The sequence below is a fragment of the Pseudogulbenkiania sp. FW507-F1 genome, from assembly GCF_058781125.1.
Genome location: NZ_JBYSWM010000013.1, coordinates 28,034 through 85,704 on the forward strand (window position 1 = coordinate 28,034; position 57,671 = coordinate 85,704).

The window sequence follows — 57,671 nt, forward strand, 5'->3', positions numbered from 1 at the left end:
GTGGTAGTTCAGTTGGTTAGAATACCGGCCTGTCACGCCGGGGGTCGCGGGTTCGAGTCCCGTCCACTCCGCCAACAATACAAGCAGTACCCAGAATTCGGGCGTTTAGCTCAGTTGGTAGAGCGTCTGCCTTACAAGCAGAATGTCGGCGGTTCGACTCCGTCAACGCCCACCAAGTTTGTGTGGAGTGGTAGTTCAGTTGGTTAGAATACCGGCCTGTCACGCCGGGGGTCGCGGGTTCGAGTCCCGTCCACTCCGCCAACAATAGAAAAAGCAGCCCGAAGGCTGCTTTTTTTGTTTTCCAGACACTTTCAACCTCTGGCTGGGCGATCAAACCGATCGCCCAGCCCCTCCGAGGCTTACTTCTTGGTAAAGAAAGCCTTCGCCAACAATACCAGAACCAGAGCAAAGAACACTCCGGTCCAGAACGGCATCGACATGCCGAGGAAAGTCCAGTCGATCGAGGCACACTCGCCACTGCCCTTGAGCACCTTGGACAGTACATTGCTCATCGGCATGGTTTCCAGCATGTAATCCAGGCCGGGACCGCAGGACGGGACCTGGCCGGGCGGCAGGTGTTGCAGCCAGACGTGGCGCACCGATACAGCCCCCCCACCCAGCGCCGCGATGGCCGCGAGGCCAGCCCAGAGCCGCCCACCGAGCTGGCCAGGGTTATGGATTGCCGCCAGCAGGGCAATGGCGCCCACGGCCATCACGCCGACACGCTGGAAGATACAGAGCGGGCATGGCTGCAGACCCCAGACATGCTGAGCGTACAAGGCAAAACCGATGGCCGCGGCGCAAGCCAGCGCGATCAGAAGAAAAATGCTTCGGCGACTATTCAGTCCCATTCCATACCCTTTACATAAAAAGAAACACAAACGCTATCGGAACTGTCGACCTGGTCAAAGTTCCAGAAATTCACCGATCGCCTGCTTTTGATTGAGCACGTCCTTGTAGCCCAAGGCGATCAGTTCACGGCAATACTCGGGTTCGAACAACAAATAGCTGGCCAGCACGCTACCGCGCTTGCGCGTGGCCCCAGCCCCTTGCATGACGAAACGCATCACCCGGGGGAATCGCCCGCTATGACGATAGGCAATTTCCTCCAGAGAGCGACTGGGGTTCAGCACAAACGCCTCGACCCGGCGCAGCGGGGTCTGCTCGGCCAGTTCGGGATAGGCCTGCAACAGGGAAACGGTATGGTTGATACGGAGCAGACGCTCCATGTCGGATGACAAGCTATCGAGAAAGACGCTATCCAGCAGATGGCCGAAAATCTGTGCCGGCGACGGAGCGGCTCCTCCTCCACCCTGCCGGCGTTCGGCTTGAGCGACGTCGCGGCCCCCGACCCCGACTATGAACAGCTTCTCTGCCCCCATGTGTAGCGCGGGTGACAACGGCGCCATCTGTCTGACGGCGCCATCGCAGTAGTAACGGTTGCCGACCTGGGCCGAGGGAAAGATCAGGGGGATAGCCGAGGTGGCCATCAGGTGATCGACGCCAAGTGTCTCACGCACGCCGGCGCGCCGGTAGCGCGACCAGGGCTGGATGCTGTCGTCCCCCTGGAAAAAGGTTTCCGACATGCCCGAGCTGTAGCAGGAAGCGGTCAGCGCCACCGCACGCAACGCGCCGGCACGAATGGATTGCTCGATCCCTTCGAATTGCATGACGCTGGAGAGCAGTTCGCGCAGGGCGGAGTTGTCGAGAAAACTGCGCGGATTGGTCCAGATACGCCCGCCGCTCAACACCGAGACGCCAAAATGCAGGAAGGTCTTGAGGAAGTAGGCCAGACTCGGGTCGTAGATGTACTCGATGTGCACCTGCTTCCAGACCTGCGCCAGGTAGCCTGCGGCACGACGAAAATCGGTGGCGCCGGCAGCCATGGCCACGGCATTCACGGCACCGGCAGACGTGCCGGAAATAATCGGAAAAGGATTGCGGGAAGGATCCGGCAGCAGTTTGGACAGGGCCAGCATGGCTCCGGCCTGATAGGCAGCACGCGCCCCGCCTCCCGACAGGATCAGCGCTACAGTGGATTTGCCCGACATGGCGGCACCTCTTCAGGATGCTTCAAATAAGGAGTCTCGCCTTCACCATCCATCCCGGAGTCGTCAATACACCACTTCCAGCGGCTCGACGTGACGCCACAAGTACCAGCTGGCCACGCTGCGCCATGGCCGCCAGCGCTCGCCCAGCTCGCGCAGAGCGGCGGGGGTTGGCCGAAGCCCGTCCAGATACAGCCCGGACACCGCACGCTGCAGGCCGATGTCGTCGATTGCCCAGACATCGGGCCGCGCCAGATGGAAGATCAGGAACATTTCCGCCGTCCAGCGGCCGATGCCACGTACGGCAACCAGCTCCCGGATGATGTCCTCGTCGCCGAGCGCCGGGAACGACTGCGGGTCGATACGGCCATCGGCAAAATGCCGAGCCAAATCCTGCACGTAGTCGGCCTTGCGCGCCGACAGGCCGACTTGTCGCAGGGCATCGACCGACGCGGCCAGGATGCTGTCCGGGCTGTCGCAGCGGACCATTGCCGACAGCCGGCTCCAGATGGCGTCGGCGGCCTTCAGCGAAATCTGCTGGCCGACAATGGCCCGCAGCAAGGTTTCGAAGGGTTGTCCGCGCGTCACCAGCCGTGAGCCAGGAAAGCGTGCGATCAGCCCGGCCATGACCGGATCGGCTTCGGCCAACCCTTCGCAAGCGGCCTGCCACTCGGCCGGCGTCATGCCCCCTGGCCTGCCACCATCATTGACTCGATCAGGATGGAGCCCACGTGTTTGGCCCCGCGCACCAGCACGTCGTCGCCGATGCCCACCACCTGCCGGAGCATGTCGCGCAGATTGCCGGCGATGGTGATCTCCTCCACGGCATGGGCAATAACGCCGTTCTCCACCCAAAAGCCCGCGGCGCCCCGCGAGTAATCGCCGGTCAGCGTATTCACGCCGTGACCGAGCAATTCGGTGACCAGCAGCCCGGTTCCCATCTTGCTCAGCAAATCGTCGAAGCTGTCGCCGGTGGAATGCACGATGAGATTGTGCGGCCCGCCGGCATTACCGGTGGTTTCCATGCCGAGCTTGCGCGCCGAATAGCTGCTGAGCATGTAGCCCTTCAGTACGCCGTTGTCCACCAGCCGGCGGGCGCAGGTTTCCACTCCCTCGCTGTCGAAGGGGCTGCTGCCGAAGCCACGCAGCAGGAAGGGATCTTCATCGATCACCACGCAAGGCGAGCACACCGGTTTGCCGAGGCTGTCGAGCAGGAAGCTCGATTTGCGATAGAGCGCACCGCCACTGATGGCGGACACCAGATGGCCGATCAGAGACGCCGCCACCGGCGCCTCGAACAGCACCGGATACTGGCCCGTCGCGATACGGCGGGCATTGAGGCGACGTACCGTGCGCTCGCCGGCACGGGCGCCGACCTGCATTGCGCTCTCCAGATCCTCACGGTGGCGAGCGGCGCTGTACCAGTAGTCGCGCTGCATCGCCTCGCCTTCGCTTGCGACCACCGCCGCCGACAGACTGTGGCGCGACGACGGGAAGCCCCCGACAAAGCCATGGCTGTTGGCATAGATGAACTGGCTTTGCTGGGTGGAGACCGTGGCGCCTTCCGAATTGCTGATGCGGCTATCCACGGCCCGCGCCGCCTGCTCGCACTCGCGCGCGAGTTCGATCGCCTCGGCCACCGGCAAGGCCCACGGATGGTACAGCGCCAGATCGGGGAAGTCGGTGGCGAGCAAGGATGGCTCGGCCAGGCCGGCGCAATCGTCCGCAGCGGTGAAACGGGCGATGTTGACGGCAGCGCCGACCGTATCGGCCAGGGCCGTCGCGGTGAAATCGGAGGTGCTGGCGTGGCCCTTTTTCTGGCCGAAATACACCGTGACATCGACACCCTTGTCCTGATTGTATTCGATGGTTTCCACCTCACCGAGGCGGACGCTCACCGATTGCCCCGTGCCTTCGGAAATGTCCACCTCGCAGGCGGTTGCGCCCTGCTGGCGCGCCAGTTCCAGCACCTGTGCGGCAAGGCTTTCGAGGTGACTGCGGGTATAGCTGAAAGTGGTATCAGACATAGACTCTTTCACTGTTATCGGACGGCCGGATCAAGAACCGCCGGTCTAGGCTTTTCCGGTATCATACCAGCCTTGAAATATGAAGAGCTCGACAACGATGACCGATTACTTGAACGATAGTGCGGATCAGGAATTCAGCAAAACCCGCCGCAAGAAAGAAATGATCGCCCTGCAGGAGTTGGGTGAGGAATTGCTGCAACTCTCCAACGACCGCCTCAAGCAGATGACCCTGCCGGAAAACCTGGTGGAAGCCATTCGCGAATACAAGCGCATCTCCTCCCATGGCGCACGCAACCGCCAGGAGCAATACATCGGCAAGCTGATGCGCGATATCGACCCCGAGCCGATCCGCCAGCAACTGGCGGTGATCCGCGGCGAATCGGCCGAACATACCGGCTGGCTGCACCTCCTGGAGCGCTGGCGCGAGCGCCTGATGAGCGATGACAAGATGCTCGCCAGCTTTATTGCGGACTATCCTGAAAGTGACGCCCAGTACTTGCGCACGCTGATCCGCAACGCCCGCAAGGAACAACAGGACAACAAGCCGCCGAAATCCTTCCGGCTGCTGTTCCAGGCGCTCAAGGAAATCATCCCGGAACCGGGCAAGCCGACCGGGCAGCAAACCGAGGAACACGAAGAATGACACTGAAAATCGGCCTGGTTTCCATCTCCGACCGCGCCAGCCAGGGCGTGTACGAGGACAAGGGGATTCCGGCACTGCAGGAGTGGTTCGCCAGCGCCCTGAGCAGCCCGTTCACTACGCTGACCCGGCTGATTCCGGATGAGCAGCCGGTGATCGAAGCCACGCTGCGCGCACTGGTCGACGACGAAGGCTGCCATCTGGTCCTGACTACTGGCGGCACCGGCCCGGCACTGCGCGACGTCACGCCCGAAGCGACCCTGGCGGTGGCGGACCGCGTGATGCCCGGCTTTGGCGAACAGATGCGCCAGATCAGCTTGAAGTTCGTGCCGACCGCCATCCTGTCGCGCCAGGTGGGGGTGATTCGCAAGCAGTCGCTGATCCTCAACCTGCCGGGCCAGCCCAAGGCCATCAAGGAGACGCTCGAGGGCCTGCGGGACAGCGAAGGTAGCGTCATCGTACCGGGCATTTTTGCTGCCGTCCCCTACTGCCTCGACCTGATCGGCGGCCCCTACGTAGAGACGCAGGAGGCGGTGGTCAAGGCTTTCCGACCGAAGTCCGCGCAGAAACCGGTGCCGTAATGCACTACCAGGCCCCCCTCTGGCTCAAGGGTGGCCACGCCCAGACGGTGTGGCCGGCCCTGTTCATCCATCTGCCGCGCCCGCCGTACCGGCGCGAAGTATGGAGCACGCCGGATGGGGGCGAGATCGCCGTCGACTGCATCGACGGTGATGGCGGCGCCCCCTTGGTGGTGCTGTTCCATGGGCTGGAGGGCGACAGCGACAGCCATTACGCGAAGGCGCTGATGCTGGAGGTCCAGGCACGCGGGTGGCATGGCGTCGTGCCGCACTTTCGCGGCTGCGGAGGTATCAGCAACACCCTGCGCCGCGCCTACCACGCCGGCGATTCGGCCGAGATCGGCTGGATCCTGCAAAGGTTGGCCGAAAGCCACGCCGTGGTGCTCACCGCCGGCGTCTCGATCGGCGGCAACATGCTGTTGAAGTACCTGGGCGAGCATGGCCGCCGCGCCCTGCCGCTCGCCGCCGCCGCCATCTCGGTTCCGGTGGACCTCGCCGCCGCCAGCGCACAGCTTGACCACGGCCTCGGCAAGGTGATCTACACCCGCATGTTCATGGCCACCCTCAAGCCCAAGGCGCGCGAGCAACTTGCCCTCCACCCCGGCCTCTTCGACGCCTACAAGCTGGACCGCGCCAAGACCTTCCGCGAATTCGACAACCTTGTCACGGCACCAATACATGGGTACCGTGATGCCTTTGATTACTGGGACCGCGCCAGCAGCAAGCCCTTCCTGAGCCGGATCGAAACCCCGACCCTGGTGCTGAACGCCAAGAACGACCCCTTCCTTCCTCCCAGCGCCCTGCCCCTGCCGCAGGACACCAGCCGCTGGGTGACGCTGGAACAGCCGGAAGAAGGGGGGCACGTCGGCTTTCCCACCGGGCGCTTCCCCGGCCAGCTCGACTGGCTGCCCAAGCGCCTGCTGGCCTACTTCGACCAACAGCTCGCCGCCGGTCCCACGCCCTAACCGAGAGATTGCCATCACGATGTCCGACATCCTGAAGACCATCATAGCCACCAAGCACATCGAAGTGGCCGACTGCCTGAAAACCCGTTCCCTTGCGGACGTCCGCGCCGAGGCCGAAGCGCGCCGGGACGATCGCCGCGACTTTGTGGCCGCGATTCGCGCCAAGCATGCGGCAGGAAAGGCTGCCGTCATCGCCGAAGCCAAAAAGGCCAGCCCGAGCAAGGGCGTGATCCGTGCCGACTTCGACCCCGCCGCCATCGCCAGAAGCTACGCCGATCACGGCGCGGCCTGCCTGTCGGTGCTGACCGACCGCCAATACTTCCAGGGCAGTGCCGAGTATCTACAGGCTGCCCGTGCCGCCTGCGCACTGCCGGTGCTGCGCAAGGACTTCATGGTTGGCGAGTACCAGATCTACGAAGCACGCGCGATGGCCGCGGACTGCATCCTGCTGATCGCCGCGGCGCTGTCGCTGTCCGAGATGCGAGCCTTTGAAGCGCTGGCACTGGAGCTGGGCATGGCGGTACTGGTGGAAGTGCACGACGAGGCCGAGCTGGAACTGGCGCTGCAACTCGCCACCCCGCTGATCGGCGTCAACAACCGCAACCTGCGTACCTTCGAGGTCAGCCTCGACAACACCCTGAAGCTGCTGCCACGTATCGGCGAAGACCGCATCGCGGTGACCGAGAGCGGCATCCGTAGCGCCGAAGACGTACGACTGATGCGCGACCACGGCGTGCACAGCTTCCTGGTCGGCGAGGCCTTCATGCGCGAGCCAGACCCAGGCCTGGCGCTGGAGCAGCTGTTCCGCGGTTGAAGCGCCCCGGCCTCGGCCACCTTCGGCCAACGTGTTACCCTATGGGACACCGTTGGCCGCCCCCACCCCCGACGATGAAGGACGCCCTGAGCTGTCACCCGGCCGCGCTGGCCCCCAACCGCCACGGCCGCTGTCCACAACGGTAGTTTAACCGCTACCATTGCTTGGAACAGCTTTCACGACAAATGCAAACTAGCGTAAACTTGCCACGCAGTGGCATTCAAATTTCATAAAGCGTCACCCTCATGTTCGATTTCAAATCTCTAGTCAGCTCCCTGCTGAGCAAAGACTCCCCGGAAAGCGACATCCTGCCTTCCGCTACAGTCCTTGTCAGAGATCTGCCGCAAACCGAATACTTCACTGCGACCGTCGAAATCATCAAGGCAGTGGCCAAGATCAGCGCCGACGTCAAAATGTCGCTGAAGGAGCGGGTGCGCACGCTGCTGTACATCGATGAAAAGGCCCACAGCATCCAGCGCCGCCTGCGTAACGATTATCTGGATCAGAAGCCCGGCAGCAAGAACTACCTCCCGACTATCCTCGCCTACTGGCACGAGCTGGCCAATGCCTATCACATCTGCGTGCGCCTGGCCGAGAAATCCAACGGCTCGTCGCTCGACGACGAGCTGGCCCTGGCAACGCTGCGCGGCTTGAATTACCAGAAGCAGCTCGTCACCTGGAGCGCCATGCGCTACCTGAAGCCGGAGGCGACGGTGTGGCAGCAGGCCTACCGGTTCTACCAGTACGCGGAAGCGCATGACTTTTCCCGCACGCCGATGCGGCTGTTCGAGGACCACCCCTGGGAAGTCAGTTGCGAAACCGTATTGATACACGCCTGCATGATGCACTTGGCACAGACCGACAATATGCAGCAGACGGAAATCCTCGCGACCGACCGGCTGCTGAATCTCCTGTGTCAGCCCTTGAAACTCGATTTTCAGCCGCAACCGAAGCGCACCGTATTCCTCGTCAACCTGACCTTGCCGGAACCTCCCCGCCGCATGCTGCGCGGCATGGCCGGCAAGGACTGCCGCTACTGGAACACCGAACAGGTGACCCAAAAGCTGGCCGACCTGATGTTCGATCTGGACCAGCGCCTCCCCTCCGCGCTGGCCAATTTCGGGCTGGGACTCACCCAGAAGGACTGGTCAACGATTTGCGAAAAACTGGCGGTGCGCTGGTCCGACGATGGCGGGAAATCCCACCGCAAGGCCGAGCGCTCGCCCAAGCTGGAGTCGGCCACGGTCGACATCGGCTTCGAGCGCATCGCCTACCTGACCAAGGTCCAGGACGATGATCGCGCGGCCCCGCCCGAGAATGACGATTGGCGCATTACCGATTACAGCGCCACCGGATTGGGCCTGACCTACCTTGGCAAGAGTGTCGACGAGCTGGCACTGGGCCGACTGATCCGGGTCTGCTCGCTGTCGCATTCGGACGCCCTGGGCATCATTCGCCGCCTGTCCCGCCACAAGAACGGCACCCTGGTCGGTGTGGAAATCCTCGGCACCCAGCCCGCCGGCATCACCCTGATCGAGCCCGACAGCCCGGACAGCACCCCGGCCAGCGCTCTCTACATCACCCAGCTGAACTCTACCAAGAGCCAGCGCTGGTTCCTGATTCCCAAGGCACTCGCCGAACCTGGACGGGAACTGCATCTGGTCGCACAGGGCAAGACCTACAAGATACGGCTGAAATCCCCCAGCCAGGAGTTGCAGGAGTGCACCCACATCGACTTCGACACGCTGGCCAAACTCGAATAGCCATCGTCTCAATAAAAAACGCCAGCCCCTTGTGCTGGCGTTTTTCTTTGCGTGCATGCGGCTCAGAACACTTCCAGGATACCCGCCGCGCCCATGCCGGTCCCGATGCACATTGTCACCATGCCGTAGCCTTTCAGCCCCTGGTCACGCATGCCATGAACCAGCGTCGCAGTCCGGATGGCACCGGTCGCCCCCAGGGGGTGGCCCAGCGCAATGGCACCTCCGTGCGGGTTGACACGCACCGTATCCAGCTCGAGATCCCGGATGACCGCCAGCGCCTGGGCGGCGAACGCCTCGTTCAGCTCGATCCACTTGAGCTCCTCCTGCCCGATGCCAGCCTGGCGGCAAGCCGCCGGAATGGCCTCTTTCGGGCCGATCCCCATGATGGCCGGCGGCACGCCCTTGACCGCGAACGTCACATAGCGGCCGAGCGGGGTAAGGTTGAATTCCTTCAGCACCTTTTCCGATACCAGGATCACCGCGCCGGCACCGTCGGACATCTGCGAGCTGTTGCCCGCCGTCACCGAGCCCTTGGCGTCGAACACCGTTTTCAGCTTGGCCAGGCCTTCCGGCGAGGTATCGCGTCGCGGTCCTTCGTCGGTGTCCAGCATGCGGGTCTTGCTGATCACTTCGCCGGTTTCCAGGTTCGGCGTACGGTAGGTCACTTCCAGCGGGCTAATTTCATTCTTGAACTTGCCGCCGTCAATCGCGGCGATGGCGCGGCGGTGAGACTCCACCGCAAAGGCATCCTGGTCCTCACGCGACACATTCCACTGCTGCGCCACTTTCTCGGCGGTCAGCCCCATGCCGTAGGCGATGGCGTAGTTCTCGTCCTTGGCGAAAATGGCCGGGTTCAGCGACACCTTGTTGCCCATCATCGGCACCATCGACATCGACTCGGCACCGGCGGCGATCACCACGTCGGCCTCACCCATGCGGATACGGTCGGCCGCGATCTGCACCGCATTGATGCCGGACGAGCAGTAACGGTTGACGGTGATGCCGCCCACGGTGTCCGGCAGGCCGGCCAGCAGCACGCCGATGCGCGCCATGTTCAGGCCCTGCTCGGCCTCCGGGAAGGCGCAGCCCACCACGCAGTCGGAAATCCGGTTCGGGTCCAGCGTCGGCACCTGGGCCAGCGCGCCGGTGATGACGTGAGCCAGCATGTCGTCCGGACGGACGTGGCGCATCATGCCACGCGGCGCCTTGCCGACCGGGGTGCGCGTTACCGCGACGATGTAAGCTTCCTGTACTTGTTTAACCATGTTTGCAATTCTCCTGAGAGCAGACTGGACAAGCTCTCAACCTTGCCAGTCTGCCGGTATTCTGGCTGCCGTCCGAGCTTGAGGAAGAATCCGTCGTGAGCGGGCCGAGGTCAAAGTGAGGAACGCAGCTGTACAAGTGGTACAGCGAGTACCGCAGCTTGGCGATCGGCACGCGCAGCAGGATTATTCCCAAGCGATCAGTTGCGCAACGGCTTGCCGGTCGTCAGCATATTGGCGATGCGATCCTGGGTCTTGGAATTCTTCAAGAGCTTCATGAAGGCCTTGCGCTCCAGGTCGAGAATCCATTGTTCGTCGACTTCGGTGCCGGCCTCGAGATCGCCGCCGGTCATCACGTCGGCAATCAGCGAAGCGATGGTAAAGTCGTGCTCGCTGATGAAGTGCCCCTCCAGCATGTTGACCAGTTGCCCCTTGATCGACGCCGCACCGCTCCGGCCGGCCACCGCAAAACGCTTGATCTTGAGCGGCGGACGGTAGCCCGCTTCGGCCAAGGCCAGCGCCTGCTGCTTGGCCACATAGAGCAGTTCGTAGGCGTTGAACACCACGCAGTCGCTCTTGCGGAGGAAGCCGATCTCTTGCGCCTCGAGCGCGCTGGTGGCGACTTTGGCGGTGGCAATCGCCATGAAGTAATCCTTCAGCGCCGCCAGCACATCCCCCCTGGCCTCCTGGGAGGCCCGCAGGGCAAACTCCTTGCAACCGCCGCCGCCCGGCAGCAGGCCGACACCCACCTCGACCAGACCGATGTACGACTCCAGCGCGGCCACCACGCGGTCGCAGTGCATGACGAACTCGCAGCCGCCGCCGAAGGCGTAGCCCTGGGTTGCCGCAATGGTCGGAATCTGGCTGTAGCGCAGGCGCATGGAAGTGGCCTGGAAGCGGTTGACGATGCCGTCGATACTGTCCCAATCACCCATCATGAACGCCGGCAGCATCGACTGCAGATCGGCCCCGGCCGAGAACGGCTCTTCGGTCTGCCAGAGCACCAGGCCCTTGAAACGGGCTTCGGCGATATCGATGGCCTGGTTGAGCCCTTCCAGCACGTCCGGGCCGATGGTGTGCGCCTTGGTCTTGAACGACACCACCAGGATGCCGTCACCGGTCGTGAAGGCACGCACGCCGTCGTTCTCGAACACCGTCTCGCCCAACGGTGCCGTTGCCTCACCCAGCAGCTTGGCTGGCGCCAGCTGCCGCTGGTACACGTCCAGCGTCGAGCGGCCAATCAGCCGCGCCCCGGCGGCATCGTACGAGCCTTGGGCAAAGTGCACGCCGGCGCGATCGGATTCCAGCACCCAGGCCGGAAGGTTGGCCGAAGTCAGCGCCTTGCCGGCTTTGACCTCCTCGTCGATCCACTGCGCCACCTGCTGCCAGCCAGCCGCCTGCCAGGTCTCGAATGGGCCGACACTCCAGCCGAAGCCCCAGCGAATGGCAAAGTCCACGTCGCGCGCGCAGTTGGCGATGTCGCCCAAGTGGAAGCCGATGTAATGGAATACGTCGCGGAAGCAGGCCCACAGGAACTGCGCCTGCGGATGGCTGCTGGTGCGCAGCTTGCGGAATTTCTCCGCCGGGTCGGCGATCTTGAGGATGTCCTTGACGGCATCGTCCCCCTTCTCGCCGGCGCCCACGTACTCGCCCTTGAGCGGGTCGAGCACGAACATCTTCTTGCCGTCTTTCTTGTAAATGCCGACCTTGGTCTTGGCGCCCAGCGCACCCGCAGCGATCAACTTCTGCAGCCATTCCGGCGCTTTGAACAAGGGGTGCCACGGGTCGTTGGGCAGGGTGTCCTGCATGGTCTTCACCACGTGGGCAAAGGTATCCAGACCGACCACGTCGGCGGTGCGGAACGTGGCCGATTTCGGCCGTCCCAGGCGCGGACCGGTCAGGTCGTCCACCACGTCGAAGCGGATGCCGAATTTCTCGGCATTGGCGATGGTGGCCAGCATCGAGAACACACCGATGCGGTTGGCGACGAAGTTCGGCGTATCCTTGGCCCGCACCACCCCCTTGCCCAGCGTGGTGACGAGGAAACGCTCGAGGTTGTCGAGCATGGCCGCATCCGAACCCAGGCACGGGATGATTTCGACCAGGTGCATGTAGCGCGGCGGATTGAAGAAATGCACGCCGCAGAAGCGCGCACGCACTTCTTCCGGACAACTTGCCGCCAAGGCATTGATCGACAAGCCGGAGGTATTGGTGGCGAAGATGGTATGCGCCCCCAGATGCGGCGCTACCTTGCGGTACAGATCCCCCTTCCAGTCCATGCGTTCGGCAATGGCCTCGATCACCAGATCGCAGTCTTTCAACAGGGACAGGTCGTCGTCATAGTTGGCCGGCTGGATGTACTGCGCCAGTTCCGCCGCAGCCAGCGGCGACGGCTTGAGCTTCTTCAACCCGTCAATGGCCTTGAGGGCAATGGCATTTTTGTCCCCCTCCTTGGCCGGCAGGTCGAACAGGACCGTCGGCACCTTGGCATTGACCAGGTGGGCGGCAATCTGCGCGCCCATGACGCCGGCGCCGAGCACGGCCACCTTGCGCACAATGAATTTGGTGTGAGACATGGGTTTCCTCGTTGGTTGAAACAGGGTCGTGAGGCAGGCCCCTCATACCTGCCTTGCCTTGATGCAGCCGGGGGCAAGGCCCGGCTCTTGCTTTCACCCTTCTAACGCGTGAGGCGTTTAGAAGTGGTAGTTGTACTGCACGCCGACGATCTGCAGGTTGGTCTTGTATTCGCCCTTGGTGGTTTCGCCGTTGCCGGTGCAGGACGCACCGCCAGCCGGATTGCAGCTGTCGGTATAGTTCATGTTGCCATCCTTGAAGTAGACGTAGCTGTACGCCAGGTCCACCGAGGACTGCTTGTTGAGTTTGTAGTTGGCGCCCACCGAGAACCAGTAGCGGTCGCTGTCCGGCAACGCCGGGTGACGCAGGTTGTCGTTCTTCACCGGGGACTGGTCGTAGGCGACGCCGGTGCGCAGCAGCAAGTTGTCACTGTAGTGATAGTTCATCCCTAGCGACAGCTTGTAGGTGTTCTTCCATTGCTGGTTGATCACCAGGTCACCCTGCGCTACACCATTGACAGTGCTCTGCTGGATACGGATCTCGTTCAGGCGCGAGTGGCGGGTCCAGGTGAGATCGCCCATCACGTCGATCTTGTCGTTCAGCTCGTGAAAGAAGTTGGCCGAAGCGGACTCGGGAGTGACTACTTTGACGGTGGAATTAGAGTCCGGGTGTTCCATGCCGGCCAACGTTGCAACAGACGTGGAGCCAGGGACAGGCAAACCGGTGAGGATGGCATTGGGCACCGCGCCCGTTACATTGGAGAAGTCCCAGTCCCATGTCCCCTTGAGGGTGTGGTTCACCTTGGAACGGTAGGCCAAACCGAAGCGAGTACGGTCATCCAGCTTGAACATATAACCAACGTTCCAGCCGAAACCCCAATCGTCCCCGTTGACCGTGCCGGTGCCGTCGCCACTGATGCCATAGCTCGCCAAGGCCCCCTGAACAAGCGGACTCGTCGGCGACAGGCCCAGACGCTTGGCGGCCAACAAGGCGACCCCCGTCTTGGCGTCCGCCCCCTGCACCAGTTCGGCATCCATGTACTGCGCCGACACGCCGAAGCCGAGGGATTGGCGATCATCCAGCTTGAAGGAAATGGACGGATTGATATTGATCGTTTTCATATCAATCTTTTCCAGGCTGTAACGCCCGGCCCAATTGCTGCCGTAATCCAGCTTGGCGCCATACGGTACGAATATCCCCAGACCGATGTGCACCCGGTCGTTGAGCTGGTGGGTCAGATAAAACGACGGCGCCACCACCAAATCCGGCGCGTAGGTGCCGCCATTGCCGCTACCGGTCGATTGGCCAAGGTAGTTGGTGGAACCGTGATCGGTATAGGACGAGTCCGGAATGACGAAGGTCAGACCGCCTGCAAACTGGGTCCCTTCGAGCAAGGACATGCCCGCCGGGTTGTAGAACAATACCGAGGCATCCGCGGCTTCGGCGCTGTTGGCGTGAGATGTCCCCTGCGCCGAAACGCTTTGCGAGCCAAAGTGATAGCCCGAAGCCATGGCAGCAGGAACCGGCAGTCCGAACGCCAGTCCCACCATCACGGACAAGCTGAGACTCTTGAGTTTCATGTTATCCCTCTCCTTGTATCTTTTATTTGGCTAGATGCCTCGTGGCGAGATGCACTCATGTGGTGCCTACGCCTCGTCGATACTATTGAGGGCCCCTTGGCTTGTCCAGAAATTTACGATCGTTTGTTCGAAACGAACGTTTGATTCAACATAATGGCAACAGTAGGCCTTTCCGTTAATGGATACGCTAAAAAGTCAGTCGGCTTTGGACAGCAGGCGCGACTTGCCGTTGCTATCGATTGCTACAAACGTGACGATCACTTCCGTCACCAGCACCTCTTCTCCCTGCAAGCGCTCGGCCAGCACGCAAATCTTGAACGTCAGCGATTTCTGTCCGACACGCAAGGTGTCCACGTACAGGCTGACGGTATCCCCGACCTGAATCGGGGCGGCAAACTGGAAGGCATTGACCGCAACCGTGGTCACCGGCCCTTTCGACAAACGTTCGGCGACCATGCTGCCCGCCATGTCTATCTGCCCCATCAACCACCCGGCCTGAACCTGCCCATAGGCGTTGGTACTGGATGGCAGGGCCCTGACGCGCAGGGTCGGGATGCGGGCTTGCGATGTATTCATAGGGTTGTACTCCAACACAGGGTCGCTCCGGGAAATGGCGCTTCGGAAGAAAGCCCGTTCCCGGACGAACCGGCCCCGCTAGCGGAACCGGTCCTGGATGATCAGAAAATCAGACGCTCGAGCAAGGCCTCGTCATGCTGGGTCAGCGAACTGTCGAAGTCGTCGACCATGATGACGTCCCGCTTGAGCTTGCGCGCGCGTGTGACCGCATCGAACTCGGCCTGGGTGAGCAAGCCGGCATGCCGCGCTTCGGCCAACCTCTCGCGTGCCGTAATCGTGGCAAACCGGCCCTCGCGGGCCCACTTCCGCAGCCGTTGCTCGATAGGCTCGGTTTCGACGATTGCTTGTAACGCCGGGGCGAGCACCCCGACCGCATCGCGCTCGTCCTGCGGCACATACATGCCATGCGTCAGCCGGGCGCGGGTTCCGCCCTCCTCCATCATGGCACGCGCCACCCGGGTGCCGATCTTGTCGCCAGCCGGCTTGAGCGTCAGCCCCCACGGGAAGATCACCCGGCGCAACACGAACGACAACGCCCGATTCGGCAGGTTGGCCAGGAAACCGTCCATCGCCTGCTGCAACTCGTAGATCGCGTTTTCCACCGCCCATTGCAGCACCGGCAAGTCCTCCTGCGGCGCCCCGTCACGCTCGAAGCGCTTCAGACAGGCCGAGGCGATATACAGGTTAGACAACATGTCGCCAAGTCGAGCCGACAGTTTCTCACGGAATTTGAGGGTGCCGCCAAGACTGAACATGGCCATGTCCGACAGCAGGGCGAAGGCCGTGGAGAAACGGGTCAGCTGCCGATAATAGCGTGCCGTCGCACCCGCTTTGGGCGACATCGCCAGGCGGCTGCCGGTCAAGCCCAGCCAGAAGGAACGCACCACGTTGCTGATGACGAAATTGACATGCCCGGTGATGGCCAGATCGAACTCCCGGCCATCCTCCTCCATGGCCGCGCGCATCTCGCGCAAGACGAACGGATGGCAGCGAATGGCGCCCTGGCCATAGATGATCATCGAGCGGGTCAGTATATTGGCCCCTTCCACCGTGATAGCGATCGGGATCGACTGGTAGACTTGCGCCAGATAATTGCGCGGCCCCAGCACCACGGCCTTGCCGCCATGCACATCCATCGCGTCGTTCAGGGTTTTACGCATGCGCTCGGTATTGTGGTACTTCAGCACCGCCGACAGTACCGAGGGCTTCTCACCCATATCCAGGCCGGTCAGCGCCAGGTCCTGCGACGCTTCCATCTGGTAGGTGTAGCCGGCGATGCGTGCCATCGCCTCGTCCACCCCTTCGAACTTGCCGATCGGCAGGCCAAATTGATCCCGAATACGGGCGTAGGCACCGGTGACGTAGGTGGCGAACTTGCCCGAGGCGACCGACATGGCCGGCAGGGAGATGCACCGCCCTACCGACAAACACTCCACCAGCATGCGCCAGCCTTGGCCCGCGTAGTCTCGGCCACCAATGACCCACTCCAGTGGAATGAACACGTCCTTGCCCCAGGTCGGCCCGTTCATGAAGGCGGTGCCGCCCGGCCAATGGCGGCGTCCGATCATCACCCCGTGGTGCGTCGTCGGCACCAGGGCGCAGGTGATGCCGATCTCAACCTTGTCGCCCAACAGCCGGTCCGGATCGTACAGCTTGAAGGCCAGGCCGAGGATGGTCGCCACCGGCGCCAGCGTGATCCAACGCTTCTCCCAGCTCACACGGATGCCCAGCACGTTGTCGTGAAGCTCGCCGCTACGCGGGTCGGTATAAGAACCTCGGCACACCACGCCGTAGTCCGGAATACTGCCGGCGTCGGAGCCGGCATGCGGGCTGGTCAGGGCAAAGCACGGAATCTCCAGCCCCTGGGCCAGACGCGGCAGGTAGTAGTCTTTTTGCTCTGCGGTGCCGTAATGCTGCAGCAACTCCCCTGGCCCCAGCGAGTTGGGCACCATCACCGTGACTGCCGCCGTACCGCCGCGAGTGGCGATCTTGGTCACCACCTTGGCGTGGGCGTAATTGGAGAATTCAAGCCCGCCGTACTGCTTCTTGATGATCATGCCCAGGAAGCCGTTGTCCTTGATGAACTGCCACACCGCCGGAGGCAGATCCTTGAGCTCGTGGGTGACCTGCCAGTCGTCGACCATGCGGCACAGCGCCTCGGTCGGGCCATCGAGAAATGCCTGCTCCTCGGGCGTCAGCCGGGGCTCCGGATAAGACAACAGCCGTTGCCAGTCCGGCTTGCCGGAGAACAGGTCGCGATCCCACCACACCGTGCCGGCATTGATCGCTTCCTGCTCGGTCTGCGACATTGCCGGGGTAATCTTCTTGAAAAGCCGGAATAGCGGCCCGGTGAGCAAGGCCCGCCGCAATGGCGTGACATTCAGCACCAGCGCCAGGATGGTAAACACGATCCAGAGCGCGGCGGGAACCGGGACGTTGAGGGCGAACTGGGAGACCAGCAGCCAGCCGGCCAGGCCGATGGTCCAGGCCAGAACCGGAGCGCGAAAATACGCCAGCCCCCCGACCAGCGCGACAGCAAGGACGGTAGATATCATTATGGTGTTACCTCGTGTTGACCCTTCCCGACCCGGCCCCGCGCCCAAGCCCCTCACGGCCAGCCTTGGTGCGGCTTACCGTCACCCCGGCGGCTAAAAACGGAACTGGATCGCCCCTCAGGCAGGCGAAGTCAACCCGGCAACGACAAAGGGCACCAGATGCTTGACGATCATGTCCGGGTCCCGGGCAGAAACCACCTGGCTGCGCACGAAAATCTTCAGTACATCGTTACCGGCAAAGGCATTGAACATGACGCTGAAGGCAAAGTGCATCCTCCAGGCCAGTTCCTCCGTCCCCAGTTCCGGCAGCGCCTTCTGGAAAGCCACCGAGTAACGCTGGACAAACACACTGTATTGCTGGGAGATGACTTCACGCAGCTGACGGTGGTTTTCCACCAGGGTACGCGATAGCAGGCGGACAAACAGCGCCCCGCCGCGGGACGGGTCCTTGGACAAGGCAAGACAGGGTCGAATGAATGTCTTGACCAGGTCTTCGACTTCCAGCTTCCCGCCCTGCTGCTCCAGCTCGTCCAGTTCAGCCAGGCAACCCGAAATCAGCGGGGCAAGCCGGCGCATGAACACGGACTCGAACAGAGCATCCTTGGAACCGAAATGGTAGTTCACCGCGGCCAGATTGACTTCGGCCTGCTGCGTGATCATGCGAAGCGAGGTGGCCTCGAAACCGTGCTCGACGAACAGGCGCTCGGCGACATCCTGAATGCGCGTTGCGGTATCGGGTTTGCTCGCTTCCATGATCTCTGGTGCTTTCTTTGTTTTTACGGATTGACTTGCATTGCCCATAATAGCTCTCGAACAATCGTTTCAAACTTAAGTTTCAGATCGATTAGTGTCAAGAAAATCATCGCCCGATCAGATTCCTGCCACCTCCCGCACAAAAAAATGGCAGGCTACCTTGATAGTAGCCTGCCGTTTCAAACAAACATATAAATACTAACAGAGACCACGTGCGATGTCGTTTTTCAGATCGTCGACATGCTCGAGGCCCACGGCCACACGCAGCAGACCTTCGACGATGCCGGCTTTTTCCCGCGCCTCCTGGGTGATGCGGGCATGCGTCGTCGAGGCCGGATGGGTGATGGTGCTCTTCACGTCGCCCAGGTTGGCGGTGCGGGAAATGACCTCGACCGCGTCCACCAGCCTCCACGCGGCCTCGCGCCCGCCCTTCACCACGAAGGAGACGACCGCCCCCCCCAGTTTCTGCTGACGCATCGCCAGCGCGTGCTGGGGATGGCTGGCGAGCCCCGGGTAGAATACCCGCTCGATGGCCGGATGCGCCTCCAGCCAGCGTGCCAGTTCAAGCGCGGAGGCACATTGCTTTTCCATACGGATGAACAATGTCTCCATGCCGGACAACAGCACCCAGGCATTGAATGGGGCCAGCGAAGGCCCGGCGGTGCGCACGTGCAGGTAGATCGGCTCGATCAGGGCGCTCGACCCCACCACGGCCCCACCCAGCACCCGGCCGTGACCGTCGAGGTACTTGGTGGCCGAATGCACCACCAGGTCGGCCCCCAGCTTCAGCGGCTGCTGCAGGGCGGGCGAACAGAAGCAGTTATCGACCACCAGCAGAGCATCGGCTTCATGGGCAATGTCGGCGATGGCGACAATGTCGGCCACTTCGGTGAGCGGGTTGGACGGCGTTTCCAGGAAAAATAGCCGGGTAGTCGGCTTGACCGCGGCACGCCAGGCCTGCAGATCGCCAGCATCGACAAAGGTGGTTTCGATGCCGAACTTGGACAGGGTGCCGGAGAACAGGTTAATCGTGGAGCCGAACAGGCTCTGCGAGGCGACGATGTGGTCGCCCGCCTTCAGCAGGGACATCATGCACGCCTGGATCGCTGCCATGCCGCTCGCGGTAGCGATGGCCCGCTCGGCGCCTTCCAGTGCCGCCAGGCGCTCCTGGAATGCATTTACCGTCGGGTTGGTGAAGCGGGAATAGGTGTAGCCGGGCTTTTGCCCGATGAACATCGCCGCGCCTTCCTCGGCAGTGTCGAAGGTAAAGCTGGAGGTCAGGTAGAGTCCCTGACTGTGCTCATGGAATTGGCTGGCTTCCAGTCCGGCCCGGATGGCCAGGGTCTCCGGATGCAGAGAAAGGAGGTTGTTCTTTTCAGTCATAACATTCCACCGCCGGTTAATGCACCCGGAGCCCGGCACGCCCCTGACGAGGCCGCGGCAGCGACCCGGGAGAGACGCGACAGGCTCCGGATGCGGGAAGAAAAATGCGCCCCCACGGGGCGCATGGTCAAATCAAGTTCTGCTCGGCGACGTTCAGGTTCAGATCGACCGGCTGCGCGCCTTCGACCTCTTCCTTCTGACCCTTGCCGTCACGCCGTGCGTTCTCGATGGCGTCGAGATAGGCCTCGGTGATGTCCCCGGTGATGTACTCACCGTTGAAGCACGAGGTCTCGAAGTCGCGCAGTTCGCGGTTGACACTGTGCACGGCGTCCTTCAAGGCATCCAGATCCTGATAGATCACCGCATCGGCACCGATCTCGGCAGCGATCTCTTCCTCGGTGCGCCCGGTGGCCAACAGCTCGGCACGGGTCGGCATGTCGATGCCGTAGACGTTGGGGAAGCGCACCGCCGGAGCCGCCGAGGCGAAATAGACTTTCTTGGCGCCGGCGTCGCGTGCCATCTGCACGATTTCCTTGGAGGTGGTGCCGCGCACGATCGAGTCATCGACCAACAGCACGTTACGGTCCTTGAACTCGCACGCCACGGGGTTGAGCTTCTGGCGCACCGACTTCTTGCGCACCGCCTGGCCCGGCATGATGAAGGTACGGCCGATGTAGCGGTTCTTGATGAAGCCCTCGCGGTACGGCAGGCCCAGGTGGTTGGCCAGCTGCAGGGCGCTGGGGCGGCTGGTATCGGGAATCGGCATCACCACGTCGATATCCAGCTGCGGCAGCACGCGGCGAATCTTTTCGGCCAACGTTTCGCCCATCACGGTACGCGCCTGGTACACCGAGGCGCCATCGATCACCGAGTCGGGGCGAGCAAAGTAGACGAATTCGAACAGGCATGGCGCATGGCGGGTCGGACCCTTGCTCGGCTGGGCGTGGAAGTCGCCATCGAAATTGACGAACACGCACTCGCCCGGCTCGACGTCACGCAGCACCTTAAAGCCGGAGCAATCCAGTGCCACCGACTCCGAAGCGAACATGTACTCGGTCTTGCCGTTGCTGTCGTTGGTACCGATCACCAGCGGACGGATGCCGTTGGGGTCACGGAACGCAACCAGGCCGTACCCGGCGATCATCGCGACCACGGCATAGGCGCCGCGCACGCGGCGGTGCACCGCCTCGACCGCCTCGAACACCGCGTCGACCGACAGCTCGTAGCCCTCGACGCGCTGCGCCAGTTCGTGGGCGAACACGTTGAGCAGCACTTCGGAATCGGAGTTGGTATTGATATGGCGCAAGTCATAGCGGTACATGTCCGCCTTGAGTTCGTCGGTATTGGTCAGGTTGCCGTTGTGCGCGAGCACCACGCCGAACGGCGAATTGACGTAGAAAGGCTGCGCTTCGGCCAGGTTCGACGCCGAACCGGCAGTCGGGTAGCGTACGTGGCCGATACCGGCGTTACCCAGCAGCGAGCGCATGTTGCGGGTACGGAACACGTCTCTCACCATGCCACTGCCTTTGTGCATGTGAAAAGACTTCCCGTTGGCCGTCACGATGCCGGCAGCATCCTGACCCCGGTGTTGCAGCAGTTGCAGGCCGTCGTACAACAGCTGATTGACGGGAGTCTGCCCGACCACGCCTAGAATTCCACACATTTCAAGTTTTCCCAACTACCAACAGAACTTAAGAATATAAAGCACGATCCGGCGACTCCTGCGCCGGGCCATGCCGCAACGTTTCGCTTCGCCGCCCCGAGAAGTTCAGATGCTCCGACATCTTGGGCGGAAGCCAAGGCCGCAAGGACAACGCGGCGGCCTCGAATGGCGCGGCGAACAGGGCGTTGCGCCACATCGGCTGCTTGGGCATATCGGTCAGACCGCCCAGCAAAACCATGACCGTCACCAGAACGCCGCCGCGCGCGAGCCCGAACACGGCACCCAGCACGCGATTGACGGCACCCAAGCCGATCGAATCGATCAGGCCGGTCAGCACCACGCGGAGCAGCGCCGTGGCCAGCCAGACCAGGAAAAACAGGGCGATGAAGGAGGCGGCCAGACGCAATCCTTCGCTCGGCAGTTCCGCCGGCAGGAAACCGGCCAGCGTCGGGGCGAACTCCTTGGCGCACCACAGCGCCGCGATCCACGACCCCAACGACAGCACCTCGGCCACCAGACCCCGCATAAGCGCGATGATGACCGAACCCGCCAGGATAGCAATGACGATATAGTCGAAAACGGTCATTGTGTCTTATCGGCTAACGATAATGCCCGTCACACCGGCACTAGACAGTTTTTTCAGGACGCTTTCGGCCTCGGCACGGGAACCGAAGGGGCCAACCCTGACGCGGGTAACATTGCCCTTGCTGGTTTCGACCTTGCTGAAATGCGCCGTCACACCCAGCGCCGACAACCGCGACTTCAAGGCTTCGGCCTTGGCCGGGTCGGACAGCGCCGCCAACTGGATCACCACATTGCCGTTGCCCGCCGTCGGCTGGCTCTGCTCCTTGGGAGCAGCCTTGGCCGGCTCTGCCTCGGCGCGCCCTTCCAGAATGGCCGCAGGGTCGGATTTCTTCGGTGCCGGCGCTTCGGTTTTCTTGGGCTCCTGCCGGGGTTCCGGCTTGGGCTCGAGCCTGACTTCGGCCTTGGGATGCGGCTTGGGCTCTTCCTTGACGGATGTTTTGGCCTCGGACTTGGTCTCGGGCACGACGGCAGGCGGTCGCGGCGCGGATGGGGCAACCGGTGCCGGTGCAGCGTCATCGAGCTTGGCTGGCAACTGCGTCGTCGCCGCGGCCGAATCGGCGGCTTCCTCCGGTGGGGCGCCATCTGCACCGGCAGCAACCGCTGCTTCGGGATTCGGCGAGGCGGCGGTCGACGGCGCCTCGGACGCTTTCTGGCCGACGATCTCGACCGACTCCGGCTTCATCTGCTGCTCCGGCACGCTGCCAACCACCTTCCACAAGACGACGGTCGACACCAGCACCAGCACGATGGCGCCAACCAGGCGGCGGCGCGCGCGCTTGCGCAGCAGAATCAGTTCCTCATGGGTGGACAGTCCGGGCATGCCTTCCTCAGGATGTGTGATGTCGCGCCTCGAGCACCGCGGCAACGGTGTGGAACGAGCCGAATGCGACAATTCTATCATTTTCCCCGGCTGCCGATAAGGCAGCCGCCCACGCCTCGGCGACGGTGTCGTACACATTCACGTTACGCACGCCAAGACCCGCCAGGCGTTCCGCCAGTTGCGCCCCGCTCTGCCCGCGCGGCATGTCGAGGCCGCCGACGAACCAGCCATCAAACTCGCCGCGCGCCAGTTCGACGACGGCATCGAGGTCCTTGTCGGCCAGCATCGAGAACACGGCGTAGCGGTTTTCGGCGAAGGCCAGCTTCTTCAGGTTGGCCACCATGGCCTTGACGGCGTGCGGGTTGTGACCGACATCCAGGATCACCAGCGGGCGACCCGGCAGGACCTGGAAGCGCCCCGGCCAATCGACTTCTAGCAGGCCGCGCTTGACCGCGCCGATACTCACCGGCAGTTTTTCCTTCAGGCAGTCGAGCACCGCCAGCGCGGTGGAGGCGTTGACCAGCTGGTAGCTGCCGCGCAGCGCCGGGAACGGCAAGGCATGGCGAAACATCTCCCCCATGCGGAACGACCACTGGTTTTCCAGCTTGTTGAAGCCGAAGTCGCGGCCGTACAACTTGAGGTCGGCGCCGATTTCGGCGGCGTGGTCGAGCAGGCGCTGCGGCGGGTTGGCATCGGCGCAGATCGCCGGTTTGCCGGCGCGGAACACGCCGGCCTTCTCGAAGCCGATGTCTTCGCGGTTGTCACCGAGGATGGCTTGGTGGTCGAGATCGACGCTGACCACCACCGAGACGTCCGGCTCGAACACGTTGACCGCATCCAGGCGGCCACCCAGGCCCACTTCCAGCACCATCACGTCGACTTCTTGATCGACGAAGGTCTTGACGGCGCCCAGGGTGCCGAATTCGAAATAGGTCAGCGAGGTCTCGCCACGCGCGGCCTCGACGGCGGCGAAGCCCTGCACGATCAGGTCGTCGCTGACCGGCTGCATGTCGATGGCGACGCGCTCGTTGTAGCGCAGCAAGTGCGGCGAGGTATAGGTACCGACCTTGAAACCGGCCCGGTTGAGCATGGTGGACAGCATGGCGCAGACCGAGCCCTTGCCGTTGGTCCCGGCCACCAGAACGATCGGGCAACGGGGCGCCAACCCCATGGCGTCGCGCACGCGGCGGACGCGCTCAAGCCCCATCTCGATGGTGACGGGGTGCAGACTTTCCAGGTGTGACAGCCACTCTGGCAACGTAGTCGGTGTCGTGTTTGTCATGGTTATGCATTCAGATTCGGTGTGGAGGCGGGCTCCGGCGCGTGGAACCAGCGCAGATAGACCCGCAAGGCGCGCAAGGATTCCCGAGTGGCGGAATCCGGCCACAACACCAGCGAGCGGCGACGCCCTTCCAGCTTCAGATTCACCACCACCAGCCAAGGGGTGATCACCGTGTCGCGCTCGATCTCGGCCGGCACGGCGAAGGGGCCGAACCAGGCCACCAGTTGCCCTTGGGGCGAGACCTCGAGGCGGCCGATGCGTTGCCGCGACGGCCACCAGCCGTCATGGCGCAGCCCGTGCCACAACACGGCGGGCAGGGGCAGCAGCAGCCAGGCCGCCATAGCCAGCGGCAGGTAGTACAGGCTGGCCGCTACCCATGCCAGCACACTGCCGATCAGCAGCGCGAGCCAAATCCGCGAAGGACCGAGCTCGACGGCAAACGGCGGCACGGCACGCTGGCGCGCGGTCATGGCTGGCTCAGAGCTCGGCAGCCGGGTAGTTGTGGATGTCTTCGTCGACGCTGTCGAGCACGGTGGAGTGGATTTCGACGTCGAACCACTCCCAGAAGGTCTTCAGCGAACGATCGGTTGGCCATAACGCTTCGTCTTCGTACCAGGAAGCCAGTTCGATCTTGAACAGCTGCTCGGCCATGTCGTCGATACGCGACACGCCTTCTTCCGGCTCGGTGAATTCGGGCAGCAGGATCACCGTGCAGTCGGCGCGCAGGCTGTCGAGGGTGAGATCGGTGTCGTTGCCCGGCACGTTGTTCAGCCAGTTCAGGAACGGCTCTTTCGGCTTGATGACGGCGACGGATCGATCGACGAAGTACATGAAATTCCTTTCGCTAAAGCGGCCGCGGGTGGGGCCGGCGGTAATGGCGCGCATTGTAACAGCCCGGCCGGCCGGGCGCGAAGCGGACTTCGCGCCCGTGCTACAATTCGGCGCATTACGGTATTTCTGGATCATTGCAGACTCATGGCTCTCATCACGGTCGACAAGGCCTGCCTGGCTTTCGGGCACAACGCGCTGCTGGACAAGGTGGATTTCGTGCTGGAACCCGGTGAGGTGGTCGGACTGATCGGCCGCAACGGCGCCGGCAAGTCGTCGCTGCTCAAGGGCATCGCCGGCACCGTGGCGCTGGACGACGGCCGCATCAACATCAAGGGCGATGTGCGCGTGGCCTACGTGCCGCAGGAGCCGGAATTCAATCCCGGCCACACGGTGTTCGAAGCCGTGGCCGAAGGACTGGGCGACCTCAAGGCGTTGCTCACCGACTATCACAAGGCGACCCAGGCGCTGACCGACCCGGCGGCCGATCATGAAGCCCTGCTGGCCGACATGGAGCACATCCAGCATGAGCTGGAGGCGCGCAACGGCTGGCAGTTTGACGCCCTGATCGCCACCACCCTCTCCTACCTCGACCTCAACGCCGACACCCGCATCAGCGAACTGTCGGGCGGCTGGAAAAAACGCGTGGCGCTGGCGCGGGCGCTGGCCGCCAAGCCGGACGTGCTGCTGCTGGACGAACCGACCAACCATCTCGACGTTTCCGCCATCGAATGGCTGGAGGGGCTGATCAAGAATTTCGCCGGCAGCGTGCTGTTGATCACCCACGACCGCCGCTTCCTCGACAACGTCGCCACGCGCATCGTCGAGCTCGACCGCGGCATCCTGCGCAGCTACCCCGGCAGCTTTTCCGCCTACCAGACGAAGAAGACCGAGGAGATGGCGGTGGAGGAAGAACAGAACCGCCTGTTCGACAAGTACCACGCCCAGGAAGAAGTGTGGATCCGCAAGGGCATCGAGGCGCGCCGCACCCGCAACGAGGGTCGCGTGCGCCGGCTGGAGCAGATCCGCCGCGAGCGCGCAGCACGGCGTGAACGCGTGGGCCAGGTCAACTTCCAGCTCGACGCCGGCGAACGCTCGGGCAAGCTGGTGGCGGAGCTAGAACACGTCAGCAAGCGTTTCGGCGACAAGGTCATCGTGCGCGACTTCACCACGCGCATCCTACGTGGCGACAAGATCGGCCTGATCGGCCCCAACGGGGTTGGCAAGACCACGCTGCTGAAGATGATTCTGGGCGAACTGGCGCCGGACAGCGGCACCGTCAAGCAGGGCAGCAAGCTCGAGATCGCCTACTTCGACCAGTTCCGCGAGCAGTTGGACGAGAACATGAGTGTGGCCGACGTGATCAGCCAGGGCAACGATTTCGTCGAGATCGCCGGGCAGAAAAAGCACGTGATGAGCTACCTGGAGGACTTCCTGTTCTCGCCGCAGCGCGCCCGCAGCCCGGTGCGTTCGCTCTCGGGCGGCGAGCGGAATCGTTTGCTGCTGGCACGCCTGTTCACCCGCCCGGCCAACGTGCTGGTACTGGACGAGCCGACCAACGACCTCGACATCGACACCCTGGAATTGCTGGAAGACGTCATCGACAAGTACAGCGGCACGGTGTTTCTGGTAAGCCACGACCGCGCCTTCCTCGACAACGTGGTGACGCAGGTAATCGCCTTCGAGGGCGACGGCAAGCTGGAGGAATACCCAGGCGGCTATCAGGACTGGATCGACACCAAGGCGCGCATGGCGGCGCTGAAGCCGGCCGAAGCGGCCGTCAAGGCCCCGATGGCGCGCCAGGACAAGCCCCTGGACAAGCCGAAGAGCGGGCGCACCAAGCTGTCCTACAATGAAACGCGCGAACTGGCCGGCCTGCCCGAGCTGATCGCCGCACTGGAAGCCGAGCAGGCCGGGCTGAATCAGAAACTGCTCGACCCGAACTGTTACCGCGACACCCCACGCGAGGCCATCGCCTGGCAGCAACGCATCGAAGCGATCGACGAGCTGCTGCTGGAAAAGCTGGCGCGCTGGGAAGAACTGGAAAGCAAACAGGGATGACCTCTCGCCGGATCTCCGCCCTCATCGTTGCCGTCGTGGCCGCCACGCTGGCGGCCTGCAGCAGCGCCCCGCCCCGCAAGACGGCCGGCAGCCGACCGCGTCCGCCGGCCAGCCCGACCCTGTCGGGACTCACAGCGGATGGCGCCGGGCGCGAGATTCTGATGTACACCCTGGGCCTGTTGGACCTCGACTACCGCTTTGGCGGCAGCAATCCCGAGGCCGGGCTCGATTGCAGCGGCATGGTCAGCTACATCTATCAGAACGCCGTCGGCGTGAAGCTGCCGCACAACGCGGCGCAGATCGCCAGCGTGGCGCGGCCGATCGAGGCCGGCCGCATGCAAGTGGGCGACCTGGTGTTCTTCAACACCATGAATCGGCCGTTCTCGCACATGGGCATCTACATCGGCGACGGCAAGTTCGTGCACGCGCCGCGCAGCAACAGCACCATCCGCGTCGAGCACCTCGACAACCGCTACTTCGCCGCGCGCTTCGAAGGCGCGCGCACGCTGTTCGACTGATGCGCCACTGGAGCTCAAGGTTGGCCGAAGCCTGGCAGAAAACCTCGGCCCGGCTGCCGCGCCTGCATCGCGACGGCTTCTCGCTGCCGCGCGAGCTGCTGCTGGCGCAGTTGCGCAAGCACCTGGACGGCGACGACTTCACCGTGCTCGACCTCGAACTCGCCGACGACGCCGGCCTCTTGACGCTCGAGGTGTTGCGCCCGGCGCCGGCACGGCTCGCCATCCGCTTCCACTTTCTGCCGGTGGACTGGGCGCGGCGCGAGCTGGTGCTGGCCTACACCCTGAAAGGCGAGGCACGCTCGTCCTCGCTGGCGCGGCGCGCCCTGACCGGGCTGGTGCTGGCCACGCTGGAAGCGGGTTGGGGGGAACGGCTCATCCGCAAGCTGACGGAGCCGCTGGCGTGGCTGTCGAGCGGGTCGCAGCGGCTCACGCTGCACCTCGACCGCCTGCCGCGCGTGGCGGGCTGGCTGGAGCGGCCGGTGTTCGGCCAACCCCTGGCCGAGCGCATTGCCATTACCGACATCCGCACCGTCCCCGACGCGCTGCGCGTCACCCTGAGCCGCAACAAGCCAGACTGACGCCGGCCCTGACGCGCTAACAGCAAGCCCTGTCGAAGCGTTATAATGCCGCCTGTTCTTTCCGCCGGCCGATACGCCCCGGCGGCAGCCCACCCCGATACAGAGGATATCCATGAGTCACACCACCCTCAGCCGCTTCCTGATCGAGCAGCAGCGCAAGCAAGGCAGCATTCCGCCGGAACTGCGTTTCCTGATCGAAACCATCGCCCGCACCTGCAAGGCCATCAGCCACTCCGTGCACAAGGGCGCGCTGTCGGGCGTGCTGGGCGAGGCCGGCACCGGTAACGTACAGGGCGAGGCGCAGAAGAAGCTGGACGTGATCGCCAACGACGTGCTGCTGGAAGCCAACGAATGGGGCGGCAGCCTGGCGGCGATGGCCTCGGAAGAGATGGAACTCCCGCACGCCATCCCGGGCGAATACCCGAAGGGCGAGTACCTGTTGCTGTTCGATCCGCTCGACGGCTCGTCCAACATCGACGTCAACATTTCGGTCGGCACCATCTTCTCGGTGCTGCGCTGCCCTGACGGCGTAACGCAGCCGACCGAGGCCGATTTCCTGCAGCCGGGCACGACCCAGGTCGCCGCCGGCTACACCGTGTACGGCCCGCAGACCATGCTGGTGCTGACCTTCGGCAACGGTGTGCACGGCTTCACGCTGGACCGCGAGAACGGCAGCTTCGTGCTGACCCACCCGGACATGCGCGTACCGGAAGCCACCAAGGAATTCGCCATCAACATGTCCAACATGCGCCACTGGGAGGCCCCGGTGAAACGCTACGTGGACGAGCTGCTGGCCGGCACCACCGGGCCGCGCGGCAAGGACTACAACATGCGCTGGGTGGCATCGATGGTGGCGGAAGTGCACCGCATCATCATTCGCGGCGGCATCTTCATGTACCCGAAAGACGCGCGCGACCCGTCCAAGGCGGGCAAGCTGCGCCTGATGTACGAAGGCAACCCGATGGCCTTCATCATCGAGCAAGCCGGCGGCGTCGCCACCAACGGCCATCAGCGCATCCTCGACATCCAGCCCGCCAAGCTGCACGAGCGCGTGGCGGTGTTCCTGGGTTCCAAGGAAGAAGTGGAACTCGTCACCCGCTACCACGCGGAGTAAGCCCCACAATCAGCCCGTGCCCCGCACGGGCTTTTTTTCGGCCAACCGTCCGACCGGACGGCAACACCCCATCCCGCCAAGCCAACGAGGACGCCGACGTGCCGCTTCCCCAGCTCCTGACCATCGCCCTGGCCGAGCCCTCGCCGCTGCAGGCCCAGATCATCCGCCATGCCCTGAACGAACTGGGCATCCGCAATGTGGACGTGTTCCACAACGGACAAGCCTTGCTGCAGCACCTGCAGCAGCACACCCCGGACGTGGTGATCAGCGCGCTCTACCTGCCCGACATGACCGGCACCGAACTGGTCTATGCGCTGCGGGCACAGCCCGCCCACCTGGACCGTCCGTTCATCCTAATCTCCAGCGAGACCAAGCCGCACTACCTTAACCCGGTACGCCAGGCCGGCGCGCTGGCGATCCTGCCCAAGCCGTTCACCACCGCCCAGCTCGACAAGGCGCTCGGCAACGTGCTGGAGTACCTCAACAGCGATCCGATGCTGAACGAGTGCGACGAGGATTTCAGCATGCTGAAGGTGCTGATCGTCGACGACAGCGCCACTTCGCGCCGCCTGATCCGCACCGTGCTGGAAAAAATCGGCTTCGAGCAGATCGCCGAAGCCGAGGACGGCAGCGAGGCGGTGCCGCTGATCAACGCCACCCACTTCGACCTGGTGGTGACCGACTACAACATGCCGCACATGGACGGCAAGCAACTGGTGGAGTACATCCGCACCCAGAGCATGCAGTTCACCGTGCCGATCCTGATGGTCTCGAGCGAAACCGACCAGCGCCGCCTGGCGGCGGTGCAGGACGCCGGGGTGTCGGCAGTGTGCGACAAGCCGTTCGACACCGCGGTGATCCGCCAGTTAGTCAGGCAGTTCGTCGCCGAGCGCACCTGACCCGAGGGCGTGGCGCGGTCAGCGCGGCGCCACCCAGACCAGCCGGCTGCGGCTCTTGTCGTCACCCAGTGCCTGACGGCGCCAGTAGCCGGCGCTGTTCGCCACGCCATCCAGCCACGGCAACTCCGGCACCTGGCAGCGCGTCACCTCGATGAACCCCGCCTTGAGCAGCGCGCCACGCCCTTTCTGACGCGTTTTGGGACAGGTCGGGTGCGTGGCCGCCGCCACCCATTCCGCCGTGGAGCCCGCTTCCCATACCGCTTCCAGCGTCACCTTCGGCTGCGTCATCATGGCAAAACCGTTCAACACCGACTCCAACAGCGGACGCCACGGCGCCGGCACGCCGTCGAGTTGCGGCGCCAGCTCGCCGGGGTAGCTGACCGTCAGCGCCCACAGCGGCTCGGGAACCTGCCACCAGTGCGTCCCCTGCCCGGAGAACACCGCCTCTACCAGCACCAGATCGAGCAGCCGGTCAGCGGGCCGATGGCGGATGAAGGCCCCGCCACTGGCCTCGCCGCTCACCTGCAGAAAGAAGGCCTCCGCCGGCAGGATCAGCGTATCCGGCAGATGGGACGGCAGTCGCGTGTGCGCCAACGCCCGCGCCAGTCCGGCGTCGAACTCGGCGATCAGACGGCCGTGCCGGACGTGGCAGCCGTACGCCAAGGCCAGCACCCGCTCGGCCTCGGGCACGCCGTCCGCCTCGCCGTAGACCTGGGCAACCCGCACCAGCTCACGCCCGACCAGTTCGCCGACAGCGTCTTCAGCCAACGTGGCGCTGCCGGGCTGGGAAAAGAGTTGCCCGACGCGCTTGGCCCAAGGCCGGGTCAGGGCGTAACGCTGCACACCGTATTGCATACTCATCGGGATGTCCGCCAAGAAAAAAGGCCGGATTGTAGCCGACCTTGGTTTTGCCGTTCAAAGCCTGAAGCGGGCTCAGGTGCCTTCCACCCGTGGCGCCGCCGGACGCGGCGACTCGGTCTCGGACGCCACTTCGGCGTAGAGCCAGCGGCGGAAATGATTCAACGTCATCGGCCGCCCGAAGAAGAAACCCTGCAGGAACTGGAAGCCCTTGGCGTTGAGGTAGCTCTGCTGCCCCTGGGTTTCCACCCCCTTGATCATCACCTTGAGGCCGAGCTGGGTCGCGTTGACCAGGATGTCGTCGAGGATGTTGCCGCGGAAGCCCTCCTTGCCGATGGCCGAGACGTAGCCCTTTTCCACCTTGAGGTAGTCGAAACCCCAGGTTTGCAGGTAGTGACGGTCGGCGTGGCCGGCACCGAAGTCGTCGAGCGCCAACTGGACCCCCATGGCCTTGAGCTCGCGCACCACCTTGAGGCTCTCTTCGTGCTCTTCCAGCGCGACCCGCTCGGACACTTCCAGCACCAGCTGGATGTGCTTGTCCTTCAACACCGACAGCAGCAACCGGCAGTCCTCGATGATGTCGCGCGTGGTCAGGTGGCTGGCGGATATATTGACGCCGACCACGAACCCCGCTGGCAGCATCATCTGCCCCAGCTCGTGGCCGACGCAGCGCAGCAGGTAGCGGGTCAGCGCCACGATCAGTCCGGCCTCCTCCGCCGCCGGAATGAACAGCTGCGAGGGGATGAAGCCCTGCACCGGATGGCGCCAGCGCGCCAGCACCTCGACACCGATGCAATGACCGGACTGGGCCGTGACGATGGGCTGGTAGTGGACGAAAAACTCGCGCTTGCGCAGCCCTTGGGCGATCTCCCAGTTATTGGAATTACGGCTGTCCTTGGTGCTGTTGATGGCCCAGCCCAGAGCACCCCCCGCCAGCAACGCCATCAACAGCGGCGCCAGCAACCCGCCCATGGCCAGCGCCAGCCGCGACTCCAGCGTCACCAGCAGCACCCCGACGAGGACGCACAGCACCATGGCCGAGACATAGACGGCCCACGCGGGAGCCCCCAACAGCGCCCGGCCCCACACCATTTTCAACTTGCGCATTCCGCCTCTCGCCCCATGACTGATTTCATCCTGCTCGTCCAGCGTCGTGTGCGCTACCGCCACCCCGCTGTGGATGGCGAGCTCTCAGGATAATGTCACATTCATCGTAGATAAAGACCAAGCTGGTTTTATTCGTTCCGCCCGGCTGTTCCGCCGGCCACGGCATACGCCCGATGACAGGCGGCACCCGGCCCCGCTACCATGGACGCCCCCAGCAACAGGAATAGCGCATGGAACGGATCGGATTTATCGGCCTGGGCCTGATGGGTCAGCCCATGGTCAGGCGGCTGCTGGCCGCCGGGCATCACGTCACCGTCTGGAACCGCAGCCCGGAGAAAAGCCAGGCACTGGCCGGACACGGCGCCCACATCGCAACCAGCCTGGCCGAACTGGCTCGCGACTGCACCCTGCTGATGAGCTGCGTGTCGGATACGCTGGCCGTCGAAGCGGTGGTGCTCGGCGCGGACGGCCTCGCCGCGCACGGCCGCCCGGATCAGCTGCTGGTCGATTTTTCCAGCATCGAACCGGCCGCCACGCGCGAGATGGCGGCGCGACTGGAGGCGCAGTGCGGCATGCACTGGGTCGATGCACCGGTGTCGGGCGGGGTGCGCGGGGCGGAAAGCGGCCAACTGGTGATCATGGCGGGCGGGCAGGAAGACGACATCGCCCGCCTGCGCCCGCTGGCGGCGGCACTGTGTCAGCGTCTGACCCACATGGGCCCGGTCGGAGCCGGCCAAGTCACCAAGGTATGCAACCAGCTGATCGTCGCCGCCAACGCGCTGCTGATTGCCGAGGCGGTCTCGCTGGCAGAAAAATCCGGCGTCGACGCTGCACTGCTGGCGCCGGCGCTGGCGGGCGGCTTTGCCGATTCGCTGCCGCTGCAGATCCTGGCACCGCGCATGGCCAGCCAGCGCTTCGAGCCGGTGCAATGGAAGGTGGCGACCCTGCTCAAGGACCTCGACAACGCGGTCAAGCTGGCACGCGAGGCTGGCGCGAGCTCGCCCCTGGCGGCGCTGGCCGACCAGCTGATGCGCCTGCACGCCGGACAGGGTCACGCTCAGGCCGACCTGAGCACTGTGGTACAACTGTATCGGGAGCCCTGATACGGCACTGTGGCTGCCTGCCACGTGGGCGGCGGAGTGAAATTTTCCGGATGCCCGCGACAAGACACACGCAAATCAATCACTTAGAAAGGCTGTTTGGCGGAATAACTTGCCAGGCGGCTTTTTTTCCCGTACTATCCGGCCTCTTGAAGTTTCAGCCGGGCTTCTTCGTTGTTCTCCCCCTGCAGTTAGCAGTTCACGCCTTTGCCCCGCTCAAACAGAGTTTCATCGTCCCTGACCGCTATTTTAGGCTTCGACCACGGAATGCTCCTTTTCCGGACCGCTGTTCGCCGCTTGCTTGGTTAGTGCCGATGAGTCGGGTGACCCGATTTTGAAGATGGTCACCGCATCCCGCCTATACCAGGCCAAGTGACGCCGGACATGCCGGCACTGAAAGGACATCATGCATTTTGCTGATCTGGGCCTCGCCCCCGCTATTACCTCCGCTCTCGACGCTGCCGGCTACACCACCCCGACTCCGGTTCAGGCCGCCTCGATCCCGGCCGCGCTGGCTGGCCACGATCTGCTGGTTTCGGCACAGACCGGTAGCGGCAAAACCGCCGCTTTCCTGCTGCCCTCGCTGCAGAAGCTGACCGAACGCTCCACCGGCTCGGGCCAGGGCCCGCGCATCCTGGTGCTGACCCCGACCCGCGAACTGGCCCAGCAGGTTGAAAAGAACGCCACCGAATACGGCAGCCAACTGCGCTGGCTGCGTACCGTGTGCCTGGTCGGCGGCGCCTCCTTCGGCTACCAGATTCGCGCCATGGCGCGCCCGGTTGACATCATGGTTGCCACCCCGGGCCGCCTGATGGACCACATGCGTTCCGGCCGTATCGATTTCTCGCGACTGGAAATGCTGATCCTGGACGAAGCCGACCGCATGCTCGACATGGGCTTCATCGAAGACATCGAAACCATCGTCAAGGCCACCCCGGACAGCCGCCAGACCGTGCTGTTCTCGGCCACGCTGGACGGCACCGTCGGCAAGCTGGCACAGAAGCTGACCCGCGACCCGCAGCGTATCGAAATCGCCCGCGAAGAAACCGGCGGCAACATCGAAGAACACCTGCTGTACGCCGACGACAACCGTCACAAAGAGCGTCTGCTCGACCACATTCTGAAGGAAGCCGGCTTCGACCAGGCGGTGATCTTCACCGCCACCAAGATCGGTTCCGAAGAGCTGGCCGACAAGCTGTCGGACCAGGGCTACGCTGCCGCCTGCCTGCACGGCGACATGCCGCAGAACTGGCGTAACCGCACCCTGAACGACCTGCGTCGCGGCCGCGTGCGCATCCTGGTGGCCACCGATGTTGCTGCGCGCGGCATCGACGTGCCGACCATCACCCACGTGGTCAACTACGACCTGCCGAAGCAGGCCGAAGACTACGTGCACCGCATCGGTCGTACCGGTCGTGCCGGTCGTGACGGCGTGGCGATCACCCTGGCCGAGTCCAAGGAATTCCACAAGGTGCGCCGCATCGAGCAGTACCTGAAGCGCCAGATCACCGAAGGCGTGATCGAAGGCATGGAACCGACCCGTCGCCCGCCGAAGGGTGGCCCGCGCCGCGCCGGTAGCGGCAAGCCGGGTGAGCGTCGTGGCGGCGGCTACGGCGGCAACAACCGCAAGCCGGGAGGCAGCGGTGGCTACGGTAACCGTGGTCCGCGCCAGGGTGGCAGCGGCGGCGGCTACGGCAACCGCACCACTCGCGCCGCCGACTAAGCGGCAGCAATGAAAAATGGCGACCTCGGTCGCCATTTTTCTTGCCTGTCGTTCCGGCTCGCACTTTTCTTATCTTCGCTCAAGGATGCATCGCCTTGCTACGGGCATCCTGCCAACTGTTCACCCACATGACAGGACCCCTACCATGAGCGAATTGCCGGTACTCGACAACAACGTCTTCCCCTTCGACGCGCGCGGCGTAGCCAAGCGTTTCCGTCATGCCGCCATTTTCGGCGCCATCGAATCGCTGTACGACGGCGACACCATGCGCTTCATCAACGATCACGATCCGCTGCCGCTGCTGGACCAATTGCGTCAGCGCTACGGCCACCAGCTGACCTTCAGCTACGTCGCCCGCGAGCCAGGCAACATCGTTATCGATTTCAAGGTGCAGCTGGGCGAGCAGGCGGCCGACGGCCAGCAGCAAGCCGTAAGTGAAGCGCCGGCCCAGGGCGGCGGTTGCGGCGGCGGCGGTGGCTGCGGCTGCTCCGGCCACTAAGCCCTGCCCCGACACACCATGACGCCGGTCCCGCTTGTGCGGGGCCGGCGTTTTTTTGTGCCCTGCGTCACGGACGCCGAGCAAAGCTCAGGCGGCCGCGACGAGTACCGCTAGCTCGGCCAGCCCGTACTTCCCCCGTGCCCTGTTGCACGCCTCGGTATAGGCCTCGAACTCACGGCAGGTCGACGAGCGCTGCGGGTAGATAGCACAGCCTCGCCCTGCAAGGCCACACAACGCGGCGAGTCGGACCAGGTGCCGCGCATGCAACGGCGAAAATCGTTGATTTTTTCGGTGAGAGGCAGCGGGACCGGACCGCCGCCGTCATCGGCTTCGGCCCAGTAGAACGAGGCGCGGAAGGCGGCGCAACAGGCGCCGCAACGCAGACACGGATTGCTCTTTTCGCTCATGATGGAAAAAGAAACACAAAACGCACCAGGCGGCACCTTGCCGCCGCTGAAACGGCCCGCCATGTGGGCGGACAGGATTTTTCCGCAACGCCAGAACACCGTCAAGCAGAGCCCCTGAAGGAGCCCATCGTCCCGACGCCCACGGTCGGCACGGCATGGTGGCCGTTACAGTGGTGTCGGTCTGGTCCGCAGCTTCGATGCCGAGCCCCCTCCTCCGTCGCCAACCGTACGCTATCGCCCTTCAAACCGACACCGCAGGCCGGGACGCCCGCCGATCCGCATCGCCAGAGGCGAACACACCACCGCTCGCGTCAGTCACGGCAATGTAGCCCCGACGACACAGTGGCCACCGGATATTTTATGAAGCGCCGTTAACACTTTGCCCCCTCTGCGCATCCGTCCGACAGCGCCCTTTCCCCTCGCCACGATGCGGCATAATCCTTTCCGGACAAGGGCTTGCCATGTCCCGACACCATGCGCGGCACGGCCCCGAAGCCGGCCCCTCACCCCTCCCGCGTCACCATCCTCCGGTACTAAACATTTGCTAACAGTTTGCCGCCCCACGACCTCCGGGGAGTGCCTACACTAGGCTCATCAACACACGGGAGAACGATCATGCTGCTGAAGAAATGGATTGCCGTACTGTCGCTGGGGCTCGCGGCCACCGCCGCCCAGGCACATTCCGACGCCGTCTTGGGTGGTGCGCTCGGTGGTGCAGCCGGCGCCGTCATCGGCTCGTCCATCGGCGGGCGTGACGGAGCCATCGTCGGCGGTGCCCTGGGTGCCGCGACCGGGGTCGCCATCAGTCAGCGCCCCTACTACTACGAGCCGGCACCCGTGGTTTATGCCCCGCCGCGTCCGGTGGTGGTCGAGGAGCCGGTCTACGTCCGCCCGCGCCCGGTCATCATCGAACGCGAGCGCTACGTGGATTACGGCCCGGGCCCGTACTGGGCAGGCCGCCCGGAATGGCGGCATCACGGCTGGAAGCATCGCGGCTGGGAACGCCGCGGCTGGGACGACTGATCACTGACTGACGCCCCCAAGAACAAGGCGGTGCCCTACGGCGCCGCCTTTTTGCTGCCTGACGCCGGCCGCTCAGCTCCAGCGCTTGCCCGCCAGCGCCGAGGGGTTATTGGGCAGCTCGGTGAGTTGCCGCACCTGCTACGGCGGCGCGCAGCGGGACGGAGGCATGGTCTGGGTCTCCAACGTTGGCCGAAGCCCCCCTGGCAAGGCGGTGTTTCTCCATCATAATCAAGGGCAAGGAGCCGTGCCGCCCGTTCGGCCTGCCCTCGTCAGGAGAATCCGCCATGCCTCTGCGCTCCATCCTCGCCGCACTGCTGCTGGGCCTCGTCAGCCTCGCTTCGGCCAACCCCTACCCCAGCCAGCTTTATCCCTTGCAGTTGACCCAACTGGCGCGCGGGCTGAACCACCCCTGGTCGCTGGCCTTTCTGCCCGACGGACGAATGCTGCTCACCGAGCGCGCCGGTCGCCTGCGCCTGCTCGATGCCCAAGGCCGGATAGACCCGCAACCGGTGAGCGGCGTACCAGCGGTGGTCGCCGTGGGCCAGGGCGGGTTGTTCGACGTGCTGCCGCACCCGCGTTTCGCGGACAACCACCTGATCTATCTCAGCTACGCCGGCGGCACGCCCGAAGCCAGCAGCACCGAGATCGCCCGCGCCCAACTCGACGGCCACGCGCTACGCGACCTCAAAGTGATCTTCCGCCAACTGCCGCGCTCCGATTCCGACCACCATTACGGCGGCCGCCTGCTGTTCGACCGCGCCGGCAAGCTCTACCTGTCACTGGGCGACCGCGGCGAGGACGCCCGCGCCCAGCGCCACAACGATCACGCCGGCTCGGTCATCCGCCTCAATGACGACGGCAGCGTGCCGCCCGACAATCCCTGGGTCGGTCATCCCGGCTGGAAGCCGGAGAAATTCACCCTCGGCCACCGCAATCAGCAAGGCATGGCGCTCAACCCGCGCAGCGGCGCCATCTGGACCCACGAGCACGGCCCGCAGGGCGGCGACGAGGTCAACGTGATCCGCGCCGGCGCCAACTACGGCTGGCCGGTGATCACCTACGGCAAGACCTACGGCCTGGGCCTGCCGATCGGCGAAGGCACGCACAAGGCCGGCATGGAACAGCCGCGGAAGGTATGGGTGCCGTCGATCGCCCCGTCCGGCATGGCGTTCTACCAGGGGAAACCGTTCGCGCGCTGGCAGGGTGACCTGCTGATCGGCGCCTTGAAGGGGGAGATGCTGGTGCGGCTGAAACTGGACGGCGACAAGGTGGTAGCTGAAGAGCGCATGTTGAAGGGCGTGCTGGGGCGAATCCGCGACGTGCGCGTCGGCCCGGACGGCCTGGTCTACCTGCTCACCGATGAGGACGATGGCCAGCTGGTGCGGGTCAGCCCCGCGCCCACGCGCTGAGTCGCCGGCCATGCCATGATCGGACTGGACGGCAACGCCGGGTAGCGGCTCGCCACGACCCGCAGCCCCGAGCGGTGTGCGTCAGAACCGTTCGTGCTCGGTCAGGTAGCGCCACTGCCCCTGCTCCAGATCGCCCAGCGCGATGCGGCCGATGCGGATGCGCTTCACCGCCGTCACGCGCAGGCCGACCAGCTCGGCCATGCGGCGGATCTGGCGCCGCACCGGGTCGCGCAACACGAAGCGCAGCTGGCTATCGCTCTGGCGGCTGACCTTGACCGGCTTGAGCGCTTCGCCGTCCAGGCTCAGGCCATGGCGCAGCTGCTCGAGCATGGCATCGCTGACCTCACCCTCGACCCACACCAGGAACTCCTGTTCGAAGTCGGCTGCCTTGGCCATCAGCGCTCGCGCAATGCGGCCATCCTGGGTCAGCACCAAGAGGCCGGACGAATCGACGTCGAGCTTGCCCGCCGGCGCCAGGTAATTGAGATGTTTCTTCAGGAAGGTATAGCCGGAACGGTCCCTGGGCGAACGGGTCTCCGGCTTGATCAACTGCCACGCCGGGCGCTCGCCGGCCTCCGACGGACCGGAGCCGTAGCCCACCGGCTTGTTGAGCAGGAAGGTGACGCGCTCGGCCTGCAGCGCCATCGCCTGGCGCGTCAGCTCGATGGCCTGCTCCGGGCGCACCCGGCTGCCCAATACATTCACCACCACACCGTCGACCTTGACCAGCCCCATCTCGATGAATTCGTCGGCCTCGCGGCGCGAGCACAGGCCCAGTTCGGTCATGCGTTTGGACAGGCGGACGGTATCGCTCATGGCAGGGGCTTCGTGGTTGGATGGAAAGGAGCGCGATTATCGCGCTTTTTGGCGCGGCGCGCGCGGCGAATCTTCGGCCAACCTTGAGGCCGGCCACAAAAAAACCCGGCGGGATCGCTCCGGCCGGGCTTCTCTGAAACGGCGACTGACCAAATCAGCCCTTGACCACCGCCGCGATGGCATCGGCCACGTAGTCGATGTTCTTGCTGTTGAGCGCGGCCAGGCAGATACGACCGGTGGAAACGGCGTAGATGCCGAACTCGTTCTTCAGACGCTCAACCTGCTCCACGGTCAGGCCGGTATAGGAGAACATGCCGCGCTGCTTGATCACGAACGAGAAGTCCTGGGCCACGCCCTTGGCCTGCAGCTTCTCGACCAGGCTCGAGCGCATGGCGCGGATGCGGTCGCGCATGCCGGCCAGTTCGTCTTCCCACTGCTGACGCAGTTCCGGGCTGGACAGCACGGCCGCCACGATGGCGCCGCCGTGGATCGGCGGGTTGGAGTAGTTGGTGCGGATCACGCGCTTGAGCTGCGACATCACGCGGCCGGCTTCTTCCTTGGACGCGGTCACGATCGACAGCGCGCCGACGCGCTCGCCGTACAGCGAGAAGCTCTTGGAGAACGAGCTCGACACGAAGAACTGCAGGCCGGAAGCCGAGAACAGGCGTACCGCCACGGCGTCGGCGTCGATACCGTCGGCAAAACCCTGGTAGGCCATGTCGAGGAACGGCACCAGGCCGCGGGCACGGCAGGCTTCCACCACCTCAGCCCACTGCGCGTCGCTCATGTCGGCGCCGGTCGGGTTGTGGCAGCAGGCGTGCAGCACGATCACGGAGCCCGCGTCCAGACCCAGCAGGAACTCCTTCATCGCGGCGAAGTTCACGCCACGGGTGGCCGCGTCGTAGTACGGGTAGTTTTCCACCACGAAACCGGCGGACTCGAACAGCGCACGGTGGTTTTCCCAGCTCGGGTCGCTGATGTAGACCTTGGACGACGCGTTCAGGCGCTTCAGGAAGTCGGCACCGATCTTCAGGGCACCGGTACCGCCCAGCGCTTCGGCGGTCACCACGCGGCCGCTCTCGGCCAGCTCGCTGCCGGCGCCGAACAGCAGGTTCTGCACGGCCTGGGCGTAAGCGGCCGGACCTTCGATCGGCTGGTAGCCGCGCGGCGGCATGGCTTCCAGGCGGGCCTTCTCGGCGGCCTTGACGGCGGCCAGAAGCGGAATCTTGCCGTTGTCGTCGTAGTACACGCCCACGCCCAGGTTTACCTTGGTGGCACGGGTGTCAGCGTTGAAGGCTTCGTTCAGGCCGAGAATGGGGTCGCGCGGCGCCATTTCCACGGCGGCGAAGATCGAAGTGGTCATCAGGGGCTCCATGAGTATTGCCGATTGCGGCAACGTCACCGGGTCTGTGCAGGAGGCCGGTCGACGCTGCAGGGGATAAAAACGAAATCCCACAGAGTTTACCACGCCGCCGCCGCGATAGAACGCCGCCGGGCAGGCAAATCGCGACGGCAAACGTCAGAAAATGGCGCCAGGCAAGGACACGGCGCCAGGCTCACCACGCTCACGGCTCACCCCGCCGCCTTTTTGTGACGCCAGACCGCGATCAGCGCTCCCAGCTTTGCCCGGCGCGGCAGGCGCTCGTCCGACAGCGCCTCGAGGAAGTCCGACAGGCGTTTCGACTTCACCACGGTATAGAGCGTCAGCCAGGTGGTCGGAATCAGCGTCAGCAGGAAATACCACACCCTGAGCGGAAACGGACTGTCCGCTGCGGCCAGCAGGTTCATGCCGAGAAAACCGGTGGTGATCGAACCGATCAGGCCGAAGGTTGTGACGATGGTCAGCCGCACCACGGTATTGGCCTGGCGGCGCAGACTGTCGCTGTCGAGGTATTCGCTCATCTCGCGGATTTCGTCGCGCACCTCGTCGAACAAGGCGGCGGTGCCGAGATGGTCGGTACACATGCGGAACAAGGCTCTCGATTGCGCCAGGTCCGACAGCTCGTGGAACCAGTAGCGGTGGGTAAAGCGCAGGAAAATCTCGAACAGCTGGCGGATCACCCGCTTGAATTCCTTGACCGATTCCGCGTGATGGATGTCGAGCCGGTTGAGCGCCTCGACCAGCCGGTCCGAAAACATCAGCAGGCTCGCCTTCTGGAAATGCGCGATCAGAAACAGCAGGAAATACTGGTGCCGGAACTGCGCCAACAGCCCGGTCTCCGCGCCGGTAAACACCGGCGAGGCCGCATCGCCGACCATCACCAGGGCATGGCCACAGCACAAAAACCGCGTCGGCGGACCGTCGACCCGGTCCCCCCAATAACGGTCGTAGCAATAGCGCTGCTCGAAGTCGGCAACGTGCCGGTCGGCGTACGGCAAGCCCGACTGCTCACTGGCCGCGGTGAGCAACCCTAGGCGGATGAAGTCGCTGCGCGACAAGGCGCGAGGATCGTCCAGCGCCAGGTAGGCGATCACCGGCATGCGGTAATACTCGAGCTGGCGGTAACGGATCAGGCCGGGTTCGTCGGCATGGTCCAGCACCAGCGGCCGCAGCAGAAAATCCCAATGCGCCGCGATGCACGGCGCCCGATGGCGACCGACAAAGGACAGGTACTTGTCGCGCTTCTCGAAGTCGGACGCCGCCAGCGTGCCGCCATCCGCCCCCAGCCACTCTACGCGGTGCAGACAGTGCATACCCTGCCCTGATTCGTCCCAGCCGGCCGGATAAGCCCGGCCGAACCGGTACAGCGTGTCCTGCGCCTGGAACAACGTCAGGTCGTCGCCTGCCACCTCGACCACCAGTTGCACCACATCGATGTCGAAGAAAAAATGCAGATCGACCCGCGCCACCTGCAACGTCAACGGTGCGCTACCCGGCTCCGGCACAAGCCGCACCGCAGCGATGTCACGGCGACGGAACACCCGCATCGGCGAGGCACCAGCGACGCGGCCTTGGCGCGCGGTGCGACTCTCGCCGTACAGAAAGCGCTGGACATGCGGCAGAAAGGTGATGAACTCGTGGTACTGCTGGGCATGAAACCGCGCCGGATCGTCAGGGAAAACGTCGTCGATCTCGTGCCAGGGGTTGTCGGCTCCGCTTTGCTGCAACAGCTCCCAGTGCTTCTGGATCTGGCTACCCGCATGGATCGGCATCAATTGCAGCGGCCACACCAGAATCTGGCGGAAATGGCGTACCCGTTTTTCGGTGGGGGAATGGGCTTCTGGCATCGTGAGTTCCAGTGCGGGTTATCGTCGTCACAGACAGCGACATCGCACTCCCTGACAAAGATCAGCGGGTGACATGTCGAATCGATAAAACCTAGCACAAGCCGGCCTGGTTTTCATAGCGCGCCAGGGAACAGCTTCCTGCCGCAAGACAAGCGCCATGCAATGCCTCTGCGCGCCAGATGCCGACTAACTCCGTTCAAGCGCCCAACAAATACAACAAATACATAAATTTATATTGCATAAATTTATTATTATGTTAAACAAATAGCATAATCAATTCGATTATACGGAGAGCCCTCCTTAGGGGGAGGCCGCCGCCAGGGCAATCTACAGGAGGAAAAGCATGGATGCATACATGGGCACGATCACGGTCTTCGGCTTCAACTACGCACCCCAAGACTGGGCGCTATGCCAAGGCCAAACCTATCAGGTCTCGCAATACGAAGCACTGTACTCCTTGCTAGGCACCCTCTACGGCGGCACTGCTTCGCAAAATTTCAAGCTACCCAACCTGACTGGCCGCATGCCCATCGGCACCGGACCCGCCCAGCCAACCTACAACCTGCCCGCCTATAATCCTGGCCAGTTCGGCGGCACCCAGAATGTCGCGCTGAGCGTCGCCAATCTGCCTGCTCACTCCCACACTGCCACCTCGATGGCCGTGGCCTTCCACGCCGCCGGCACACCGACGCCAGCCACGCCGGCCAGTACGCCTAGTGCCTCCAACCCCTACTTGGGTGCCTCCGGCGGCGGTACGGGTCTGGCAAATATCTGGTCCTCCGCCCTGAACAATCCCGTCAGCGTTCAGGGGCTTTCCGCGACAGGTAACACCGACCTTACCGGCGGCAACTCACCGGTGAGCGTGCTCAACCCCTTCCTCGCGCTCAATTTCTGTATTGCTATCAACGGACTCTATCCGGTCCGTCCCTGAACCCACGACAACACGCCAACAGCGGGCAGAAGGCAGCACGCGCCATGCCCGCTGTTTTGAACTGAAAGATACCGTCATGCTGGCAACCTTATGCGCCGACGACTTCATTGGTCTGGTCGGCCAATACTGCTCCTTCCAGAGCGAACACCACCCGGAACTGACATTGCAGATCCAGGCCGTCAAACTGAGACCCCAAGCTCAAACACCCAGTGCGACTTCGCGCCGTACACCTTTCGTCGTCGAACTGGCGGCCTCTCCAAACACCACTGTGGTCGATGCGGTCGGCCGCCTCACCCTGCCAAGGCATGGCACTGTTGAAACACGCCAGCTGGATTTGGTCTGGATCGGCCGGGTGATCCCGGCCGGACGCGATCCGTCTCTGGCCTACTTCCAGCTGCCATTCAACTGAACAGCCCCCCCTGCGCGGTCTTGCGAGAAGCCTGCATCGGGGTACCACACGAGCTTGTCGGCGATATCCCCCGCCTCTTCCAGGACAAAACCGAGCTGTTGATAGAGCCGCCGAGCCTGAACATTGCTGTGCCATACCACCACGGCCAGAGGAGCGCGTACCTCTCTGGCCGCTTGCTGCAAACCCGTCAGCACCTGTTTCCCATACCCCAGACCACGTACGTCGGGCAACAGAGTCAGAAAGATGATGCGGATCTCGTTATGGCCAAAATCCACCATCACCACGCCGATCCGGGAAAGCGTCTTTTCAATGATGAAATGCATCGCATTGGGATAGTTGTTGCCCGCCCCTTGAAGTAATACCTGGTACTGCTGCTCCTGTACGGTCCGGATCAGGTCGTCTTCACCATCGATCAATTGCAGATCGGGTCGTGCGTTGCGATACAACTGCGCTATGAAGGCGGCATCGCTTTGTCTGGCCGGCCGCAGCGTCAGTCCCTGCGCCAGTGAAGATGAGTTCAAGATAGTCGTCACTGCCCGCTCCTTTTCTAGTTCAATCCCATTGCAGAAAACCGGGCATTCCGGGCATCGTCAACCTGACAGTCGCACGCCAGCCCTCTTCCGATTGGCCCTGACAACCAGCCCACGCAACACCGCCACGCTTCGCCATAGCTCTGCGGCCTTCCTGCCTAGCGCTACAATCCAGCCTCACGCTGCACCGCAGCCAGCAGATAACGAATCATGCGGCCCAACATGCTGTGACGTTCACCTTGCAAGCGTGCCACACCGGCCATTTCCCTCAACGGAGGTGCTTGGCCGTCGCAATGCTCCAAACGCACCCGGAAGGTTGTCGACAATAGCGCAAGGCCATGCTCTCGTAACTCGGTCGGAATCGGTCCGCCGTAACTGGAGGCAAGCAAGGGCTGATCCAGTACAGTCAGGTTGAGACGGTCGATCGGCCCCAAACGGCAGGACACGGCCCAATGCTCACCGCCATCGGCGACGAATTTGGCCACCTGCCCCTGTCGTAAACCCGCCAGCGCCGCTTCATCGACAAAGGCCTCGCCCTTGACGCCATGAGGACCGACGACGTCCAGCAAGCGTTCACCTTCGGCAATCATGGTCCCGACCTGTAACGCCTCGCTGCTATCCACCACTCTGCCGGCAAATGGGGCGACCAGAGCCAACCGGACCATCTGCTGACGCAAACTCTTGACCTGCTCTTGCGCCACCTGCCATTGCTTTTGCAAAGCCGGCCCTTGTTGCTGCAGCTCGGTGTCGAACGGCTGCTGCGACGCCTGCCAGGCCAAGGCACGTTCACGCGCTTCGGCCAAGTCCAACTGTGCCGCCAGGACAGGTGAGCGCAAGTGGGCCAGCAACTGCCCGGCCTTGACGGCTTGCCCCTCCCGCACCCACACCTTATCTACCTCCGCCGCGGCCGGCGCATACAAGCCCTGAGATTGCGATGCTCCCAAGACCGCCGGGCTGGATACATCGGACTGCCAGGGCAGCACCAACAGCAACAGCAGCATGCCGAACAGCGCCGCGCTACGCCGGGTCGCCTGCTGCCAGTGCAGTTCCGCACGCCGCCGCCACCAGATCAGCAACTCACCAACGATCGGCCGGATGATGAACCAGCCCAGTTCGACGGCCAGCAGCAGCAAGCCCAGAGCCTTGAAGAACAAGTGGTAGACCAGAAAGGCAATCGACAGGAACAGCACCAGGCGATACAACCAGGTGGCCCAGGCGAACAGAATCAAGCCACGCCGTCGATCCTGCGGAAAATACTCCGGCTCCGGGCCATCCAACCCCAGGACCCAGCGATGCAACTGCCAGCGGGCCAAGGCAAAGGCCCGGGAATGCAGATTGGGCAGCCCCAGGTAGTCGGATAGCAGGAAATAGCCGTCAAAACGCATGAACGGGCTGGCATTCACGGCAAGTGTCGCGAGCCAAGTCGTGGACGCCAGCAAGAATGCTCCGGCCCGCAAGGGACCATCCGACAAAAAATACCAGAGCAAAGTCGCGATGATCGCCAGCAGCAGTTCCGCCAGCATCCCGGCCCCACCGATCAACAGCCGTTGCCTGCGGGACGGCAATTTCCAGGCATCGTTGGTATCGGTGTACAGCACGGGCACCATCACCAGGAACGCCACTCCCATTGCCGGCACCCGGCAGCCAAAATGCCGTGCGGTCAGCGCATGCCCCATTTCATGCAGCACTTTGGCCAAACTCAACGACAGGCCGATGCCGATGGCGGCACTGACGCCGCCATAAGCGGAAAACGTGTGGGTGAATTCATCCCAACGCCGCGACACCATGGCCAAGGCAAAGATCAGCACTCCCGCCATGGCCCACCAGAACCGGGTCTGGAACAGCCAGCCACACCACGGCAGCAGGCGGTTGAGCAGAGTTTCTGGCCGAACCAGCGGAACACGGAAGAACAGGTAGTTTTTCAGCAGCCACATGGCACGGCTTGGACGATTGGCCTCATGCATCTGCCACAACCAGTGGCTCTGCTCGGCAGAGACCGCCATCAACAGCTGATGCCGCGATAGAAAGCTGATCACCGCCTCGACGTCATCCGGGACCAACTGCAGCGATGTCTCGGCATTGACCGCCGCCACGATCACGTCCACCGACCCGAGGGACCAGCGTGACAATACCTCAAAGCTGGCCCAGCCCAACTGATAGAAGCGATTGGCACAAGGATCGTGCAGGACCCAGCTAGGGGAACCGTCCGCTTGCAGCGAGCCGGCATGCAAGGTCAACTCCTGCCGCAATGGGGGCAAAGTACGGGCTGGCATCTACCACCCCAGCCACTGACGTGCCGCCGTTAGCGGGCGACGCAGCGCGTAGTAGATCAACGGGACCCAGTCGCCATACACCCGGGCAGTACCCATCTGACCAAGCCGTGGCTTGTCACCGCTCACGAAGCGCGCCTGCAAGCGGTAGGCCAACAGCCCTCCTTCTACCGCCTCGGCCTTGTAAGCGACACGGATGATTTCGGCATCGTAGGATTCGATCGGCGAGGCATTGGGATACAACGTCACCTTGGCGCCGGGGGCTACATCAATCGCCTCGGCGGCCGGCAACCAGGCGGCCAACTCGACCATGGTCGGATCGGCCAAGGTCATCACCTTCTCCCCCACCGCGACGGCTTTGCCCTGCCAGTCGTTGCGGTCGGAAAACACCACCACTCCGGCTGCCGGCGCGGTCACATGCAGACGCTGCAGTTCGCGCCCGGTGTAATCGGCGGCAATGCTCTTCTCCTCCAGCTTGGCGCGATCCTGCGCCATCGCCAACTTGCCCTTGTCGTCGGTCACCGCCAACTGGGCACTGGCCCGGAAACTCTCCTGTGCGGCATCGCGTTCGCGCGCAGCCATGGCGTACTGGCCCGACAGCGCAGTGGCGTCCAGGTCGAATAACGGCGCCCCCTGGGTTACACGCTGATTGGGTTCCACTGCGATATGGTCAATCACTCCCGCGATGGGCGCGCGCAATAGCAGCGGCTTTTGCGGTACCACTTCCGCCCGCGCCAATACGGTCAGACGTATCGGCAGGCAAACAATCAACAAAGCCACCAGCAACAACTTGCGTTGCCGAGAGCCGGGCCGCAGCCACTGCATGGCCTCTTCACGCCAGTTACGTCGCGGCAAGAAGAGAGACAGAGCATGACCATAGCCATGCGCCAGCTCTTCAGCCAGCTTTACCTCATACTCGCTCCAGGCCGACTCTCTGGCCAGCAACAGTGCCCCCTGCCCTCGCAGACGTAGCCACAGCGCATGCTCGGGAAACCACAAGGACCATTCGGCGGCCAGCCTTTCCGGCAGATCGTCCGCGGACACAACCTGGCTGGACCGGGAGTCCACGACTGTCGCCACATGCCGGAAGACCCCTCCCAACCACTGCATGTAGGGGGCCGTAGGGTCCAGTTCAGCCAGTCCCGACAAGGCACCCACATGGCGGTGCACGCCTTCGCGCCACAAGGCTGCTTGCCGATAGGACAGCAATTGCTGACTTTCGTTGACGACGATGAAACCCAGTTGCGCAACGTTGACCGCTTCCCGCGCACGGTGCAGCAGCTGCAACAGGCTGGCCAGTTCTCGACTTTTGTCTGCGTGCCCCATGCCCACCCTATTTGAAGCTGGCCCAGCCGCTCATGCCCGGCAACAGATTGCCCGCATTGCTGTCGATCACACCCACCGCCAGAATGGACTGGCTGACGGGATCGATCTGCGCGCCGAGACGTTCTATCTTGGCCGGGAAGCTCGTTCCCAGCTCATCGACAGCCACAGTGAAACGGCTGCCGGATTTCAACGTACTCAACCATTTGGACGGCACCAGCATGCGCAACTCCAACGGTCCGGAGTCGACAATATCCAGCACGGGGTTGCCCGGACTGACATATTGATGGACGGCAGCGACACGCCTCGCCACCCGGCCATTGAACGGCGCACTGATCACGCATTTGCCGACAACGGTCTGCATATAACGGGTATCGGCCGCCGCCTCTTTTGCTTTGCCCTCGGCCTGTGTCACCTCCATCACCCCGATGGAGTTGAGTTTTGCCAGTTGATTGTTGACCTTGGCCAACTGGTTGGCGGCCTCCAACGAAGCCTGGGCCTTATTCAACTGAGCCCGATAGCTGCTGCAGTCGAACTCGACCAAGGTTTGGCCGCGCTTGAAACTTCCCCCTTCCGATACCGGCAAGGCCGCAATTCTGGCTGCGACTTCACCCGACAGGGTCACAGCATTGCGGGCCATCAACTGCACTCGGATACGACCATCGCTGGCATTGGTGACCGCAGCGGCGGGCAGCGGCTTGGCTGGCAATGCGGCTGCCATGGCCCCTGCGCCCGCCAACAGAGAAATCCCTATGATCAGGCAACGGCTCATGACGGGTCTCCCGATACCGTGCTCTTCCAGTGGATTTCCGCCCCTTTGAACGCAGCGGCCAGGGTTGGCAAATCATATCCGGCAGTGCTGTTGGGAAGAGGATCCAGACCCAGGCTCGCCCCCATCAGACCATAAGCATTCTGCAAGTCGCCATAACTCTGATACAACCGCAACGACGAGAACACGGCATTGGCATCGGCCAGAATCGCCGGCAGCCGGCCTTGTGCACCACTGGCTGTCGCGTTGCGGTTTTGCTCATAGATACGCAACTCGACATCGTTCAGCTCTTTTTCCAACGCGAATTGGCGAGTACGCCCCTGAAGGTCGAGGTAGCCAACATGTACCTGGGTCAACACCGCCATGTTCAACGCCATGTGCTGCGCCTTCGCCACTTCCAGCTGCGCTTCGGCCGATCGCGTGATGGGACCGGCACTGAACAAGTTGAGCAGATTCCAGCTGATGCGCAGACCGGCGTCGCTCCACGAGTTGTTGACCAGGAATTTATTGCTGTCGTAATGATGGCCGACGCTGAACTCCAGCCCCGGCAAAAGTTTGGCGATGGCCTTCCGAGTTTCTAGTACGCCGATACGCTCGTTGTAACGTGCCTCGTTGACCTCGGGCCGATTGAGCAGGGCCATCTCCTCCATCTTATCCAGCGTCAACGCCAGAGTCGGTATTGGCATGTCCGAAGGCACCGCTACTTCGAAATCCGCACCTGGTTGCACATTCATGATGGCAGCCAGCCTGGGTTTGGCCTGGGACAAGGTATTGCGGATCATCCCCATTTGACGAATCACATCCAGCAGCTGACGGCGGTAAGTCAGCGCCTCCAGCGGTGAACGCAATTTTTGCTGCTCTACCTGACGCGCATCCTCCAGTGCCTTATTGGCCTCTTTCAGCAGGGAGTCGATACGGCCTTCCAGCTGCTGTGCTCCAACCGCTTGCCACCACGCTTCGCGCACCTGTTGCATCAGTTGCTGCGCCACCTTGCGCTTGCGCTGCTGCAAGATCAGCACGCGATCCGATTGCTGTTGGGCCGTGTAATAACTGACCCCAAAGTCCAGCACATTCCAGCTCAAGTTCAGGTCTGCGGTACGCGTCTGCTTTTCGGTGGAAATGGACGGCACCAGGGATTGCTCACCCGTCGCCACGTTCTGCGAGGACGACGCATTGTCCTTGTCCCGTGCGGTATACCCCGCTGCCAATGCCAGCTTGGGCAGCATATCGAGGCTGGACAAGTCCAGCTGCCGTTGCGCCATCGCCTCTTCCATCAGCTTCACGCGGTAATCCAGGTTGTACTTCAGCGCGCGCGCCATGGCCTCCTGCAGGGTGACAGGCCCATTCAACGCCTCCTGGGTCCTGAACATCGCCTGGCGATCAGCCGCCAGCGTCGCCTGCCTCTCTCCCAAGCTCAGTGGTTTGGGAGTGACTGCACATCCTGTCAAGGCCAGCACCGTCAATGCGGCAAGCAAGCGATAACGACCAGCCGATTCCCTCTGTTTATGTTGTTTTCTCATCCCTGTCCCCTTGTGCTACTGAAATATTGTCTCTGGCGAGACCCGCAATGAGTCGCCCGGCAACCCGATTCAAACCACGTTGTCCGGCTGCAACCATTGCGCCAGTTGTTGCTCGAAAGCGCTTTTGCCATGCTGCAGGAACTGTTCATTGAGAGAGGACTTGCCGGACGCTGGCGATGCCTCTTCCCCTTCTGCCGGTACAGCGGCTTGCCCGTCGGCTTTGATCTGTATATGTGTCACACCACGATGACCGTCTTGGTCCTGCACTGTCACCTCTAGCGACACGGACTTATTCCAACCTGCCGGCACCGTGCCGCTGAAGCGCCCTGTCTTGGGGTCAAACCGAATCCAAGAAGGCAACGGCTGGCCATTGCTCTGCCTTGCACTAATACTGAGAACGACATCGGGGTTACGAGTTAGTACCGTTCCCGGAGGCAAACCAAAGCTGAAGGTCTGTCCTACGATCAACGACCTAACCCCCAGATCGGGCAAGACCTGCAGAGGAGCGCCCTGTGCAAGGGTCAAACGGCTGACGAACGGCAAGGCAAAGCCGTTATCACTCGTCCCCGGCGGGGGCATTTGCCCAGTCGGCAAGCGATTGGGAGCAACGCTGCTGAAATGATCTTGCCCAAAGGCTAGCTGCAGCGGAGGCACAATACTGCGCACCTCATTGGCAACGGAGAAGATGTCGCTTGCAAACATCGCAATGGTATTACTACTGCTCGACGCAACTGCCTCCAACACGATATTGGGCGTAATCGGCGCAATCTCTATGATGGGACTTTCGCTGCTCGGAGCCGCCACAATTTCCGGAGTGACGGTAACAGGGGGCTGTATGACGGGTGTCAAGACTTGATATGCCGTAGCCACTACCTGCTGCTGAATCGCATTACCCGCCATATCGGTCACCCCACCGGCACGCACGGCGATTGCCAACGAACCATCACCTCCCACGCCAGACAATTGCACCAGATAGTGGCTTTCGCTCAATTTGGTAATGGCAGCAACTGAGCCATGGGCACTGCCACTGGTCACGATGCTGATCGCACCAGCGTCGAGCCCCGTAATTGGCTCGGAGAACACCACGTCGTAGCTGACGCTGCTGGCGCTGGTGGAAAGCGTATCCAAGGGGGTAATCGACGCAACCTGTGGCGCCACGGTATCCACGGTTATGGCGTAAGCCGACGATTGCGTGCTGGCATTGCCAGCCAGGTCGGTCGACGTAGCGCGAATACTGTGGCTCCCGTCGCTCAGCGCACTGGTCAGGCTGTAACTCCATGCCCCGCTACCGTCGGCCATGGCGGTACCGACGGCCACGCCATCCACGTACACCGTCACCGCGCTGTTGGCCTCGGCCGTGCCGGTGAGTGTCGGCTGGTTGTTGCCGGTGACACCGTCTGAGCTGCTGCTGCCGGTGTCGGTGGCCGAACTCAGGCCGAGGCCGCTGGGTACGCTGGGCGCACCGGTGTCAATGGAGACACCATAGGCCGTGGACACTCCGCTGTTGACCGCACCACTGCTGGCCATTGCGGTAATCGCATGTGGGCCGTCACTCAGTGTAGTGAGCAGGCCAAAACTCCAAGCCCCAGTGCCATCCGCCGTGGTCACACCAACGCTGACACCATCCACATAGATGGTGATATCGCTATTGGCGATGGCGGTGCCAACGATGGTGGGCGTGCTGTCGCTGGTCACTCCGTCATGGTTGTTACTGCCGGTATCGGTGCCTGGGCTCAAGCCGCTCACCGTTGGAGCCGGCAACTGCATGATCACATTGCGGGACACTACCGCGCTGTCCTTGGCACCATCGTTGATGGAGATGCTGATCACGCGGGTGCTGGTGTTCGGTGATGCCGAGGAGTCCGAATAGGTTACCGCGCGCAAGGCCGCCTGCCATTCCGCCAGCGTGGCGGTGGCACCGCTGGAGGTCAGCGTCAAGACCCCGGTGCCGGCGTTGTAGCTACCCACGATGTTGCCGTAGGTGCTGCTGTCGGTGTTGCTGAACGCCAGCACGTCCTCGCTGCTCTGGAAGTTGCCGGTGATCGCCACGTGGGCGCTAGACAAGGTCGTGTTATCCAGATCCGACACCGTCAGGCCGCCGTCCACCGCCACCGGGGCCGGCGTGCTGCCGATTACATAAGTACCGGAGCCACTGGAGGTCGTCGCGATCGGGGTCTGGTCAGTCTGGGTGACCGTGATGGTGCGGGTCACCGTCGCGCTGCTCTTGCTGCCGTCGTCGACCTGGAAGCTGACGGTGCGCGTGGCGCTGCTGGGCGTGATCGCCGTATCGGTGTAGGTGATCGCACGTAGCGCCGCCTGCCATTGCGCCAGCGTCGCGGTGGCACCGCTCGAGGTCAGCGTCAGCACTCCGGTGCCGACGTTGTAGCTGCCCACGATGTTGCCATAGGTACTGCTGTTGGTGTTGCTGAACGCCAGCACGTCCTCGTCGCTCTGGAAGTTGCCGGTGATCGCCACCGTGGCGCTGACCAGCGTGGTGTTGTCGAGGTCGGCGACGGTGAAAGCGGGATCGACGGTCACCGGGGTCGAGGCGACGTTGTCGCCGGCGGTGAACGCCGCGCTGCCGCCGCTGGTGGTGGCGATCGGGGTCTGATCGGTCGGGGTGACGGTCACGGTGCGCGTGACGGCGGCGCTGCTCTTGCTGCCGTCGTCGACCTGGAAGCTGACGGTGCGCGTGGCATTGTTCGGCGTGATTGCGGTATCGGTGTAGGTAATCGCACGCAGCGCCGCCTGCCATTGCGCCAGCGTGGCGCTGGCGCCACTGGAGGTCAGCGTCAGCACCCCGGTGCCGGCGTTGTAGCTGCCCACGATGTTGCCGTAGGTGGTGCTGTTGGTGTTGCTGAACGCCAGCACGTCCTCGCCGCTCTGGAAGTTGCCGGTGATCGCCACCGTGGCGCTGGCCAGCGTGGTGTTGTCGAGGTCGGCGACGGTGAGAGCGGGATCGACGGTCACCGGGGTAGAGGGGGCGTTGTCGCCGGCGGTGAACGCCGCGCTGCCGCCGCTGGCGCTGACGATCGGGGTCTGGTCGGTCGGGGTGACCGTGACGGTGCGCGTGACCACGCTGCTGCTGGCGCTGCCGTCGTCGACCTGGAAGCTGATGGTGCGCGTGGCGCTGTTGGGCGTGATTGCGGTATCGGTGTAGGTGACAGCGCGCAGCGCCGCCTGCCATTGCGCCAGCGTCGCGGTAGCGCCGCTGGAGGTCAGCGTCAGCACCCCGGTGCCGCTGTTGTAGCTGGCGACAATATTGCCCATGGTGCTGCCATCGTTGGTGAAGGCCAGCACATCCTCGCCACTGTGGAAGTTGCCGGTGATCGCCACCGTGGCGCTGGCCAGCGTGGAGCTGGCGCTGTCGGTGACCATCAGGCCACTATCCACCACCACCGGGGTGGAGGTGATGTTGTCGCCGGCGGTGAACGCCGCGCTGCCGCCGCTGGTGGTCACCACCGGCACCACCGCCACGCTGACGGTGGAAGCTACGGCTAGCGTGGTGGTATCGACGCCGCCGTTGCTGGTACCACCGTTGTCCTTGACGCTGGTCAGCGTCACCACCCGGTTGCCGATGGAGGGGCTGCCGCTGCTGTCGCGATAAGTGATGCCGTTGACCACGCTGCCCGCGGTGCTGGCGGATATGCCGCTGCTGCTGATGGACACAGTGGCGGTGCCGCTGGATACAGAGACGGTAACGCTCAGGCCGTTGCCGCTGGTAGTAAGCGCGTTGCCGTTGGTCAGCGCCACATTGCTGCCGTCGATGGAGAGAATTTCGCTGCTACCGTCTTGCAGACCGGACACGGTCAGCGTCAGCAGGATCACACTCTGGCTGGATTCGACGGTGCTGATGCTGGCGCCGCTGAACACCGCCACCGCGGAGCCGCCCATCGTGAAGGTGGGGTTGGAGGCGGTGGCGCTGCCGGTAGGTGCGTCGTTTACCGCCGCCATCGCCACCGTCACATTGCTGGAGCCGGTGCCGCCACGGCCATCGTTGATACTGACATTCACCGTGCGGGTGGCGGTGCTGGGGTCGCTACTAGTGTTGTTGTAGGTCAGCGCCGCCGCCAACGTGGCGACCCGCGACGGGGTGCCGTTGCTGTTTAGCGTCACGATCAGGTCATGACCGCTAACGCCATCGCCGTTGGTGGCGATCACGCCGATGGACACGCCGCCCACGGACACCACGCTGCCCACGCTGGTGCCGTTACTAAGCGACACCGTGCCGCTGGTATCGATGCCCAGCACGTCCTCGCCGCTCTGTCCATTGGCGGAGATGTGCACGGTCAAGTTGCCGCTGTTGAAGTTGGGGGTGTCGCTATCCGTCACTGTGACCGCAGTACTGGCATCCAGCTTCACCGCCCCGCCCTTCTCTGTAAAGGTGGGGTTGTCGCCGTTCAGGTTGCCGATCACCGGCGCGGAATCCGCCGCCACCGTCACCGTCTTGGTCACTGCGCTGCTGTTGATCGCGCCGTCATTGATGGCAAAGCTGATGGTGCGGGAGGTGGTATTGGGCGATAGCGAGCTGTCAGAGTAAGTTACCGCGCGCAGGGCGGCCTGCCATTGCGCCAGCGTCGCGGTGGCGCCGCTGGAGGTCAGCGTCAACACCCCGGTGCCGCTGTTGTAGCTGGCCGTGATATTGCCCATGGTGCTGCCGTTGTTGGTAAAGGCCAGCACGTCCTCGCCGCTGTGGAAGTTGCCGGTGACGGACACCGTGGCGCTGGCCTGGGTAATGCTGTCGGAATCGGACAGGGTGATGCCGCTATCCACCGTCACAGCGGTGCCGGTGCCGCTGCTGTAGGCGCTGGAGCCGCCGCTGGCGGTCAGCACCGGCGCAAAACCGAAGTTGATGGCGTCGATGGCGCCTATGCCTATCATGCCCGTCACATTATGGCCGCTGGCCGCCAACACACGGAAGGAATCGATGCCCTGGAAGGCGCTGTTGCCGGACACATTAAAGGTCACCAGCGTGCCGCTGCCTTGCAGCGCGTCGCCGACGTTAAGAGTCAGCGTCGCCCCGCTGACCGCCACACCGTTGATATAGCCGACCAGTTGCAGATTGCCGCCAGAGGTGCCGGAGTCATAGCCGTTGAGCACCACGCCGATGGAGTTCAAAGTGAAGCGGCTGTTGTCGTTGGACTTGACGCCAAAATAGGAGATGGGGATGGTGCCGTCGCTGTAGCCGTCCACTGTTTCCGTGGTTACCGAGCCGGGCTTCTCGATAATGATCACCTGGTTGCCGTTGTTGGTCGATCCCAATTGCAGCGTGAAGTCCCAGCCTTGGACGTCGCCGGCATTCACCACACTACCTGATGGGTTATAGGTGTTGCCATCCGAGATGGTGAAATCGGTGGTACCGGTCACCGGCCGCGCCAGCAAGCCATCATAGTCAAGATGCAGGCCATCCACATCGATCTGGCCAGAGCTGCGCTCCAGCGTCCAGTTGCCACCCAGGCTGGCGGCGCCGGTAGCATCGGTGGACGCCGCCACGTCGGCATGGGTGTAGCTGGACAATGTCGAGACAAAAGTCGCGCCGCTGCCGCCCGCGCCGATATCGCAGCCGTACAGCAGGATATCGCCACCGGGCTGCAAGGCTTGGCCTATCGTAGCCAGTTCGGCCTGATGGCTGGCGATGTTGCCCTGGGTCAATTCCAGACTGCCCAGCATGAGGTCGGCGGATTCGCCGTGGGACAGAATATGGATGGCGGCGTAGCCCTGGTGCTGGCTGGCCCATTGGGCAATCTGGGCCAAACCGTCCTTGCTACTATCGAGTATCACAACCTCTGCGCCGGAGGGCATTTGAGAAAGCAGAGTCTGGTAATTGGCGACGTTGGATTCGACGAACACCACCTGCTTCGCGGTGTTGGCGGGCGCCGGCGCTGCGAGCGATTCCGTCGTGGTGGCGCGGGTATCGGTGGGAGCGGTTGCATCCACCGTTTTGTCCACGACGGTATGCGACGCATCAGGATGTGGCTCGGCAGCGGCCAGCGAGACAGCAACCGCACCGTCGAACATCAATCTGGGTTCCAGCGCTTGCAGTAGCAAGCGAGAGCGCTGATTTGAGGGCAACTGTTTTTTTTCGCTGCCCTGCCCTGCCGATTTCCACCACCCCATGACCGCTCTCCCATTTTCCTTGATCAGAATGCCATTTAAATCAGGCAGTCTCCAAGTAATGACTAAAGCATATCACAGTTAATCAGTATGTCATTCCTTGTCTGAAGTCTGCTCCTCGACGCCTGCAGGGCAATGTCGATATGACTGGATAGCGCTTGAAATAGTCAAAATATCGATATGCACAAATACATAAAGCTATCTGGCCGCTTGGCGATATCACGGCCTCTATCGAATTGCCAGGCCCCTGAAGTGCAGCCACACGCCATGCTCTGAACGCAAAGCGCTATGTCTATCACCCCTTTTTGGCCGGGTTGCACCATGCAATGCCGTCCAGCTATCCCCGTTTTGGCAAAAGAGACAAAGAGGTCATCATTCAGAAAAGAACAGCACCCGATCTGATCGCTGACAGGATAAGACCCTGTTAAGCTGGCCTTTTGGTCTCAGCCATATATCATGAAACTCGAATATTACGGCTACCTGGCCGCCTTTCTCACCACGTCGAGCTTTCTGCCCCAGGTTTTGCACGCCCTGCGCACGCGAGACCTGAGCAGCATCTCGCTGTCGATGTACCTGCTGTTCGTGAGCGGCGTGGCGTTGTGGCTGGCTTACGGCATCCTGCTCGGGGCCGGACCGTTGATTGCGTCCAACGCCGTGACGCTGCTGCTGTCGTCGATCATTCTTGGCTTGAAGCTGCGCGAGGAGATGAGGCGGCGGGCTGGATCGGCGCCGTCAAAGAGGCGGTCGTGAGGGGGTATCGGTGAGGTAAGCGCGGCAATGCTGGGGCTCGCCAGCCGGCCCCGGCCGACAAGCGGGCAGAAGGCCAGACTCTGCATCCCTCTAGACCGGCATCAAGACGCCCCGCCCCCCTGCTATCAGCTAAGCGGCACGCAGCGATCGGCGCCGATGCAGCGCGGTATGGATGCCGGTGAGCAACACCGCGAGCCAGATCGGCGCATAGGTCAGCAGGCTGTCCAGCGACAGCGGCTCGCCCAGCAGCAGCACCGCCAGCAGAAACAGCAGCACGGGCTCGACGTAGCCGAGAATGCCCAGGAGGCCGAGCGGCAAGTGGCGGCTGGCGACCATGTAGCTGGCCAATGCCACGGTGCTAATCAGGCCCAGCCCGGGCAGCAGCAGCCAGAATTTCGGCTCGGCCAGCACGCCCCAGCCGGCCTCGCCCAAGTGCCACAACAGCAGCAGCGCCACCGGGCTCATCAGGGCCAGTTCCAGGGCGAAGCCGCTGATCGGCTCGAGCCTGGACCAGCGCCGCAGGACGAAATACGGCGGGTAGCCTATCGCCACCAGCAGCGTCGGCCAGGCGAAGGCGCGCGTCAGCCACAGTTCGTGCGCCACCCCCACCATGGCGCAGGCGACCGCCAGCCATTGCAAGCGATACAGCCGCTCGCCGTACAGCACGCAACCGGTCAGCACCATGGTCAATGGCAGCAGGAAGTAGCCCATCGATACCGCCATTGCCTGCCCGTGCAGCGGCGCCCACATGAACAGCCACAGCTGGGTCGCCAGCAACGCCGCCATCGCCGGGAGCAGCAGCCACAGCAAGGGTTCGCGGCGTAGCCGCGCCAGTTGCCTCCCTAGCGACGACCACTGGCCACGCACCGCCAGCAGCAACAGCACGCCGGGCAGCGTCCACAGCACGCGCCAGGCGTAGATGGCGAGGCCATCCAGCGGCTTCAGCAGCGTGGTGTAACCCGACAACAGGGCGAACAGCACCGACGCCAGCAGCGACAGCATGGCCCCCTTGCCGGAAA

At 63.3% G+C, this 57,671-nt stretch carries 47 protein-coding genes and 2 tRNA genes (1 of these 49 cut by a window edge); 20 read left to right on the forward strand and 29 right to left on the reverse strand.

Features of this window, described 5'->3' with window-relative positions:
• Positions 1-99 precede the first annotated feature (99 nt).
• Together AC3WG5_RS10380 and AC3WG5_RS10385 are read left to right on the forward strand one after the other, a co-directional pair.
• Positions 100-175: transfer RNA gene (locus tag AC3WG5_RS10380), tRNA-Val, on the forward strand.
• A 9-nt stretch (positions 176-184) separates the two neighbouring features.
• A tRNA-Asp gene (locus tag AC3WG5_RS10385) sits at positions 185-261 on the forward strand.
• Between the two features lie 98 nt (positions 262-359).
• Here the strand turns inward: AC3WG5_RS10385 and AC3WG5_RS10390 are convergent.
• From AC3WG5_RS10390 to pmbA, 4 genes are all read right to left on the reverse strand, one after another.
• On the reverse strand, positions 360-851 hold the full coding sequence (locus AC3WG5_RS10390) for a disulfide bond formation protein B (RefSeq protein WP_492568609.1): 492 nt from the start codon (positions 849-851) through the stop codon (positions 360-362).
• Positions 852-905: 54 nt separating this feature from the next.
• Positions 906-2,051 (reverse strand): patatin-like phospholipase family protein, encoded by a 1,146-nt coding sequence (locus AC3WG5_RS10395; protein ID WP_482581099.1) that lies wholly within the window; start codon positions 2,049-2,051, stop codon positions 906-908.
• Between the two features lie 63 nt (positions 2,052-2,114).
• Positions 2,115-2,732, reverse strand: coding sequence for a DNA-3-methyladenine glycosylase family protein (locus tag AC3WG5_RS10400; protein WP_492568610.1), 618 nt, complete (start codon positions 2,730-2,732; stop codon positions 2,115-2,117).
• A complete protein-coding gene (pmbA, locus tag AC3WG5_RS10405) occupies positions 2,729-4,075 on the reverse strand; it encodes a metalloprotease PmbA (RefSeq protein ID WP_492568611.1) in 1,347 nt (448 codons plus the stop codon). The genes AC3WG5_RS10400 and pmbA overlap by 4 nt, the downstream gene beginning before the upstream one ends.
• A 97-nt stretch (positions 4,076-4,172) precedes the next feature.
• Here pmbA and yjgA point away from each other — a divergent pair, with 97 nt between their 5' ends.
• From yjgA to AC3WG5_RS10430, 5 genes are all read left to right on the forward strand, one after another.
• On the forward strand, positions 4,173-4,718 hold the full coding sequence (yjgA, locus tag AC3WG5_RS10410; RefSeq protein ID WP_085277102.1) for a ribosome biogenesis factor YjgA: 546 nt from the start codon (positions 4,173-4,175) through the stop codon (positions 4,716-4,718).
• The gene (mog, locus tag AC3WG5_RS10415) at positions 4,715-5,296 is read left to right on the forward strand and encodes a molybdopterin adenylyltransferase (RefSeq protein ID WP_492568612.1); all 582 of its coding nucleotides are present in this window, start codon (positions 4,715-4,717) and stop codon (positions 5,294-5,296) included. Before yjgA ends, mog begins: the two co-directional genes overlap by 4 nt.
• Positions 5,296-6,258: a YheT family hydrolase gene (locus AC3WG5_RS10420; protein WP_492568613.1), complete on the forward strand. Its 963-nt coding sequence runs from the start codon at positions 5,296-5,298 to the stop codon at positions 6,256-6,258. Before mog ends, AC3WG5_RS10420 begins: the two co-directional genes overlap by 1 nt.
• Positions 6,259-6,277: 19 nt before the next feature.
• A complete protein-coding gene (gene trpC, locus AC3WG5_RS10425) occupies positions 6,278-7,072 on the forward strand; it encodes an indole-3-glycerol phosphate synthase TrpC (RefSeq protein WP_492568614.1) in 795 nt (264 codons plus the stop codon).
• Positions 7,073-7,317: 245 nt separating this feature from the next.
• A complete protein-coding gene (locus tag AC3WG5_RS10430) occupies positions 7,318-8,835 on the forward strand; it encodes a cyclic-di-GMP receptor FimW-related protein (RefSeq protein WP_492568615.1) in 1,518 nt (505 codons plus the stop codon).
• A 62-nt stretch (positions 8,836-8,897) separates the two neighbouring features.
• Here the strand turns inward: AC3WG5_RS10430 and AC3WG5_RS10435 are convergent, their stop codons facing one another.
• The 13 genes from AC3WG5_RS10435 to AC3WG5_RS10495 form a co-directional block, all read right to left on the reverse strand.
• Complete coding sequence (locus tag AC3WG5_RS10435; protein WP_482581091.1) at positions 8,898-10,100, reverse strand: acetyl-CoA C-acyltransferase; 1,203 nt, start codon at positions 10,098-10,100, stop codon at positions 8,898-8,900.
• Between the two features lie 197 nt (positions 10,101-10,297).
• Positions 10,298-12,673: a 3-hydroxyacyl-CoA dehydrogenase/enoyl-CoA hydratase family protein gene (locus AC3WG5_RS10440; RefSeq protein WP_492568616.1), complete on the reverse strand. Its 2,376-nt coding sequence runs from the start codon at positions 12,671-12,673 to the stop codon at positions 10,298-10,300.
• Between the two features lie 117 nt (positions 12,674-12,790).
• Positions 12,791-14,251: an OmpP1/FadL family transporter gene (locus tag AC3WG5_RS10445; RefSeq protein WP_492568617.1), complete on the reverse strand. Its 1,461-nt coding sequence runs from the start codon at positions 14,249-14,251 to the stop codon at positions 12,791-12,793.
• A gap of 195 nt (positions 14,252-14,446) precedes the next feature.
• Complete coding sequence (locus AC3WG5_RS10450; protein ID WP_008953592.1) at positions 14,447-14,827, reverse strand: acyl-CoA thioesterase; 381 nt, start codon at positions 14,825-14,827, stop codon at positions 14,447-14,449.
• Positions 14,828-14,928: 101 nt separating this feature from the next.
• Positions 14,929-17,382 (reverse strand): acyl-CoA dehydrogenase, encoded by a 2,454-nt coding sequence (locus AC3WG5_RS10455; protein WP_492568618.1) that lies wholly within the window; start codon positions 17,380-17,382, stop codon positions 14,929-14,931.
• 117 nt (positions 17,383-17,499) lie between these two features.
• On the reverse strand, positions 17,500-18,135 hold the full coding sequence (locus AC3WG5_RS10460) for a TetR/AcrR family transcriptional regulator (RefSeq protein WP_014087665.1): 636 nt from the start codon (positions 18,133-18,135) through the stop codon (positions 17,500-17,502).
• A gap of 198 nt (positions 18,136-18,333) precedes the next feature.
• Positions 18,334-19,518 (reverse strand): O-succinylhomoserine sulfhydrylase, encoded by a 1,185-nt coding sequence (locus AC3WG5_RS10465; protein WP_492568619.1) that lies wholly within the window; start codon positions 19,516-19,518, stop codon positions 18,334-18,336.
• Between the two features lie 127 nt (positions 19,519-19,645).
• The gene (gene purF / locus AC3WG5_RS10470) at positions 19,646-21,181 is read right to left on the reverse strand and encodes an amidophosphoribosyltransferase (protein WP_482581081.1); all 1,536 of its coding nucleotides are present in this window, start codon (positions 21,179-21,181) and stop codon (positions 19,646-19,648) included.
• A gap of 28 nt (positions 21,182-21,209) precedes the next feature.
• On the reverse strand, positions 21,210-21,767 hold the full coding sequence (locus AC3WG5_RS10475) for a CvpA family protein (RefSeq protein ID WP_008953587.1): 558 nt from the start codon (positions 21,765-21,767) through the stop codon (positions 21,210-21,212).
• Positions 21,768-21,773: 6 nt separating this feature from the next.
• The gene (locus tag AC3WG5_RS10480) at positions 21,774-22,586 is read right to left on the reverse strand and encodes an SPOR domain-containing protein (protein ID WP_492568621.1); all 813 of its coding nucleotides are present in this window, start codon (positions 22,584-22,586) and stop codon (positions 21,774-21,776) included.
• 7 nt (positions 22,587-22,593) lie between these two features.
• Positions 22,594-23,868 carry a bifunctional tetrahydrofolate synthase/dihydrofolate synthase gene (gene folC, locus AC3WG5_RS10485; RefSeq protein ID WP_492568622.1) on the reverse strand — a complete coding sequence of 425 codons (1,275 nt, stop codon included), beginning with the start codon at positions 23,866-23,868 and terminating at the stop codon, positions 22,594-22,596.
• Between the two features lie 2 nt (positions 23,869-23,870).
• Positions 23,871-24,338: a protein YgfX gene (locus tag AC3WG5_RS10490; protein WP_492568623.1), complete on the reverse strand. Its 468-nt coding sequence runs from the start codon at positions 24,336-24,338 to the stop codon at positions 23,871-23,873.
• Between the two features lie 7 nt (positions 24,339-24,345).
• A complete protein-coding gene (locus tag AC3WG5_RS10495) occupies positions 24,346-24,699 on the reverse strand; it encodes a hypothetical protein (protein ID WP_492568624.1) in 354 nt (117 codons plus the stop codon).
• Between the two features lie 144 nt (positions 24,700-24,843).
• On the opposite strand from AC3WG5_RS10495, the gene AC3WG5_RS10500 reads away from it, so the two are divergent.
• The 5 genes from AC3WG5_RS10500 (at position 24,844) to AC3WG5_RS10520 (ending at position 29,866) form a co-directional block, all read left to right on the forward strand.
• Positions 24,844-26,757 carry an ATP-binding cassette domain-containing protein gene (locus AC3WG5_RS10500; protein WP_492568625.1) on the forward strand — a complete coding sequence of 638 codons (1,914 nt, stop codon included), beginning with the start codon at positions 24,844-24,846 and terminating at the stop codon, positions 26,755-26,757.
• Complete coding sequence (locus AC3WG5_RS10505) at positions 26,754-27,275, forward strand: C40 family peptidase (RefSeq protein WP_492568626.1); 522 nt, start codon at positions 26,754-26,756, stop codon at positions 27,273-27,275. The genes AC3WG5_RS10500 and AC3WG5_RS10505 overlap by 4 nt, the downstream gene beginning before the upstream one ends.
• A complete protein-coding gene (locus AC3WG5_RS10510) occupies positions 27,275-27,853 on the forward strand; it encodes a hypothetical protein (RefSeq protein WP_492568627.1) in 579 nt (192 codons plus the stop codon). Before AC3WG5_RS10505 ends, AC3WG5_RS10510 begins: the two co-directional genes overlap by 1 nt.
• A 112-nt stretch (positions 27,854-27,965) precedes the next feature.
• Positions 27,966-28,967: a class 1 fructose-bisphosphatase gene (locus tag AC3WG5_RS10515; RefSeq protein ID WP_294867412.1), complete on the forward strand. Its 1,002-nt coding sequence runs from the start codon at positions 27,966-27,968 to the stop codon at positions 28,965-28,967.
• A 98-nt stretch (positions 28,968-29,065) separates the two neighbouring features.
• Complete coding sequence (locus AC3WG5_RS10520; RefSeq protein ID WP_492568628.1) at positions 29,066-29,866, forward strand: response regulator; 801 nt, start codon at positions 29,066-29,068, stop codon at positions 29,864-29,866.
• 18 nt (positions 29,867-29,884) lie between these two features.
• Here AC3WG5_RS10520 and AC3WG5_RS10525 read toward each other — a convergent pair whose 3' ends face one another.
• Both AC3WG5_RS10525 and AC3WG5_RS10530 read right to left on the reverse strand, forming a co-directional pair.
• Positions 29,885-30,727 carry a hypothetical protein gene (locus AC3WG5_RS10525; RefSeq protein WP_492568629.1) on the reverse strand — a complete coding sequence of 281 codons (843 nt, stop codon included), beginning with the start codon at positions 30,725-30,727 and terminating at the stop codon, positions 29,885-29,887.
• A 72-nt stretch (positions 30,728-30,799) separates the two neighbouring features.
• On the reverse strand, positions 30,800-31,831 hold the full coding sequence (locus AC3WG5_RS10530) for an EAL domain-containing protein (RefSeq protein ID WP_492568630.1): 1,032 nt from the start codon (positions 31,829-31,831) through the stop codon (positions 30,800-30,802).
• Between the two features lie 230 nt (positions 31,832-32,061).
• Here AC3WG5_RS10530 and AC3WG5_RS10535 point away from each other — a divergent pair, with 230 nt between their 5' ends.
• From AC3WG5_RS10535 to AC3WG5_RS10555, 5 genes are all read left to right on the forward strand, one after another.
• On the forward strand, positions 32,062-32,934 hold the full coding sequence (locus AC3WG5_RS10535; protein ID WP_492568631.1) for an NAD(P)-dependent oxidoreductase: 873 nt from the start codon (positions 32,062-32,064) through the stop codon (positions 32,932-32,934).
• Between the two features lie 403 nt (positions 32,935-33,337).
• A complete protein-coding gene (locus AC3WG5_RS10540) occupies positions 33,338-34,654 on the forward strand; it encodes a DEAD/DEAH box helicase (protein WP_014087679.1) in 1,317 nt (438 codons plus the stop codon).
• A gap of 145 nt (positions 34,655-34,799) precedes the next feature.
• On the forward strand, positions 34,800-35,153 hold the full coding sequence (locus tag AC3WG5_RS10545) for a DUF2249 domain-containing protein (RefSeq protein ID WP_482581063.1): 354 nt from the start codon (positions 34,800-34,802) through the stop codon (positions 35,151-35,153).
• A 1,022-nt stretch (positions 35,154-36,175) separates the two neighbouring features.
• Positions 36,176-36,583: a YMGG-like glycine zipper-containing protein gene (locus AC3WG5_RS10550; RefSeq protein WP_008953571.1), complete on the forward strand. Its 408-nt coding sequence runs from the start codon at positions 36,176-36,178 to the stop codon at positions 36,581-36,583.
• 284 nt (positions 36,584-36,867) lie between these two features.
• Positions 36,868-37,992 (forward strand): PQQ-dependent sugar dehydrogenase, encoded by a 1,125-nt coding sequence (locus tag AC3WG5_RS10555; RefSeq protein WP_492568632.1) that lies wholly within the window; start codon positions 36,868-36,870, stop codon positions 37,990-37,992.
• A gap of 81 nt (positions 37,993-38,073) precedes the next feature.
• Here the strand turns inward: AC3WG5_RS10555 and AC3WG5_RS10560 are convergent, their stop codons facing one another.
• From AC3WG5_RS10560 to AC3WG5_RS10570, 3 genes are all read right to left on the reverse strand, one after another.
• On the reverse strand, positions 38,074-38,808 hold the full coding sequence (locus tag AC3WG5_RS10560; protein ID WP_482581057.1) for a pseudouridine synthase: 735 nt from the start codon (positions 38,806-38,808) through the stop codon (positions 38,074-38,076).
• Between the two features lie 154 nt (positions 38,809-38,962).
• On the reverse strand, positions 38,963-40,171 hold the full coding sequence (locus AC3WG5_RS10565; RefSeq protein ID WP_014087686.1) for an amino acid aminotransferase: 1,209 nt from the start codon (positions 40,169-40,171) through the stop codon (positions 38,963-38,965).
• Positions 40,172-40,380: 209 nt separating this feature from the next.
• Positions 40,381-42,036 carry a hypothetical protein gene (locus AC3WG5_RS10570; protein ID WP_492568633.1) on the reverse strand — a complete coding sequence of 552 codons (1,656 nt, stop codon included), beginning with the start codon at positions 42,034-42,036 and terminating at the stop codon, positions 40,381-40,383.
• A gap of 343 nt (positions 42,037-42,379) precedes the next feature.
• Between AC3WG5_RS10570 and AC3WG5_RS10575 the strand changes: the two genes are divergently transcribed.
• Positions 42,380-42,967: a phage tail protein gene (locus AC3WG5_RS10575; RefSeq protein WP_492568634.1), complete on the forward strand. Its 588-nt coding sequence runs from the start codon at positions 42,380-42,382 to the stop codon at positions 42,965-42,967.
• 76 nt (positions 42,968-43,043) lie between these two features.
• Positions 43,044-43,376 (forward strand): hypothetical protein, encoded by a 333-nt coding sequence (locus tag AC3WG5_RS10580; protein WP_492568635.1) that lies wholly within the window; start codon positions 43,044-43,046, stop codon positions 43,374-43,376.
• On the opposite strand, the gene AC3WG5_RS10585 is transcribed toward AC3WG5_RS10580, so the two are convergent.
• The 6 genes from AC3WG5_RS10585 to AC3WG5_RS10610 form a co-directional block, all read right to left on the reverse strand.
• The gene (locus tag AC3WG5_RS10585) at positions 43,352-43,909 is read right to left on the reverse strand and encodes a GNAT family N-acetyltransferase (protein ID WP_492568636.1); all 558 of its coding nucleotides are present in this window, start codon (positions 43,907-43,909) and stop codon (positions 43,352-43,354) included. The genes AC3WG5_RS10580 and AC3WG5_RS10585 overlap by 25 nt on opposite strands.
• A 161-nt stretch (positions 43,910-44,070) precedes the next feature.
• Positions 44,071-46,179: an efflux RND transporter periplasmic adaptor subunit gene (locus AC3WG5_RS10590; RefSeq protein ID WP_492568637.1), complete on the reverse strand. Its 2,109-nt coding sequence runs from the start codon at positions 46,177-46,179 to the stop codon at positions 44,071-44,073.
• Positions 46,180-47,463 (reverse strand): efflux RND transporter periplasmic adaptor subunit, encoded by a 1,284-nt coding sequence (locus AC3WG5_RS10595; RefSeq protein WP_492568638.1) that lies wholly within the window; start codon positions 47,461-47,463, stop codon positions 46,180-46,182. It abuts the gene before it with no gap.
• A gap of 46 nt (positions 47,464-47,509) precedes the next feature.
• Positions 47,510-48,271 (reverse strand): efflux RND transporter periplasmic adaptor subunit, encoded by a 762-nt coding sequence (locus AC3WG5_RS10600; protein WP_492568639.1) that lies wholly within the window; start codon positions 48,269-48,271, stop codon positions 47,510-47,512.
• On the reverse strand, positions 48,268-49,788 hold the full coding sequence (locus AC3WG5_RS10605; RefSeq protein ID WP_492568640.1) for a TolC family protein: 1,521 nt from the start codon (positions 49,786-49,788) through the stop codon (positions 48,268-48,270). The genes AC3WG5_RS10600 and AC3WG5_RS10605 overlap by 4 nt, the downstream gene beginning before the upstream one ends.
• 69 nt (positions 49,789-49,857) lie before the next feature.
• A complete protein-coding gene (locus tag AC3WG5_RS10610) occupies positions 49,858-55,725 on the reverse strand; it encodes a DUF4347 domain-containing protein (protein ID WP_492568641.1) in 5,868 nt (1,955 codons plus the stop codon).
• Between the two features lie 633 nt (positions 55,726-56,358).
• Here AC3WG5_RS10610 and AC3WG5_RS10615 point away from each other — a divergent pair.
• Complete coding sequence (locus AC3WG5_RS10615; protein ID WP_492568642.1) at positions 56,359-56,652, forward strand: SemiSWEET transporter; 294 nt, start codon at positions 56,359-56,361, stop codon at positions 56,650-56,652.
• Positions 56,653-56,781: 129 nt separating this feature from the next.
• On the opposite strand, the gene rarD is transcribed toward AC3WG5_RS10615, so the two are convergent.
• A protein-coding gene (gene rarD, locus AC3WG5_RS10620) for an EamA family transporter RarD (RefSeq protein ID WP_008953556.1) crosses the window boundary here: on the reverse strand, positions 56,782-57,671 show its 3' portion. The gene runs 19 nt beyond the window's last position; 890 of the gene's 909 nt are visible here — the last part of the coding sequence; its start codon lies off the right edge, out of view; the stop codon is at positions 56,782-56,784.

Bases quoted from the DNA above. Each gene is read 5' to 3' on its own strand.
- AC3WG5_RS10545 (WP_482581063.1), top strand. From the start codon at position 34,800: ATGAGCGAATTGCCGGTACTCGACAACAACGTCTTCCCCTTCGACGCG.
- AC3WG5_RS10490 (WP_492568623.1), bottom strand. From the start codon at position 24,338: ATGACCGCGCGCCAGCGTGCCGTGCCGCCGTTTGCCGTCGAGCTCGGT.
- AC3WG5_RS10555 (WP_492568632.1), top strand. From the start codon at position 36,868: ATGCCTCTGCGCTCCATCCTCGCCGCACTGCTGCTGGGCCTCGTCAGC.
- AC3WG5_RS10390 (WP_492568609.1), bottom strand. From the start codon at position 851: ATGGGACTGAATAGTCGCCGAAGCATTTTTCTTCTGATCGCGCTGGCT.
- AC3WG5_RS10510 (WP_492568627.1), top strand. From the start codon at position 27,275: ATGCGCCACTGGAGCTCAAGGTTGGCCGAAGCCTGGCAGAAAACCTCG.
- AC3WG5_RS10535 (WP_492568631.1), top strand. From the start codon at position 32,062: ATGGAACGGATCGGATTTATCGGCCTGGGCCTGATGGGTCAGCCCATG.
- AC3WG5_RS10570 (WP_492568633.1), bottom strand. From the start codon at position 42,036: ATGCCAGAAGCCCATTCCCCCACCGAAAAACGGGTACGCCATTTCCGC.
- AC3WG5_RS10575 (WP_492568634.1), top strand. From the start codon at position 42,380: ATGGATGCATACATGGGCACGATCACGGTCTTCGGCTTCAACTACGCA.
- AC3WG5_RS10530 (WP_492568630.1), bottom strand. From the start codon at position 31,831: ATGCGCAAGTTGAAAATGGTGTGGGGCCGGGCGCTGTTGGGGGCTCCC.
- AC3WG5_RS10550 (WP_008953571.1), top strand. From the start codon at position 36,176: ATGCTGCTGAAGAAATGGATTGCCGTACTGTCGCTGGGGCTCGCGGCC.
- AC3WG5_RS10590 (WP_492568637.1), bottom strand. From the start codon at position 46,179: ATGCCAGCCCGTACTTTGCCCCCATTGCGGCAGGAGTTGACCTTGCAT.
- AC3WG5_RS10460 (WP_014087665.1), bottom strand. From the start codon at position 18,135: ATGGAAGCGAGCAAACCCGATACCGCAACGCGCATTCAGGATGTCGCC.
- AC3WG5_RS10525 (WP_492568629.1), bottom strand. From the start codon at position 30,727: ATGAGTATGCAATACGGTGTGCAGCGTTACGCCCTGACCCGGCCTTGG.
- AC3WG5_RS10465 (WP_492568619.1), bottom strand. From the start codon at position 19,518: ATGACTGAAAAGAACAACCTCCTTTCTCTGCATCCGGAGACCCTGGCC.
- AC3WG5_RS10430 (WP_492568615.1), top strand. From the start codon at position 7,318: ATGTTCGATTTCAAATCTCTAGTCAGCTCCCTGCTGAGCAAAGACTCC.
- AC3WG5_RS10565 (WP_014087686.1), bottom strand. From the start codon at position 40,171: ATGACCACTTCGATCTTCGCCGCCGTGGAAATGGCGCCGCGCGACCCC.
- pmbA (WP_492568611.1), bottom strand. From the start codon at position 4,075: ATGTCTGATACCACTTTCAGCTATACCCGCAGTCACCTCGAAAGCCTT.
- AC3WG5_RS10400 (WP_492568610.1), bottom strand. From the start codon at position 2,732: ATGACGCCGGCCGAGTGGCAGGCCGCTTGCGAAGGGTTGGCCGAAGCC.
- folC (WP_492568622.1), bottom strand. From the start codon at position 23,868: ATGACAAACACGACACCGACTACGTTGCCAGAGTGGCTGTCACACCTG.
- AC3WG5_RS10435 (WP_482581091.1), bottom strand. From the start codon at position 10,100: ATGGTTAAACAAGTACAGGAAGCTTACATCGTCGCGGTAACGCGCACC.
- AC3WG5_RS10560 (WP_482581057.1), bottom strand. From the start codon at position 38,808: ATGAGCGATACCGTCCGCCTGTCCAAACGCATGACCGAACTGGGCCTG.
- AC3WG5_RS10450 (WP_008953592.1), bottom strand. From the start codon at position 14,827: ATGAATACATCGCAAGCCCGCATCCCGACCCTGCGCGTCAGGGCCCTG.
- AC3WG5_RS10475 (WP_008953587.1), bottom strand. From the start codon at position 21,767: ATGACCGTTTTCGACTATATCGTCATTGCTATCCTGGCGGGTTCGGTC.
- AC3WG5_RS10615 (WP_492568642.1), top strand. From the start codon at position 56,359: ATGAAACTCGAATATTACGGCTACCTGGCCGCCTTTCTCACCACGTCG.
- AC3WG5_RS10605 (WP_492568640.1), bottom strand. From the start codon at position 49,788: ATGAGAAAACAACATAAACAGAGGGAATCGGCTGGTCGTTATCGCTTG.
- yjgA (WP_085277102.1), top strand. From the start codon at position 4,173: ATGACCGATTACTTGAACGATAGTGCGGATCAGGAATTCAGCAAAACC.
- AC3WG5_RS10500 (WP_492568625.1), top strand. From the start codon at position 24,844: ATGGCTCTCATCACGGTCGACAAGGCCTGCCTGGCTTTCGGGCACAAC.
- AC3WG5_RS10540 (WP_014087679.1), top strand. From the start codon at position 33,338: ATGCATTTTGCTGATCTGGGCCTCGCCCCCGCTATTACCTCCGCTCTC.
- AC3WG5_RS10420 (WP_492568613.1), top strand. From the start codon at position 5,296: ATGCACTACCAGGCCCCCCTCTGGCTCAAGGGTGGCCACGCCCAGACG.
- AC3WG5_RS10600 (WP_492568639.1), bottom strand. From the start codon at position 48,271: ATGAGCCGTTGCCTGATCATAGGGATTTCTCTGTTGGCGGGCGCAGGG.
- AC3WG5_RS10440 (WP_492568616.1), bottom strand. From the start codon at position 12,673: ATGTCTCACACCAAATTCATTGTGCGCAAGGTGGCCGTGCTCGGCGCC.
- AC3WG5_RS10445 (WP_492568617.1), bottom strand. From the start codon at position 14,251: ATGAAACTCAAGAGTCTCAGCTTGTCCGTGATGGTGGGACTGGCGTTC.
- trpC (WP_492568614.1), top strand. From the start codon at position 6,278: ATGTCCGACATCCTGAAGACCATCATAGCCACCAAGCACATCGAAGTG.
- AC3WG5_RS10480 (WP_492568621.1), bottom strand. From the start codon at position 22,586: ATGCCCGGACTGTCCACCCATGAGGAACTGATTCTGCTGCGCAAGCGC.
- AC3WG5_RS10505 (WP_492568626.1), top strand. From the start codon at position 26,754: ATGACCTCTCGCCGGATCTCCGCCCTCATCGTTGCCGTCGTGGCCGCC.
- AC3WG5_RS10395 (WP_482581099.1), bottom strand. From the start codon at position 2,051: ATGTCGGGCAAATCCACTGTAGCGCTGATCCTGTCGGGAGGCGGGGCG.
- AC3WG5_RS10580 (WP_492568635.1), top strand. From the start codon at position 43,044: ATGCTGGCAACCTTATGCGCCGACGACTTCATTGGTCTGGTCGGCCAA.
- mog (WP_492568612.1), top strand. From the start codon at position 4,715: ATGACACTGAAAATCGGCCTGGTTTCCATCTCCGACCGCGCCAGCCAG.
- AC3WG5_RS10495 (WP_492568624.1), bottom strand. From the start codon at position 24,699: ATGTACTTCGTCGATCGATCCGTCGCCGTCATCAAGCCGAAAGAGCCG.
- AC3WG5_RS10515 (WP_294867412.1), top strand. From the start codon at position 27,966: ATGAGTCACACCACCCTCAGCCGCTTCCTGATCGAGCAGCAGCGCAAG.
- AC3WG5_RS10455 (WP_492568618.1), bottom strand. From the start codon at position 17,382: ATGATATCTACCGTCCTTGCTGTCGCGCTGGTCGGGGGGCTGGCGTAT.
- purF (WP_482581081.1), bottom strand. From the start codon at position 21,181: ATGTGTGGAATTCTAGGCGTGGTCGGGCAGACTCCCGTCAATCAGCTG.